The organism is Phenylobacterium sp. (assembly GCF_013911965.1).
Lineage (GTDB): Bacteria > Pseudomonadota > Alphaproteobacteria > Caulobacterales > Caulobacteraceae > Phenylobacterium.
Genome location: NZ_JACESE010000001.1, coordinates 224,226 through 278,274, shown reverse-complemented (window position 1 = coordinate 278,274; position 54,049 = coordinate 224,226). Strand labels below are relative to the sequence as shown.

At 70.2% G+C, this 54,049-nt stretch carries 58 protein-coding genes and 1 tRNA gene (2 of these 59 only partly in view); 41 read left to right on the top strand and 18 right to left on the bottom strand.

Going from position 1 to position 54,049, the window contains the following annotated elements:
• The 20 genes from H2041_RS01340 to H2041_RS01245 form a co-directional block, all read left to right on the top strand.
• Positions 1–126: the 3' portion of a hypothetical protein gene (locus H2041_RS01340; RefSeq protein ID WP_293408618.1), read on the top strand. The gene continues 312 nt to the left of window position 1, outside the view; the window shows 126 of its 438 coding nt (coding positions 313–438); its start codon lies beyond the left edge, outside the window; the stop codon is at positions 124–126.
• Positions 123–356 carry a hypothetical protein gene (locus tag H2041_RS01335; RefSeq protein ID WP_293408616.1) on the top strand — a complete coding sequence of 78 codons (234 nt, stop codon included), beginning with the start codon at positions 123–125 and terminating at the stop codon, positions 354–356. Before H2041_RS01340 ends, H2041_RS01335 begins: the two co-directional genes overlap by 4 nt.
• Before the next feature lies 1 nt (position 357).
• Positions 358–1,290 carry a hypothetical protein gene (locus H2041_RS01330; RefSeq protein ID WP_293408614.1) on the top strand — a complete coding sequence of 311 codons (933 nt, stop codon included), beginning with the start codon at positions 358–360 and terminating at the stop codon, positions 1,288–1,290.
• A 94-nt stretch (positions 1,291–1,384) separates the two neighbouring features.
• Entirely contained in the window at positions 1,385–1,726 is a 342-nt protein-coding gene (locus H2041_RS01325) for a hypothetical protein (RefSeq protein ID WP_293408612.1), read from the top strand.
• A gap of 98 nt (positions 1,727–1,824) precedes the next feature.
• The gene (locus H2041_RS01320; RefSeq protein ID WP_293408609.1) at positions 1,825–2,142 is read left to right on the top strand and encodes a DUF1799 domain-containing protein; all 318 of its coding nucleotides are present in this window, start codon (positions 1,825–1,827) and stop codon (positions 2,140–2,142) included.
• Positions 2,139–6,917: a tape measure protein gene (locus H2041_RS01315; protein ID WP_293408607.1), complete on the top strand. Its 4,779-nt coding sequence runs from the start codon at positions 2,139–2,141 to the stop codon at positions 6,915–6,917. The genes H2041_RS01320 and H2041_RS01315 overlap by 4 nt, the downstream gene beginning before the upstream one ends.
• Positions 6,914–8,470, top strand: a complete 1,557-nt coding sequence (locus H2041_RS01310; RefSeq protein WP_293408605.1) for a hypothetical protein — start codon at positions 6,914–6,916, stop codon at positions 8,468–8,470. The genes H2041_RS01315 and H2041_RS01310 overlap by 4 nt, the downstream gene beginning before the upstream one ends.
• Positions 8,471–8,472: 2 nt before the next feature.
• The gene (locus tag H2041_RS01305; RefSeq protein ID WP_293408603.1) at positions 8,473–9,342 is read left to right on the top strand and encodes a hypothetical protein; all 870 of its coding nucleotides are present in this window, start codon (positions 8,473–8,475) and stop codon (positions 9,340–9,342) included.
• A complete protein-coding gene (locus H2041_RS01300; RefSeq protein ID WP_293408600.1) occupies positions 9,339–9,665 on the top strand; it encodes a hypothetical protein in 327 nt (108 codons plus the stop codon). The genes H2041_RS01305 and H2041_RS01300 overlap by 4 nt, the downstream gene beginning before the upstream one ends.
• 3 nt (positions 9,666–9,668) lie before the next feature.
• Positions 9,669–10,097 (top strand): hypothetical protein, encoded by a 429-nt coding sequence (locus H2041_RS01295; RefSeq protein ID WP_293408598.1) that lies wholly within the window; start codon positions 9,669–9,671, stop codon positions 10,095–10,097.
• A gap of 35 nt (positions 10,098–10,132) precedes the next feature.
• Positions 10,133–10,723 carry a hypothetical protein gene (locus tag H2041_RS01290; RefSeq protein WP_293408596.1) on the top strand — a complete coding sequence of 197 codons (591 nt, stop codon included), beginning with the start codon at positions 10,133–10,135 and terminating at the stop codon, positions 10,721–10,723.
• A gap of 1 nt (position 10,724) precedes the next feature.
• A complete protein-coding gene (locus H2041_RS01285; RefSeq protein WP_293408594.1) occupies positions 10,725–11,057 on the top strand; it encodes a hypothetical protein in 333 nt (110 codons plus the stop codon).
• Between the two features lie 2 nt (positions 11,058–11,059).
• Positions 11,060–12,115 (top strand): hypothetical protein, encoded by a 1,056-nt coding sequence (locus H2041_RS01280; RefSeq protein WP_293408592.1) that lies wholly within the window; start codon positions 11,060–11,062, stop codon positions 12,113–12,115.
• Positions 12,116–12,125: 10 nt separating this feature from the next.
• Positions 12,126–12,704 (top strand): hypothetical protein, encoded by a 579-nt coding sequence (locus H2041_RS01275; protein WP_293408590.1) that lies wholly within the window; start codon positions 12,126–12,128, stop codon positions 12,702–12,704.
• Positions 12,704–14,005, top strand: coding sequence for a hypothetical protein (locus H2041_RS01270; RefSeq protein WP_293408588.1), 1,302 nt, complete (start codon positions 12,704–12,706; stop codon positions 14,003–14,005). The genes H2041_RS01275 and H2041_RS01270 overlap by 1 nt, the downstream gene beginning before the upstream one ends.
• Complete coding sequence (locus tag H2041_RS01265) at positions 13,998–14,330, top strand: hypothetical protein (RefSeq protein WP_293408586.1); 333 nt, start codon at positions 13,998–14,000, stop codon at positions 14,328–14,330. Before H2041_RS01270 ends, H2041_RS01265 begins: the two co-directional genes overlap by 8 nt.
• A complete protein-coding gene (locus H2041_RS01260) occupies positions 14,314–14,472 on the top strand; it encodes a hypothetical protein (protein ID WP_293408584.1) in 159 nt (52 codons plus the stop codon). Before H2041_RS01265 ends, H2041_RS01260 begins: the two co-directional genes overlap by 17 nt.
• Entirely contained in the window at positions 14,466–14,873 is a 408-nt protein-coding gene (locus H2041_RS01255; RefSeq protein ID WP_293408583.1) for a transglutaminase-like cysteine peptidase, read from the top strand. The genes H2041_RS01260 and H2041_RS01255 overlap by 7 nt, the downstream gene beginning before the upstream one ends.
• A gap of 718 nt (positions 14,874–15,591) precedes the next feature.
• On the top strand, positions 15,592–16,410 hold the full coding sequence (locus H2041_RS01250; protein ID WP_293408581.1) for a DNA adenine methylase: 819 nt from the start codon (positions 15,592–15,594) through the stop codon (positions 16,408–16,410).
• A gap of 185 nt (positions 16,411–16,595) precedes the next feature.
• Positions 16,596–16,880, top strand: coding sequence for a hypothetical protein (locus H2041_RS01245; protein WP_293408579.1), 285 nt, complete (start codon positions 16,596–16,598; stop codon positions 16,878–16,880).
• Here H2041_RS01245 and H2041_RS01240 read toward each other — a convergent pair.
• From H2041_RS01240 to H2041_RS01225, 4 genes are all read right to left on the bottom strand, one after another.
• A complete protein-coding gene (locus H2041_RS01240) occupies positions 16,877–17,230 on the bottom strand; it encodes a hypothetical protein (protein WP_293408577.1) in 354 nt (117 codons plus the stop codon). The genes H2041_RS01245 and H2041_RS01240 overlap by 4 nt on opposite strands.
• A gap of 336 nt (positions 17,231–17,566) precedes the next feature.
• Positions 17,567–18,814 (bottom strand): PQQ-dependent sugar dehydrogenase, encoded by a 1,248-nt coding sequence (locus H2041_RS01235; RefSeq protein WP_293408575.1) that lies wholly within the window; start codon positions 18,812–18,814, stop codon positions 17,567–17,569.
• Positions 18,815–18,855: 41 nt separating this feature from the next.
• Positions 18,856–20,556: an asparagine synthase (glutamine-hydrolyzing) gene (gene asnB / locus H2041_RS01230; RefSeq protein WP_293408573.1), complete on the bottom strand. Its 1,701-nt coding sequence runs from the start codon at positions 20,554–20,556 to the stop codon at positions 18,856–18,858.
• Entirely contained in the window at positions 20,556–21,584 is a 1,029-nt protein-coding gene (locus H2041_RS01225) for a glycosyltransferase (protein WP_293408571.1), read from the bottom strand. Before H2041_RS01225 ends, asnB begins: the two co-directional genes overlap by 1 nt.
• Positions 21,585–21,689: 105 nt before the next feature.
• Between H2041_RS01225 and H2041_RS01220 the strand changes: the two genes are divergently transcribed.
• A tRNA-Met gene (locus H2041_RS01220) sits at positions 21,690–21,766 on the top strand.
• Between the two features lie 155 nt (positions 21,767–21,921).
• Here the strand turns inward: H2041_RS01220 and H2041_RS01215 are convergent.
• Positions 21,922–22,965 carry a RelA/SpoT domain-containing protein gene (locus H2041_RS01215; RefSeq protein WP_293408569.1) on the bottom strand — a complete coding sequence of 348 codons (1,044 nt, stop codon included), beginning with the start codon at positions 22,963–22,965 and terminating at the stop codon, positions 21,922–21,924.
• A gap of 155 nt (positions 22,966–23,120) precedes the next feature.
• On the opposite strand from H2041_RS01215, the gene H2041_RS01210 reads away from it, so the two are divergent.
• Positions 23,121–23,258: a hypothetical protein gene (locus H2041_RS01210; RefSeq protein WP_293408567.1), complete on the top strand. Its 138-nt coding sequence runs from the start codon at positions 23,121–23,123 to the stop codon at positions 23,256–23,258.
• 62 nt (positions 23,259–23,320) lie between these two features.
• Here H2041_RS01210 and H2041_RS01205 read toward each other — a convergent pair whose 3' ends face one another.
• Positions 23,321–23,815 (bottom strand): histidine phosphatase family protein, encoded by a 495-nt coding sequence (locus tag H2041_RS01205; protein WP_293408565.1) that lies wholly within the window; start codon positions 23,813–23,815, stop codon positions 23,321–23,323.
• A 68-nt stretch (positions 23,816–23,883) separates the two neighbouring features.
• On the opposite strand from H2041_RS01205, the gene H2041_RS01200 reads away from it, so the two are divergent.
• From H2041_RS01200 to H2041_RS01180, 5 genes are all read left to right on the top strand, one after another.
• Positions 23,884–24,507, top strand: coding sequence for a class I SAM-dependent methyltransferase (locus H2041_RS01200; protein WP_293408563.1), 624 nt, complete (start codon positions 23,884–23,886; stop codon positions 24,505–24,507).
• Positions 24,508–24,592: 85 nt separating this feature from the next.
• A complete protein-coding gene (locus H2041_RS01195) occupies positions 24,593–25,672 on the top strand; it encodes a hypothetical protein (protein WP_293408561.1) in 1,080 nt (359 codons plus the stop codon).
• Between the two features lie 70 nt (positions 25,673–25,742).
• Positions 25,743–26,207 carry a hypothetical protein gene (locus tag H2041_RS01190; RefSeq protein WP_293408559.1) on the top strand — a complete coding sequence of 155 codons (465 nt, stop codon included), beginning with the start codon at positions 25,743–25,745 and terminating at the stop codon, positions 26,205–26,207.
• 139 nt (positions 26,208–26,346) lie between these two features.
• Positions 26,347–28,167 carry an NAD(P)/FAD-dependent oxidoreductase gene (locus H2041_RS01185; protein ID WP_293408557.1) on the top strand — a complete coding sequence of 607 codons (1,821 nt, stop codon included), beginning with the start codon at positions 26,347–26,349 and terminating at the stop codon, positions 28,165–28,167.
• Positions 28,168–28,270: 103 nt separating this feature from the next.
• Positions 28,271–29,809 (top strand): hypothetical protein, encoded by a 1,539-nt coding sequence (locus H2041_RS01180; protein ID WP_293408555.1) that lies wholly within the window; start codon positions 28,271–28,273, stop codon positions 29,807–29,809.
• Here the strand turns inward: H2041_RS01180 and H2041_RS01175 are convergent.
• On the bottom strand, positions 29,806–30,726 hold the full coding sequence (locus H2041_RS01175; protein WP_293408553.1) for a LysR family transcriptional regulator: 921 nt from the start codon (positions 30,724–30,726) through the stop codon (positions 29,806–29,808). The two genes, H2041_RS01180 and H2041_RS01175, sit on opposite strands and share 4 nt — an antisense overlap.
• 108 nt (positions 30,727–30,834) lie before the next feature.
• Here H2041_RS01175 and H2041_RS01170 point away from each other — a divergent pair, with 108 nt between their 5' ends.
• Positions 30,835–31,458 (top strand): FMN-dependent NADH-azoreductase, encoded by a 624-nt coding sequence (locus tag H2041_RS01170; protein ID WP_293408551.1) that lies wholly within the window; start codon positions 30,835–30,837, stop codon positions 31,456–31,458.
• Between the two features lie 46 nt (positions 31,459–31,504).
• Here the strand turns inward: H2041_RS01170 and H2041_RS01165 are convergent, their stop codons facing one another.
• Positions 31,505–32,548 (bottom strand): amidohydrolase, encoded by a 1,044-nt coding sequence (locus H2041_RS01165; protein WP_293408549.1) that lies wholly within the window; start codon positions 32,546–32,548, stop codon positions 31,505–31,507.
• A 135-nt stretch (positions 32,549–32,683) separates the two neighbouring features.
• Between H2041_RS01165 and H2041_RS01160 the strand changes: the two genes are divergently transcribed.
• Positions 32,684–34,489 (top strand): ATP-binding protein, encoded by a 1,806-nt coding sequence (locus H2041_RS01160; protein WP_293408547.1) that lies wholly within the window; start codon positions 32,684–32,686, stop codon positions 34,487–34,489.
• A gap of 109 nt (positions 34,490–34,598) precedes the next feature.
• Here H2041_RS01160 and H2041_RS01155 read toward each other — a convergent pair whose 3' ends face one another.
• Positions 34,599–34,871 carry a hypothetical protein gene (locus H2041_RS01155; RefSeq protein WP_293408545.1) on the bottom strand — a complete coding sequence of 91 codons (273 nt, stop codon included), beginning with the start codon at positions 34,869–34,871 and terminating at the stop codon, positions 34,599–34,601.
• A 159-nt stretch (positions 34,872–35,030) separates the two neighbouring features.
• Here H2041_RS01155 and H2041_RS01150 point away from each other — a divergent pair, with 159 nt between their 5' ends.
• Positions 35,031–35,561: a DUF4168 domain-containing protein gene (locus tag H2041_RS01150; protein ID WP_293408543.1), complete on the top strand. Its 531-nt coding sequence runs from the start codon at positions 35,031–35,033 to the stop codon at positions 35,559–35,561.
• Between the two features lie 79 nt (positions 35,562–35,640).
• On the opposite strand, the gene H2041_RS01145 is transcribed toward H2041_RS01150, so the two are convergent.
• Positions 35,641–36,744, bottom strand: a complete 1,104-nt coding sequence (locus H2041_RS01145) for a response regulator (protein ID WP_293408541.1) — start codon at positions 36,742–36,744, stop codon at positions 35,641–35,643.
• Positions 36,745–36,951: 207 nt separating this feature from the next.
• On the opposite strand from H2041_RS01145, the gene queC reads away from it, so the two are divergent.
• The 3 genes from queC to H2041_RS01130 are packed head-to-tail and all read left to right on the top strand — an operon-like array spanning position 36,952 to position 38,727.
• Positions 36,952–37,683, top strand: a complete 732-nt coding sequence (gene queC, locus H2041_RS01140; protein WP_293408539.1) for a 7-cyano-7-deazaguanine synthase QueC — start codon at positions 36,952–36,954, stop codon at positions 37,681–37,683.
• Positions 37,680–38,312: a 7-carboxy-7-deazaguanine synthase gene (queE, locus tag H2041_RS01135; RefSeq protein WP_293408537.1), complete on the top strand. Its 633-nt coding sequence runs from the start codon at positions 37,680–37,682 to the stop codon at positions 38,310–38,312. Before queC ends, queE begins: the two co-directional genes overlap by 4 nt.
• 43 nt (positions 38,313–38,355) lie before the next feature.
• On the top strand, positions 38,356–38,727 hold the full coding sequence (locus tag H2041_RS01130; RefSeq protein ID WP_293408535.1) for a 6-carboxytetrahydropterin synthase: 372 nt from the start codon (positions 38,356–38,358) through the stop codon (positions 38,725–38,727).
• Here the strand turns inward: H2041_RS01130 and H2041_RS01125 are convergent.
• The 4 genes from H2041_RS01125 to H2041_RS01110 all read right to left on the bottom strand — a co-directional run bounded on the left by H2041_RS01125 (position 38,724) and on the right by H2041_RS01110 (position 41,556).
• Entirely contained in the window at positions 38,724–38,921 is a 198-nt protein-coding gene (locus tag H2041_RS01125) for a hypothetical protein (RefSeq protein ID WP_293408533.1), read from the bottom strand. The genes H2041_RS01130 and H2041_RS01125 overlap by 4 nt on opposite strands.
• A 60-nt stretch (positions 38,922–38,981) precedes the next feature.
• The gene (locus tag H2041_RS01120; RefSeq protein ID WP_293408531.1) at positions 38,982–39,497 is read right to left on the bottom strand and encodes a response regulator; all 516 of its coding nucleotides are present in this window, start codon (positions 39,495–39,497) and stop codon (positions 38,982–38,984) included.
• A gap of 164 nt (positions 39,498–39,661) precedes the next feature.
• On the bottom strand, positions 39,662–40,780 hold the full coding sequence (aroC, locus tag H2041_RS01115; RefSeq protein WP_293408528.1) for a chorismate synthase: 1,119 nt from the start codon (positions 40,778–40,780) through the stop codon (positions 39,662–39,664).
• Between the two features lie 62 nt (positions 40,781–40,842).
• On the bottom strand, positions 40,843–41,556 hold the full coding sequence (locus H2041_RS01110; protein ID WP_293408526.1) for a DnaJ C-terminal domain-containing protein: 714 nt from the start codon (positions 41,554–41,556) through the stop codon (positions 40,843–40,845).
• Positions 41,557–41,635: 79 nt separating this feature from the next.
• On the opposite strand from H2041_RS01110, the gene pdxH reads away from it, so the two are divergent.
• On the top strand, positions 41,636–42,310 hold the full coding sequence (pdxH, locus tag H2041_RS01105; RefSeq protein WP_293408524.1) for a pyridoxamine 5'-phosphate oxidase: 675 nt from the start codon (positions 41,636–41,638) through the stop codon (positions 42,308–42,310).
• Positions 42,311–42,324: 14 nt separating this feature from the next.
• Complete coding sequence (locus H2041_RS01100; RefSeq protein WP_293408522.1) at positions 42,325–43,812, top strand: bifunctional aminoglycoside phosphotransferase/ATP-binding protein; 1,488 nt, start codon at positions 42,325–42,327, stop codon at positions 43,810–43,812.
• Here H2041_RS01100 and H2041_RS01095 read toward each other — a convergent pair.
• On the bottom strand, positions 43,809–44,894 hold the full coding sequence (locus H2041_RS01095; protein ID WP_293408520.1) for a 3-deoxy-7-phosphoheptulonate synthase: 1,086 nt from the start codon (positions 44,892–44,894) through the stop codon (positions 43,809–43,811). The genes H2041_RS01100 and H2041_RS01095 overlap by 4 nt on opposite strands.
• Positions 44,895–45,262: 368 nt before the next feature.
• On the opposite strand from H2041_RS01095, the gene H2041_RS01090 reads away from it, so the two are divergent.
• The gene (locus tag H2041_RS01090) at positions 45,263–47,560 is read left to right on the top strand and encodes a long-chain-fatty-acid--CoA ligase (RefSeq protein WP_293408518.1); all 2,298 of its coding nucleotides are present in this window, start codon (positions 45,263–45,265) and stop codon (positions 47,558–47,560) included.
• Here the strand turns inward: H2041_RS01090 and H2041_RS01085 are convergent.
• Positions 47,557–48,456 carry an MBL fold metallo-hydrolase gene (locus tag H2041_RS01085; RefSeq protein WP_293408516.1) on the bottom strand — a complete coding sequence of 300 codons (900 nt, stop codon included), beginning with the start codon at positions 48,454–48,456 and terminating at the stop codon, positions 47,557–47,559. The genes H2041_RS01090 and H2041_RS01085 overlap by 4 nt on opposite strands.
• A gap of 81 nt (positions 48,457–48,537) precedes the next feature.
• Here H2041_RS01085 and H2041_RS01080 point away from each other — a divergent pair, with 81 nt between their 5' ends.
• A complete protein-coding gene (locus H2041_RS01080) occupies positions 48,538–48,696 on the top strand; it encodes a hypothetical protein (RefSeq protein ID WP_293408514.1) in 159 nt (52 codons plus the stop codon).
• Here H2041_RS01080 and H2041_RS01075 read toward each other — a convergent pair.
• The gene (locus H2041_RS01075) at positions 48,693–49,100 is read right to left on the bottom strand and encodes a TIGR01244 family sulfur transferase (protein ID WP_293408512.1); all 408 of its coding nucleotides are present in this window, start codon (positions 49,098–49,100) and stop codon (positions 48,693–48,695) included. The two genes, H2041_RS01080 and H2041_RS01075, sit on opposite strands and share 4 nt — an antisense overlap.
• A 117-nt stretch (positions 49,101–49,217) precedes the next feature.
• Between H2041_RS01075 and oppB the strand changes: the two genes are divergently transcribed.
• Together oppB and H2041_RS01065 are read left to right on the top strand one after the other, a co-directional pair.
• Complete coding sequence (oppB, locus tag H2041_RS01070) at positions 49,218–50,141, top strand: oligopeptide ABC transporter permease OppB (RefSeq protein ID WP_293408510.1); 924 nt, start codon at positions 49,218–49,220, stop codon at positions 50,139–50,141.
• Positions 50,138–51,046 carry an ABC transporter permease gene (locus H2041_RS01065; RefSeq protein WP_293408508.1) on the top strand — a complete coding sequence of 303 codons (909 nt, stop codon included), beginning with the start codon at positions 50,138–50,140 and terminating at the stop codon, positions 51,044–51,046. The genes oppB and H2041_RS01065 overlap by 4 nt, the downstream gene beginning before the upstream one ends.
• Positions 51,047–51,062: 16 nt before the next feature.
• Here the strand turns inward: H2041_RS01065 and H2041_RS01060 are convergent, their stop codons facing one another.
• The gene (locus H2041_RS01060; protein WP_293408506.1) at positions 51,063–51,602 is read right to left on the bottom strand and encodes a hypothetical protein; all 540 of its coding nucleotides are present in this window, start codon (positions 51,600–51,602) and stop codon (positions 51,063–51,065) included.
• A 10-nt stretch (positions 51,603–51,612) separates the two neighbouring features.
• On the opposite strand from H2041_RS01060, the gene H2041_RS01055 reads away from it, so the two are divergent.
• Together H2041_RS01055 and H2041_RS01050 are read left to right on the top strand one after the other, a co-directional pair.
• Positions 51,613–53,304, top strand: a complete 1,692-nt coding sequence (locus H2041_RS01055; protein ID WP_293408504.1) for a peptide ABC transporter substrate-binding protein — start codon at positions 51,613–51,615, stop codon at positions 53,302–53,304.
• A 220-nt stretch (positions 53,305–53,524) separates the two neighbouring features.
• Positions 53,525–54,049: the start of a TonB-dependent receptor gene (locus tag H2041_RS01050; protein ID WP_293408502.1), read on the top strand. Its footprint extends 2,448 nt past the window's final position; only the first 525 of its 2,973 coding nucleotides appear in the window; its start codon is at positions 53,525–53,527; its stop codon lies off the right edge, out of view.

The window sequence follows — 54,049 nt, the reverse complement described above, 5'->3', positions numbered from 1 at the left end:
GCCACGCCCATCCAGTACGCCGGCTCGAGCCTGCTGCAGTACTCGGCCGGCCAGGACGGCGGCCGCTGGCTCCACCTCTTCGAGTTCAGCCTGACCTTCCAAGCCACCTACGGACACCAGTCATGAGCCGCCGCAAGTCCGCCGCGCCCGCGCGCACCTTCGTCAATCCCGCCGCGCCGCCGCGTCTGCCGGCCGACAGCGCCCGGGCGATCGCTCAGGCCTGCGAGGCCGCCGGCGCCGACGTGCCGGCGCACATCCAAGCCCAGCTCGAGCCCGCGCCGCCGCCGGCGGCCAAGGCCGAGGCTCCCGCCAACCCGCCGCCGGCCGCGCCGGCCCCGACCGCGAAGGACGCCTGACATGGCCGACCGCCAACTTCTCCTCATCAAGGCCGAGGCCAACTACGGCGAGGGCGCCGCGGCGGCCGCCGCCGACGTGATCTGGGGCGAGAACGTCGCCTTCCGCCCGATCGGCCAGGTGGTCACGGGCGCGCCGGCCAAGCCCGGCCTGGGCGGCGTGCGCGGCTTCAGCTACGGCGAACATGCCGAGCTGACCTTCTCCGTGCCCCTGGGCGGCTCGGCCGCCGCCGGCACCGCGCCCAAGTGGGGCGCCCTGTTCAAGGCGTGCGGCTGGGCCGAGACCATCGCCGCCGGCGTCTCGGTGACCTACAGCCTCGCCGCCGACCCGGCCGCCAGCCCCTCGGTCGCGCCGATCTGGCGCGACGGCATCCACCTCCACCAGCTGGTGGGCGCCCGCGGCCGCGTCGGCTTCACCTTCGAGGAGGGCCAGCGCCCGCTGGCCAACTTCGCCCTGCGCGGCCTGCTGATGCCGGTCGACGCCGGCGAGCCGCTCGTCCATGGCGACGCCGACTTCACCGGCTGGAAGGACCTGAAGCCGGTTTCGCAGGGCTCGACCCTGTTCTCGATCGGCGCGATCGAGCCGCCGCTGCGCAGCCTGACGCTCGAGCAGAGCGACAACGTCCTTTTCAGCGACCGCCCGAACCAGAAGTCGGTGGACCTGGTAGGCGCGCGGACCTGGAGCGGCCGCCTGCGGGTCTCCTCGCTCTCGCCCGACGACCTGAACTTCGAGGCCCTGCGCCTGGCCAACACGCTCTCCACGCTGGCCCTGACGCACGGGACGGTCGCCGGCCAGATCCTGACGCTGAACGTCAAGGCCGAGACCGGCATGCCGACCTACTCCGACGATCGCGGCGTGCATGTGAGCGAGGTCGACCTGATGCCCAAGCCCTCGGGCCTGTCGGTCGACGACGAGATCTCGCTCGTCCTGACCTGAGGCCCGCCGCGCCTCGCCCAGTTGGGCGCGCGGGGCCGACTGCTCCGCGCGCTCTTTGCGACCAAACCCAAGCCCCGCAGGGAGATCATGATCCATGGGCGCGAAATTCGACTTCCAGGCCCTCGGGCAGCCGCTCGAGGCGGACTGGCCCGTGCTCGTCCGCGTGCCGACGGACGGTGGCGAGACGGTGGAGCAGAGCTTCATGGCCCGCTTCAAGCTGCTGGACGAGGCGGAGACCGCCGCGCTCACGGCCGAGGCGGCGGAAGGTTCGCGGCCCTATGCCTGGATCGAGGGCTTCTGGCTGGGCCTGGCGGCCAGCGAGGAGACCACGCTGACGCCGGAGCTGCGCGCCCAGATGCTCGGCCGGCCCTATGTGCGCGCCGGCCTGGTCGGGGCCTATACGCGCTTCGCCCAAGGGGTGGCGGCAAAAAACTGACCGAGGCGGCGCGGCTGCTCGCCGTCGGCCGCCGAACCGCCACCGAGCTGACGCCTGCGGAGGTCGACGGCTTCGACGCCGATCTCGCCGCCTTCGGCATGACGCCCGCAGACCGCGCCAAGGCCACGGCGACCTTCGCCGCCATGGCCGCGCCCGATGCGCCCTTCGTGGTGTTCGGTGAGAACGCGCTCGCCGTGCGGCTCTTCATGGCGCTGGCCACCCAGTGGCGGATCTCCAGCCTCTCGACCATGAGCGCCGCGCGCCTGGTGCAGACCGGCCTCGACTACGGCGTCATCCGTGAGACGGCCGCCCTGACCGGCCTGGGCGAGATCGGCGCGGGCGACTTCCGCCGCCTGCAGGTGATGGAGGCCGAAGCCCTGGCCGCCTGGCGCGAAGAACGGGCGGCGCAGCGATGAGCGACCTTCGCGCCCGCCTGCGGATCGACGGCGACGCCAAGGGGGCCGTCGCGGCCGCCCAGTCGACCGAGCGCGCCCTTGAGGGCGTGGGGGCCAAGGGCCGCACGGCCCAGGGCGGGCTTACCAACGCCGCGGCCGGGGCCGACCGGTTCGAACGCTCGGCGACCGGCGCCCGCACGGCGGCCATGGGTCTGGCCTCGGCCTTCGCGGCGCTGGGCCTGCGGGAGCTGGCCGGCCATCTGTCGGAGTCGGCGCAGCAGGCGCAGGGCTTCTCCACCGGCCTGTCGGCCGTCGCCGGCGGCGCTCAAGGGGCGGCGGCCGAGACCGCCTTCCTGCGCAAGGAGTCGGAGCGGCTCGGCCTGGTGGTCCAGAACCAGGTGGAAGGCTTTATGAGCCTGGCCGGGGCCACCAACGGCACCGTGCTGGCCGGCGAGGCGACGCGCGAGATCTGGCTCGGCCTGGTGGAGGCCGGCACGGCGTTGAACCGCTCCACCGAGCAGCAGAAGCGCGCGCTCGAGGCCGTCAGCCAGATCGCGTCCAAGGGCGTGGTCTCCATGGAGGAGGTGCGCGGCCAACTGGCCGAGGCCATTCCCGGCGCGACCCAGATCGCCGCCCGGGCCATGGGCCTGACGTCGGAGGCCTTTATCGAGCTGGTCTCCAGCGGCGATCTGCTGGCCCGCGACTTCCTGCCGAGGTTCGCCCAGCAGCTGCGCAGCGAGTTCGGCGAGGCCGTCCAAGCGCAGATGATCACCCCGCTCGGGCTGGCGCGCCGGGAGATGGCCGCCACCAAGACCGCGCTATTCGATCTCAGCGCCGCCGGCGGCGAGGGCTTCCTGACCGGCATGACCGAAGGCCTGGCCGCCTTTAACGCCGAGATCCAGGACCCGGAGACCCTGGCCGCCGCCCGCGAGCTGGGCCAGACCCTGGGCGAGGCCTTCGGCACGGCCGCCGAGGCCGCCGCCTTCCTGGTGGAGCATATCGAGGCGGTGACCTTCGCCGCCGGCGCGCTGACGACGCTGACGCTGGCCCGATACCTCGCCGGCGTCACGACGGAGATCCTGCGCAAGACGGCCGCCGCGCGGGCCGAGGCGATGGCCACCCGGGAGGCCGCCGCGGCGACGGTCGCGCAGATTCAAGCCGAGATCCGCGCCGTTCCGGCCCTGGTGGCCAGCACCACCCAGACCCAGCGCCTCGCGGCTGCCAAAGCGCAGCTCGCGCTCGCCTCCCGCAACGCCACGCCGGGCATGCAGGGCTTCAATGCCGCGGCGAGCGGCATTGTGGGGCTGCTGGGCGGGCCGTGGGGCATCGCCTTCACCGCCGCCGGCGGCGTGGTCTGGTGGCTGATGGACCGGATGGCCGCCGCACAAAAGGAGGGCGCGGCCTTCGAAGATCGGTCTCTGCAGATCGGCCTCGCGTTGGCCGAGGCCGAGGCGGCCGGCCTCGACGCGGCCGAGGCGCTGGCCAAGTTCGGGTCCGAATCCGGCAAGTCGGTCAAACCAACCGAAGACCTGGCGTTCTCCCTCGCGGGCCTGGGCGACAAGTACGCCTATGTCGCCGCACAGGCGAAGAACGCCCTCGTCAACCAGCTTTTGCTCCGGCACGCCGACGCCCAAGCCGACGTCGCCGACCTTCGGAAGGAGGCCGAGCGCACCCGCAGTCGCTCAATGGGCCTGCTGGCGGCCAGCGCGGGAGAGGCGGGGCTGCCGGCCGACATCGTCGCCGAGGCCAAGGCCTCCATGGTGGAAGATCCAGCGGTCGCGGCGCTGCAAGCCAAGATCGCCCAGCGGCAGTCGGAGGCCGACAAGCTCGCCGCCTTGGCGCAGGAAGCCATCGCGCGGGACACGGCCTCGTTCGCGCCCCCGAGACCGCCGGCCGACGGCGGCGGCGGGTCAGCTGAGGACAGCAAGGCCGATCGCGCCGCCGAACGCCGCCTCGAACGCGCCCGCGAGATCGCCGCCCAGCTGAAGGTGGAGACGAAGCTCCTCGAGGAGCGGTCCGTGGCCGCGGCCCAGGGCGAGGCCGCGCTTGAGGCGCTGGCCGTCAAGGAGGCGGGCCTGCGCGTCCTGATGGACCTGGGCGTCACGAGCCTGGGCGAACTCTCCGGCGCCCAGCGGGAGGCCGCCGCCGCGGCGGTCGCTGCGGCCGAGGCGCGCGAGCGCCAGGCCATCGCCACCGACAAGGCCCAGCGGGTGGCGGGCGCCGTTCAGGACCTGGACCGCCGCATCGCGGCCGAGCGGGCGCGGACCGAGGCGATCGAGGGCGGCATCAAGGCCACCCTGGCCTGGCAGAAGGAAGAGTTCGTCCGCCAGGAGCTGGAGCGCCACGGCACCACCCTCACGGCCGAGCAGATCGCCCTGCTGCGGGAGAAGGCTGAGGCCCTCTACGAGGAGCGCGTCGTCGGCGACCTCGCCGCCGCCAACGAGGAGCGCCAGCGCGAGCTGAACCTCGCCCGCATGACGGTGCGCGAGCGCGAGATCGAGCGCCGCGCGCGCGACATCCTGCTGCGCCAGCAGATCGAGATGAACGGTCTCACCGAGGAGGAGGCGAAGATCCGCGCCCGCATCCTCGCCGGCCGCGAGCTGGAGGAAGAGGAGTCGGCCCAGGCCATCGGCCGCCTGAAGGAAGATCTCCGCGCGGCCTTCATCGAGTCGGGCGAGATCGGCTTCGACCAGATCGCCGACTATGCCGAGCGCAAGCTGCGCGAGGCGGTCTATGACTCGCTGCTGGCTGAGCCGATCGAGCTGATTATCAATGCCGTCGTGGGCGAGGTCAGCGGCCTGTCTCAGGCCATCGGCGGGCTCAAAGGCGCCGACATTGGCAGGCTACTCGGCAACACGATTGCTGGTCAGTCCGTGGGGTCTGCCATCGGCCAATCGATGGGTCTCGGGAGTGGGAATCAGAACCTAGACCTCGGCCTATCAACCGCTGGCTCGCTCGCTGGCGGAGCACTCGCCGGAACCATGGCGGGCGGCTGGATTGGCGCTGGCGTCGCCAATGCCGCTACAGCCCTTGGTGCGAGTGCAGCGCTGGCTGGCGGCCTCGGCACCATGATGATGAGCGCCGCTGTCCTCGGGCCCATTGGCGCGATCGCTGGCCTGGCGCTCGGGTCTCTCTTCAAGGACGATAAGCGACCCTATGCCCGGGCGGACATCGGCGTCCGGGATGGGCAGTTCGCCGTCACGGGCGGGCAGGAACTGGACGACGGTCCGTTGTCGGAGATGAACACGGCCGCCCAGGCGATCGTGCAGAGCCTCAACGCCGCCGCGGACCTCTTCAAGCTGGATCTGACCCAGTTCAGCGGCCCGACCTCCATCGGCTACGTTCAAGGGAAGAACACCGGCAGGCTGGGCCAGGGCTATTTCGGCGGCGACGGCGGTGGGTTCAACACCGGCGCTCAGTTCTCCAACTACGACGATCCGGAAGCGCTGGCGGCCGAGATCGTGCGGGCCACCATCATCCGCGCCATCGAGGCTGGCGCGTCGGACCTCTCTGAGGCCGAGAAGCGCGTGGTGCTGCAGGCTGAGAGCTTGGAAGAGGCCGCCACCAAGATCGCCGCGGGCCGGAGCATCGCGGAGTCGGTCGAAGACGCCATTCTGCAGCTGACCAACCCGGCCGAGTTCGAGCGCAAGCAGGCGCTGGCGGCGATCGAGGCCAGCTACCAGGCGCTGAAGGCCCAGGCGGACGAGCTGATCACCGCCGGCCTGGTCAGCGGCGACGTCCTGACCAAGATCGACCAGCTGCGCGACCTGCAGGTGGAAGACGCGCTCGAGCGCCTGGGCGAGGCGGCCGACAGCGCCAGCGAGGCCCTGGAGCGGGCCGCAGGCCTGCGCACCTCCATCGAGGACCGCATCCTGGAGCTGACCAACCCCCAGGGCTTCAAGGTCAAGCGAGTCGAGGACGAGATCGCCCAGATGCGGGCCGAGGCCGAGGCGCTGATCGCCCAGGGCGCCCTGTCGCCCGACGTCCTGCAGCAGCTGGAGCTGCTCCGCCAACTGGAGCTGGCCAACGTCTTCGGCGAGCTGAAGAGCGCGGCGGACGAGACGGCCGAGGCCTTCGCCCGCATGGCGCCGCGCCTGCAGCAGTGGATCGACCAACTCGCCGTCTCCGACTTCGCCGAGCTGTCGCCCCAGGCCGAGCGGGCCGAGGCGCTGCGGCAGTACGAGGAGGTCTATCGCGCCGCCCGCATGGGGGACACCGACGCGCTGGGGAACCTGACCGCCTATGCCGACCGCCTGCTCTCGGCCGACCGGGAGGCGACGCTCTCGGCCCAGGATCGGCTGGCCCTGGTCAACCGCGTGCGCGGCGAGGTCGGCGGCCTGATCGACTACACCGCGCCGTCCTCGGCCGCTGCCCCAGCGACGATCGCCGGCATGGGCGAGCTGCAGGCCCTGCTCAGCCAGATCTCGGCCAACACCGCCCTGGCGGTGATGAACCCGGCCAACGACGACGCCTCGGCCGCGGCGCCCGTGCTGGTGGTCAACCTGCCGACGCTCGGCCAGCTCTATGCAGATACGGCGGGCCAGCAGACCGACCGGCACCTGGCCGCCCTGGTGGAGCTGCGCAGCGCCATCGTCGCGGTCCTCGACCGCCATCATGGGGCGCTCACGGAGGACTTGAAGGCCCTTCGAGCGGCCGCCGAAGCCCTGCCGGCGGTCATGGACGAGCGGCTGACCGCCACTGAGGGCGCAATGGCCAGCCTGGCCTTCAGCGTCGCCGACCTGACGACCGAGACGCGGCTCGGCAACGCCTACCTGAAAACGGCGGTGGCAAGATGAGCGCGGTGATCCTGGTCGAGGTGGACCTGACGAGCCCGGAGGGCCAGGCCCACACCCTGCGGTTCGCCGACCGCGCCGTGCGGCCGTTCGGGCCGAACGACAGCCTTCGGCCGAACACCGCCTGGGACGACCGGCTGATCGAGCCGCCCAGCCTGCGCCGGGACCTCTTCGAGGATCTCGCCTCGCTCTCGCCCGGCATCGGCCTGGGCGTCATGACGCTGGCCAACGCCGACGGCGGCCTGGACGCCTATCGTGGCCACAGCTGGGGCGGCGTGCGGGTCTGGCGCTGGGAGGCGGGCTCAGACTTCGCCACGGCCGTCCCCGTGTTCGCCGGCGAAGCCACGGCCCCCACCATGGGCGTGAGCTCGAGCGCGCCGTCGCGCGCCCGCATCGCCCTCTACGACGCGCGGATCGAGCTCGATCGCGCCGCCAATCCGGAGACCTATGCCGGCACGAACGGCGAGGCCGGCGTTCTCTACGAGGGCGCGGCCGACGGGCTGAAGGGCCGGGCCAAGCCGCTGGCGCTCGGAGATCTTCGCGACGCCCACCTGCCGGCCCCTCAGGTCAATGCCGGCGCGCGCGTCTACCAGCTGCACGACGGGCTGGCGGCCGGATCCGAGCAGATCTTCGACCGCGGCGGCGCGGCTGGCTATGCCGACCAGGGCGATCTGGCGGGCGGGGCCTTCGATGCGGCCCTGCCGGCGGCGGCGTCCTATGTCACCGACCTGTCGCGCGGCCTCCTGAAGCTCAACGGCGACCCCGTCGGCACAGTCACCTTCGGCCTGAAGGGCGACGCCGAAGGCGGCTATGTCGAAACCGCCGGCCTCGTGCTCGCCCGCCTACTGGCCCGCGCGGGCGTGGCGGCCGAGCGGATCGGCGAGTCGATCGCCGGCCTCGCGCACGACGCCGTGGTGGGCATCTGGGCCAATGATGGCGTGCGGACGTCCGATGCGGCTGCCGCGATCGCCCGCTCCGTCCCGGCCGCCCTGCTGCCCGACCGCCTGGGCGTCTGGCAGGCCATCCTCTTCGGCCCGCCGGCGGCGGCCGAGACCTTCGCCATCGAGGCCGACCAGGTCGTGGCGCTGGCCGGCGATGAGGCCGCGCCGCTGCCGGTGGCCGAGGCCCGCGTGGGGTGGGGCCGGATCTACACCACTTTCTCCCGCGGCGACCTGGCGCCGGTGTTGCGGGACACCGCCACCGAAGCCGCCCTGGCCGAAGAGCACCGCTGGGCGACCGCCTCCGACGCCGAGCTGAAGGCGCGGCGGCCTTCGACCTGGCGCAAGCTCGAGGTCACGACGGCCCTGCGCCAGGAGGCGGCCGCCCAAGCCCTGGCCGACCAGCTGCTCGTCCTCTTCGGCCTGCGCCCCGACGGCCAGCCGCGGCAGCAGTACCGAGTGACCCTGCAGCTCGACGCCGATGTCCTGGCCGTGCCGCTGGGCGCCACGGTGCGCCTGGTCTATCCGCCGCGCGGCATCGATGAGCGCTTCGTGCTGATCGGCGAGGAGCTGTTCCGGCCTGGCCGCGACCGCGTCGTCTGGACGCTGTGGGGCTGACCATGGCGCTGGGCAAGATCACCGACATCAACCTGGCCAGGACGGCGACGCTGACCGGCGGCTCGACCTGGTCGACGGATCTTCCGCTGACCAACCTGACCACTGACGACCGCTATGTGGCCGCCCCGTCCCGCCAGCTCGACGCCACCGACCTGGAGAGCTGCTGGTTCGAGGCGGAGCTGGCCGCGCCGCGGGCGATCAACTTCCTGGCGCTGCTCTTCCACACGCTGAGCCTCGCGGCCCGTTTCCGCCTGACGGTGCGCGGCGTCGGCGGGACCTGGGATGAGCCCGCCCTGCAGACGGACTGGACCGACGTCTACGGCCGGCTCTTCGACTCCGCGGCGCTCGAATGGGAAGCGTCCAACTGGTGGACGGGCCAGATCACGGAGGAGGAGATCGACCTCTTCCCGCGGCATCTCTGGATCACGCCCGAGCCGGTGCTGGCCGCGGCGGTCCGGATCGAGATCGACGACGTCACCCATCCCGACGGCTGGTTCGACCTCGGCGGCCTCTGGATCGCGTCCAGCTGGTCGCCGGCCTTCAACTACGAGCGCGGCCGCAGCCTGACGCTCAAGGCCCGCGACCAGGTCGAGGAAGGGCCGTCTGGCCGTCGCTTCAACGAGGAGCGCGATCCGCGCCGGCAGCTCGCCGTCACCTATGCCGGCCTGACGACGACCGAGGCCTATCGCTGGTTCGACGCCGCGGCGCGGGTGCGGGTGACGCGCCCGGTCATCTTCATGCCTGACGCCGACCATGAGCCGACGCGGGTGCGCGAGACCTTCCCCGCCAACTTCGAGCAGCCGCCCGGGCCGCGCTTCACCTACGAGCACGCCCACCAGCTGGCCGCCACCTTCAGCGAGATCCTGGCATGAGCACCGCCCTCGAGCGCCTGGCCGACGGCTACTACAACTCCGGTCTGATCTCGCCGGCCAATCCCGGCGGCCTGGCCGGCAACGGCCACGTGACCAACTTCCCGGCCGCCCTGGCCGACGTGGGCGCGGTGGCCAGCGACATCGCCAGCGCGGTGAACCTGGTCCTCTCCGTCGAAGGCAACGCCCAGGCCGCGGCCCTTGCCGCCGGCGCTGCCCAAGCCTCGGCCGACGAGGCCGCCGGCTTCGCCGCCGCCATCGACCCCGCCCGGATCGACGCGCTCGAGCGCCGGGCCAAGTTCCTCTTCTGCCTCTCGGTGAGCTGACCCATGGCCCTCAAAGTCAACGACATCCCCTATCCCCAGGCGATCAAGACCGCCCAGGCGATCTGCACGGCCGCCAAAGCTGACGACGCCAATGTGGACGACGCGGTCCTGCTCTACGAAGCCGGCGATGGCGGCGCCCTGATCACCAAGATCACCGCCAATCCGCGGGGGACCGTCACGGCCACGCGGCTGGCCGTCTACCGCGTGAAGCCCGCCGCGCCGACCGTGGCCCAGCTGATCAGGGCGCGCACCATGAACGCGGCCAACCTCACCGCGACGGCCCACATCATCGAGACCGATCTCGGCTGGTCGGACTCGGTGCCGCTGAAGTGCCAGGCCGGCGACCAGATCTGGGTGGCCATCGGCGTCCAGCTGGCGGCCGGCATCGTCTTCGACGCCGAGATCGAAGAGTTCCAGGTCGAGGCCGCCTGATGCGGAGTTTGCGCTCCCGGCGCGTTTCCCAGCGCATGAACGCCAGCCGTTCTGGCCAGGCGCTCAGCGTCGCCGTCTTCCGGTTCGGGCCGGGGGCGGCGACCTGGGTCTGCCCGGCGACGGGCCGCTGGAAGTTCTATGTGCGCGGCCCGGGCGGTTGGGCGCTGAACACCGTGCCGAGCGGCGGCGGGTCGGGCGGGCTCGCCGTAGTCACCCGCCACGTCCTGGCCGGCGAAGCCGTCGTCCTGGCGATCGGCCGCGGCGCGCTGAACACGGCGACCGACACCACGGCGACCTTCGCCGACGGCCGGGTGGTGCGTGGCGGCAAGGGCGGGCAGCCGGCCGGCGGCCTGGTCGGCCAAGGCGGCGTGGCCGAAGGCGGCGACCTGAACCTCGCCGGCTCGGCCGGCGGCCAGCCTGGCCTGGGCGCAGACGGCGGCGCGGCCAGCCCTTCCGTCAACGGCGGGGCCGGCGCGCCCGGGCTTGACGGCCTGAAGGGCGGCGACGGCCCACCCACCAATCCGGCCGACACGGTCGCCGGCGTCGGGGCCGGCGGCTCCCTCAACAACAACAATCCCTGCCAGGCCGGCGGCAATGGCGAGATCATCATCGTGAGGCTCGACTGACATGGGCGTCGCCAACCGCGCCAAAGCCTACCACGTGCTCACCTCGGCCGGCTGGGCCGAAAGCGTCGAGTTCTACCTGGGCTCCGAGGAGAGCCCCGATGACGTCAGCGAGATGGATATCCGTCTCATACTGAAGCCGCCTCACATCCAGGCCGTCGATCTCAGCCAGTACGTCTCGGTCGACGCCCACGTCGTCACCTGGACCATCCCTGAGGCGGTGACCGAGACCTGGCCCGCCGGCGATGCCCGCCTGGAGCTGAACGTGCGGCCCGCCGCCTCGACAGTCGACCGCCATACCTTCCTGGCCACGGCCAAGATCCAGAAGGGGCTCTGAGGATGACCACGAAAGTCGTCACGCTCATCGAGCCCGACCAGCTGGTCGCCGAGGGCCGCACCATCGTGATCGCCGGCGTCGAGGGGCCGCAGGGTCTCTCCTCGGGCAGCGTGGACGGCCCGGTCGGCGCGACCAACGGCAACGTCGCCCTGTTCGACGGCGCCACGGGCACGCGGATCAAGGATGGCGGCTTCGTGCCGGAGAACGCCGCCAAGCGCGGCGTCGCCAATGGCTATCCGAGCCTGGGGGCGGACGGGAAGGTGCCGACCTCCCAACTGCCGGCCGCCGTGCTGGGGGCCATGAGCTATCAGGGGGTCTGGAACGCGGCGACGAACACGCCGGCGATTCCCGCCGCCTCGGCCGCCAACAAGGGGCACTACTACAAGGTCACCGTCGCCGGCGGGACGCCGATCGACGGCGAGGCCGACTGGCAGGTGGGCGATCTGATCGCCTCTAATGGCCTGACCTGGGACAAGATCGACAACACCGACCAGGTGGTCTCCGTCGTCGGCCTGCAGGGCGCCATCAGCCGAGCGGCCCTGAAGGTGGCTCTGGCCTATGACAAGGGCGATCTCGGGCTCAGCAACGTCGACAACACGGCCGACGCCGACAAGCCGGTCTCCGACGCCGTGCGGGCCGAACTGGACGTTTTGGGGCCGCTCTATCAGGCGAGCGTGGCGCTTACCCTGGACCTGGCCGAGCAGGAGATCGCCGCCCAGAGCCACGTCCTCTCGGCCGCCGACGACCGCAAGATGCTGGTCTTCACCAGCGATGAGCGGGCCATCTGCTACATCGACACCCTGCCGCCGGGCTTCGTCTGCGGCGTGCTGATGGCCGGCGCGGCGCCGGTCGAAATCCGGCCGGGCCTGGAAGACGTCGGCGCACCCGAAGGCGTCCTGGCCGTGACCACCCGATACCGGTTCGGCGTCATCCGCCGGCTGACCGCCACGCTCGCCGTCTTCCACGGCGGCGACGCCGAGCTGCCCGAGGGCGTGCTCGACCGCACCCTCTTTAACGACCCTGACGCCAGCGGGATCGCCGCTCTCGTCCTGCTCTGAAGGTGATCCCATGACCCATATCTCGATGCAGACTCCCGAAGGCCTGAAGAAGGTCGCCGCCAACGAGGGGCCGGACGGGATCGACCGGCCGATGCACCACTCCGAGATCATCGTCCTGCAGGCGACGCTGATCCGGCCGGCCGACACCACGGCGTACGTCGCCGGCGACGCGATCGGCGCGGCCGACACGGCCATCTTCGAGTTCAACTTCGGCGCGGCGGGGCTGAAGGCCGGCTTCATCACCCACGCGCGCCTGATCCGCGAGGACGTCGGGGTCACCGCCCCACGGTTCGTGGCCCACATCCACGACGCAGCCCCGGCGGCAGCGCCGGCGGCCGACAACGCGCCGCACCCGCTGCTGTGGTCCAACCGGGTCTCGCGCCGGGGCCTGATCGACTTCACCTCGCCGCGCGCCAGCGACGCGCCTGGCGGCACCTGCCTGGAATACGCCGGTGTCCTGTCGACCACGACGGGCGGCATACCGTTCAAGGCGGCCGACGGCATCGTGCGGGCGATCGTCTCGACTCGGGACGCGTTCGGACCGGGATCCGCCAAGGCGACGCTGCTCGAGCTGGGCGCGGTGGCCTGATGTCGATCCAGGGCGCCCTGGCCGCCTCGCTGCGGCGGTTCGATCCCTCGCCCGGCGCGATCCTGGATCTGCGCTTCAAGGGCGACTCGGAAACGGGCTATCGGCCGTTCTTCAAGCGCGAGGGGATCATCTATCCGACCGCCCGTCAGGTCCGACAGTTTTCGTCAGCCGGAGGCGCGGGGTTCGCCAGGGCGAGAATCAATGGTGACTGGCGCGCCTGGGCCGCCAACGATCCAGCGATCGGTGATGACGGCCTGGAGAGCTGGGAGGCGCGCCAGGAGATCCTCCCCCTGTCCTGCCGCCCGGCTGAGGCAGCGTGGGGAGTTACGCCCGTTGAGGTTCAAAAAACCAGCGGACCAACCTACTCCGGCATCTTCCAGTCCGCCGATGTTGCGTCGAACGGGGCCAACTGGAACCGCCTCACCATACCGAACGGCCAATCTGTAGTTGCTGGGCAGCTCTACAGCGTCGTCGTTCGCGTGGTCGCCGGCACCAGCGGGCGCATATATGTCGGGGTACGAGACCAGGCGACGACGAATATCTCGTACTACGTGGGGCTTCTGGACGCGCCGGTGGCCAGCGGCACCCAAACCGCAGGAACATTCACCCTTATCGAGAACGTCATGGAAACGGCGTCCATCCGACGCCTCGTCTTCCATTGGACCCCGAACTTCACGGGCGGGATCAACAACACTGGCGTTGGTCCTGGGAGCCCCGTGGTGGGCGAGACTATCCGCCTCCTGGGCATCTCGATCCAGCCCGGCCCTTACATCGCTAGTCCGCCCATCGACAACGACAACCTTGCCGCCACGCGCACCGCGACCGACTACCGCATCGGCGGACTGTATGCAGACCCGACGCACTACGGCGTCGCCCGGGTCTTCTGGGCGGCCGCTGACGGGGCTAGCGAGAGCCCCTTCCCCGTGGCGTTCGAGTTTGCCTCGGCAGCCGGACCCATGAACCGCGTCCTGTGGCGGCGCGCCACCACTACCTCTTCGCTGATTGTCCGTGTCGGTGACGTCAACATCTTCACCACGAACACGCCCGCGGTAGCTGGGACCTGGGAGACGGTGGCGTGGCGGTGCAAGGCTGGGGACTACGCCATGTCCCTCAATGGCGGCCCGCTTTCGGGCGGGAACAACGCAACCGCGCTGCCGCCGCTCACCACGCTTGGTCTCCTTGGCGCCTCGCAGGGCGTCGCCAACATCGGCAACAACAAAATGTCCCGCTTCGCCATCTGGAACGGCGACATCTCGGACGCTGCCCTGCGGGATCTGAGCGCGAGGGTTTCTAATGCCTGATCTTGTCTTCAGCCCCACCATGGTCGCCCAGGTGATAGGCTACGAGTACGGCCCCGAGCAGACGGACGCGGAGGGCAACGCCTTCCGTCCGATCTTGGGCGTCCTGCCGGGCGTCCGGATCGACGTGCAGCAGCGGTGCCTGGACCTTCACCCCGCGCTCGCTGCGTTCGCCGTGGAACCCGCCGAACCTCTGCACGACTGCGGTCCTTCGGGCGTCCGGCTTTATGCGGACAGCGTGGATCTGCTGGAGGCCGCGGCCCCGCCGAGCGATCCGCCGCACCCCTCGGACATCTTTGTGGCGGTGGCGGATGAAATGGGGCTTTAGCCTGCTCGCCCTGGCCCTGCTGCTGGCCGCCTGCGCCGGTCGGCCGCCGGCGGCCTCGCCCATGCCCGACGGCGACTGGACCTTGGCGCCCGCCGGCTGGACCGACCTGTGCGCCCGCGCGCCGGAGACGCCGCGGTGCTGAGCCTGGGCGAGGCGGGCTGGGCCGAGCTGACGGCCGTCAACGCGGAGATCAATGCGCGGCCTTATCGCGTCGACCTGGAGCGCTATGGCCGGCTCGACCACTGGACGCCGATCGACACCGCCGGCGGCGACTGCGAGGACTATGCGCTCGCCAAGCAGCTGGCGCTGCTCGGCCGCGGCTGGCCGCTGGCGGCCCTGCGCCTGGCCACCTGCTGGGTCGAGACCGGAGGCTTCCACGCCGTCCTGACGGTGGACTCGGCCGAGGGGACCTACGTCCTGGACAACCGCTTCACCGAGCCGATGCCTTGGGAGGTGCTGCGCCGGCGGGGCTACCGCTTTGATCGCCGGCAGGCGGCGCAGGGGCGGGGCTGGGTGCAGGTGCGGGAGCCTCGGCTTGGGTGACCGCCGGTTGCCCGAGCTGACGCAGCTCCCACACCACGCTCGTCATCCCGCAGGCGAAAAGGCCCGCAGCGAGAACCGTCAGGAACAGGCCTCCCGCGTTCGCCGCGTATCGGCCCCGTGGGTTATCTCGCGCCCACGCATGAGCCGCCATGATCAAAGGGAGCAGACCTGCGGCGGCGGTGCCGACGGCGAAATACGCCGCGGGTGCCCACGCAAGAACGGCAGCCAAATGGATCGCCGATGCATCCGCCTGCCCAACGATGGCTGCAGCGGCGAGGAAGCCCGCGCCATTGCCGATCTGGAGGGAGAGCATGAAGCGCCGGAACCAGAAGGTTGCGTTCTCCTGCGCCGCCCTTGCAGCTTCGCGCGCCACGGCATCGAGGGCGTCAGTAAAGCCCGTTTGCGCGATCGCGAGTTCGACAGAGTCCAAATCCTGTTCGGTCTCTCGAATCTTCCTCGCGATGAGGTCGCGGTCGCTCCAAGCCCCCCACCGCAAGTCCGTCTCATAGAGAGCAAGCTGCTTACGAAGCTCCTCGCGACGTTTCAGGAGCCGCGTACGAGGTTCGTCCATCATCAATATTCCCGTCGAAATCGACGGGGGTCTGGGCGCGCCAACGCCCAGAGCCGCGGGCTTGCACCCCGCACGTCCGGGGGGTGCACGCCCCCTTTCGCCCCGCCACCGGTCCGACCGGCGGGGCCAGTCGAGCAATGTTCATAAATGGAGTCGAGTCCCCCCTTCGCGCCCGTCCGGCCGGTCAAACCGGCGGCGCCCTATATCGGCGGCAAGCGCAACCTGGCCCGCCGCCTGGTCGAGATCATCGAGACCATTCCCCACCGGACCTATGCCGAGCCCTTCGTCGGCATGGGCGGCGTCTTTCTGCGGCGTCGATCGCGGCCCCCGGCCGAGGTCATCAATGACCTGTCGGACGACGTCTGGACCTTCTATCGGGTGCTGCAGGAGCACTACGGCTACTTCCGGGCCGAGCTGCAGTTCAAGCTGACCAGCCGGGCTGAGTTCGAGCGCCTGCTGGCCGTCGATCCCCGCACCCTGACCGATCTGCAGCGCGCGGCGCGCTTCCTCTATCTCCAGCGCACGGCCTTCGGCGGAAAGGTGACCGGACGCAGCTTCGGCGTCAGCCACCACCGGCCCGGCCGGTTCGACGTCGCTCGCCTGGGCGTCGTACTCGAGGACCTGCACGAGCGACTGGGCGGGGTTGTGGTCGAGCGTCTGCCCTGGCGGGAGTTCATCGCCCGCTACGACACGCCCGAGACCCTGTTCTACCTCGACCCGCCCTACTGGGGCTGCGAGGGCGACTATGGCGCGGCCCTCTTCGGCCGTGAGGAGTTCGAGGCCATGGCCGAGGTGCTGGCCGGCCTGCAGGGCCATTTCGTGCTGTCGCTGAATGACCGGCCGGAGGTGCGGAAGATCTTCGCCGCATTCGAGATCGCCTCGGTGGCCACCCAGTACGGCCTGACCGGCAAGGGCGCGACGGCCGCGGCCGAGGTGATCATCCAGCCGCGGCGACCTGGCCGTTGATCCTGGGCCGCCCGACGCCGTAGAAGGCGGCGTCGGCGTGCCTATGGAGATCCTGCAAATGGCGAAGAAGCCGCCGCCGGGCTACGTGCCGATCGTTGGGACCATCGTGGAGGACGGGAAGGTGATCCTGACCCAGCCTCTGCCCAAGCCGAAGCCCCAGAAGCCCTCCAAGCGCTGACCCGCCCATGCGGACCATCGGCTATTGCCGCCAGCGCGGCCTGCGCCTGCAGGCCGGCTGCAACGGGTGTCGAGCGCGCATCGAAGTGCCTTTGAGCGCCGTGTGCAGGGCCTTCAACGGCTGGACCGTCGAGGAGCTACAGCGCGCCGGCCACTTCGACTGCCCCACCTGCGGCCGCCCGCGCGGCGTCTCCGTCATGGGCCAGCTCTGGGGCCACGAAACCGACCTGGAGTGCTGGACCGACGGAGCCTGCCACTACCGGCCGCCGCGGACGGACGGGCTGTCGGCCTAAACCCAGTCGACGCCGATATGCCGCGCCACCTCGTTGGGGCGGGCGTGCGTCAACGCCTCTTCTAGCTGGTCCACCGTTCTTAGGGCTGACGCCTTGCTTTCTTCGACCGCCGCGCTGGTCGCCAGCGCCCCGGGACGATTGACAGAGTTGTAAAGCGCGGCGGCGGCCTCAAGCACAGCCACCATCGCCTGGTCTGTCTCGGAAGTCGGTTCGATGAGGCCGTGGATGTTTTCCATGGCGCTGCGGATATTCTTGAGGGGTGGCGGCGCGAACAGTGCTGTGGTCCGCTCGATCTGCCAGCGGGCGGCCTGAAGGTCGGCGGCCAGAGGGTGGTTCTCGGGTAGGCGCATGCTTGGGGTCCTCGTCTTGAGCGGCCCCATCCTCGCCGCGGTGCGGCTGGAGGTCAGGGCACTTTTGATGGCCCCGAGCTTCACATCACGACCTCAGAAGGTCACACCCCTCACATTGCGCGGCATTTTCAAACGACTCCGGAACCATCTGTCCGCTGCTCCGAAACCAAGTGTCGCGCTACAGACCCCCTCCGGCCCTTCGGGCCACCTCCCCCTCAAGGAGGGGGAGGATCTGCGCTGCGGTAATGGCGAGCTCAGTCCGGAAAGATGCTCCCCCTCAGCGAGGGGGAGCTGTCACCGAAGGTGACTGAGGGGGCCTAGGCTGCGCCGCCCAACTCACCCCGCCGGGACCAGCTTCAGGATGCGGCCCTGGGCGCTGTCGGTGGCGACGTAGATCGCCCCGTCGGGCCCGACCGCGACGTCGCGGATGCGCTCGCCGACATCGGTGAGCAGGCGGTCCTCGCCGGTCACGCGCTCGCCGTCGAGGGTCAGTCGGACGAGATGCTTGTCCTTCAGCGCGCCGACGAACAGGCTGCCCCGCCAGGCGGGGAACATGTCGCCCTGGTAGAAGACCATGCCGGAGGGCGCGATCACCGGATCCCAGTAATAGGCCGGCTGCTCCATCCCTTCCTTCTGGGTGAGGCCTTCGCCGATCGGACCGCCGGAATATTCCAGCCCGTAGGTGATGGTCGGCCAGCCGTAGTTCTTGCCGGCTTCGATGATGTTGAGCTCGTCGCCCCCGCGGGCGCCGTGCTCGATCTCCCACAGCTTGCCGGTCTCCGGGTGCAGGGCGGCGGCCTGCACGTTGCGGACTCCGAGCGCGAAGATCTCCGGCCGCGCGCCTTCCTGGCCGACGAAGGGGTTGTCTTCGGGGATCGAGCCGTCGGGATTGATCCGCACGATCTTGCCCAGTGCGGAGTCCATCTGCTGGGCCTGCACGCGGCCAGCCATGATCGAACGCTCGCCGAGCGCCACATAGAGATGGCCCTCGCGGTCGAAGACGAGCCGGCTGCCGAAGTGCTTGGTGGAATCCATCGCTGGCTGCTGCTGGTAGATGACCTGCACGTCCTCGACCCGCGGCGCGCCCCCGCCCTCGACGAGGCGTCCGCGGGCCACGGCGGTGGCGTTCTGACCGCCGCCGCGGGGCTCGGCATAGCTCCAGTAGATCAGCCGATTCTCGTCGAAGTCGGGATCGAGCACCACGTCCAGCAGGCCGCCCTGGTCGCGGGCGTCCACCTCGGGCAGGCCGGCGACCGGCTGCGAGAGCTCGCCGGCCCCGGTGACGATGCGCAGGCGGCCGGGCTTCTCGGTCACCAGCATGCGGCCGTCCGGCAGGAAGGTGACGGCCCAGGGCTTCTCCAGCCCGTCGGCGACGGTCACCACCTGATAGTCGACATCGGCCGAGACCTCCGGCGCGCGGGTCTGGCCGGGGAAGGCGGGCTGCTGCGACGGCGCGTTGGCCGGCCGGGTCTCCCACGGCTCGCCCGACGGCGCCGGGGCGGCGGACTGCTGGGCGTTTCCGTCCGAGCCGCCACAGGCGGCGAGAATGGCGGCGCAGGCGGTGGTGAGAAGCAGGTGTCGCACGAGCGGTCTCCCTTCGGTCCGGCTTTGCAAAGCGCGGCGGCTCAGATCGTTCCGGCGAGCGCCTCGAGCGCCTGCGCCGGGGCGGCGTCCTCCAGATGTATGAGCGACCACAGCGCGAAAAAGAGCAGCGGCCAGGCCTTCGAGGCCTCTCCGCTGCGGATGGCGGCTGCGGCCGCCTCCGCGCTCATCAGCCGCCGGACGGCGGCCACGTCGCCGATGCGCGCGGCGATCGCCTCGGCGCGCGGCGCGACCCAGGCGCCGACGGGGACGGTGAAGCCCTGCTTGCGCGCCCAGGGCTCGGCGGCCGGGCAGGCGCCCTCCAGCCACTTGCGCACCAGCCATTTGCCGTAGCGGCCCCGCACCTTGAACCGGTCGGGCAGGGGGAAGGCGAAGGCGGCGACCTCCGGGTCCAGGAAGGGCGTGCGTCCCTCCAGCCCATGCGCCATCAGGCAACGGTCGAGCTTGGTCAGCAGGTCGTTCGGCAGCCAGGTGGCGATGTCGGCGTACTGCGCCTGCTGCAGGCGGGTCAGGCCCGGCGGCGCCTTGGCCTGGGCGCGCCAGCGCTCAAGAGGGGCGGGGTCGTCGGGCCTGGGCTCGGCCGCCCGGCCGCCGAGCCAGGCCGGCCGCAGGGCGCGGCGGTAACGGCCATAGCCGCCGAAGAGCTCGTCGCCGCCCTCGCCGGTCAGCACGACGGTGAGCGTTCCCCTGGCCGCGGCGGCGAGCTTGTAGGTCGGCAGGGTCGCATAGTCGGCGGTGGGATCGTCCAGGGCGGCGGCCACGCCCGGCAGCAGGCTCCAGAAGTCCTCTTCGCCGAAGCGGATCTCGCGCCAGTCGAGGTCGAGGGCGCGGGCCACCCGCTCGGCCTGGCCGCGCTCGTCCCTGGCGCCGGGCGCTTCGAAGCCGCAGGTGAAGGCGGTGACCGGCCGTTCTTTCAGCCGGGCCATCAGGGTGGCCACGGCGGCGGAGTCGATCCCGCCGGAGAGGAAGAGGCCGTAGGGCACGTCCGAGCGCTGGTGGACGCGGACGCTGTCCTCCAGCACCGCGTCGAGCCGCCCGATCAGCGCCTGTTCGTCGGTGGGCGCGCGGCGGACGCCAGGCGCGGGCAGGGCGGACCGCACCTGGCGCGAGACGATGCGGCCGTCCGCCACTTCGCAGATCTCGCCCGGCGCCAGGCGGCGCACGCCGGGGAAGATGGTCTCCTCGCCCAGCGTGTAGCTGAAGGCCAGCAGTTCGCGCGCCGGCGCCTCCCGCATCTCCCGCGGCGCCAGGCCGGCGTCCAGGAAGGCCCGCGGCTGGGAGGCGAAGGCCAGGCCCGTCTCCAGCTCCATCACATAGAGCGGCTTGATGCCGAAGGGGTCGCGCGCCAGCCAGGTGCGGCCGTCGGCCCCGATCAGGCAGAACGCGTACATGCCGCGCAGCCGGCGGAAGGCGGCGGGGCCCTCCTTTTCGTAGAGATGCAGCAGGGGCTCGAAATCCGAGCCGGTGGCCAGGTCGCCCGCCAGGCCGAACTGCTCGGTCAGCTCCACATAGTTGTAGATCTCGCCATTGCCGATGACCGTGCCGCCCGCGGCGTGCAGGGGCTGCCAGCCGCCCTCGAGGTCGATGATGGAGAGCCGCGCATGGGCGAGCGAGGCGCCCGGCCGGTCCTCCACGCGCACGCCGTCCGGGCCGCGGTGGGTCAGGGCCTCGATCATCGGGCGGGCGGAGACCTCCCCGTCCAGAACGCCGGCGATGCCGCACATCAGCTCTCTCCGAAATCGGCGAAGAGCTCGCGCCACTGCGCGACCACGGCGGCCTGGCTGAATTCCGCCTCCACCCGGGCCAGGCCGTTCTGGGCCATGCGGATGCGCAGCATGGGCTCGTCCAGGGCGCGGCGGACGGCGGCGGCCAGGGCCTCGGCGTCGTCGACGGGGACGAGCAGGCCGTCCTCGCCGTCGGTGATCAGGGCGCCCGGCCCCTGGCTGGCGGCGGCCACCACGGGCAGGCCGTGTGCCCAGGCCTGGATCACCACATTTCCCAGCGGCTCGTAGCGCGAGGGGAAGACGCAGAGGTCGGCCGCCCGGTAGAGGGCCGAGGGATCGTTGCGCCAGCCCAGGAACCGCACGCGGTCGTTGACGCCCAGGCCGAGCGCCAGGGCTTTCAGCTTGGCCTCCTCCGGCCCGGCCCCGGCGATCCACAGATAGGCCTCGGGCAGGCGGGTCAGGGCGTTCAGCGTCACGTCATGGGCCTTGGCCTCGTGCAGCCGGCCCATGGAGAGCAGCAGGCAGGCGTCCCTGGGCGTGTTCAGGCTGGCGCGGTCGACCGGTCCGACCTCGGCGGGGGCGTCGGCGAAGTTGGGGATGTGGCGCACCTTACCGGCGGGCCAGCCCTGGGCCACGATCCAGTCGGCGATGTCCTCGGTGTTGGCCACCAGAAAGTCGAAGTCGCGGTAGTATTTCAGCTTGTAGTAGCCGCCCAGCCGGCCGATCCGCGCCCAGGGTCCCTTGGGCGTATGGCGCGCGGCCCGGTTCATCCAGGCGAGCGCCACCTTCACGTCGTGGGTTTGGGCGAAACGGGCGACCTTGCCGCGCGTGAAGAGGTCGAGCGGGCCGCCAAAGGCGAAGCAGTCGGTCGCCACGCCGGCGGCCTTCAGCGCCGCCTGCCGCCCCGCATGGGCGCGCAGGGCCGCGGCCTGGGCCACGCCGCCGGCCGAAAGGGCGCAGACCAGATCGACGAAGTAGGTCTCCGCCCCGCCGTCCCCGGCCGTTCCCAGAAGATGAAGCACGCTCATGCCGGGCGCGAACCTAGCCGGGCTTTTCGCCGCGCCCAAGCCGCTTGATGCAGCCTTCGGGAATCCCTATAAACCGCGCCTCGCGCGTCAGCGGCGCGAACCCGTGGCTGGGTAGCTCAGCTGGTTAGAGCGGTGGATTCATAACCCACAGGTCGGCGGTTCGAGCCCGCCCCCAGCTACCACACCTCCCCACCTATTGTTCTCGCAGCGTTCCGCGAGCAGCCCGTCCAGCGTGCCCTCAATCTGGATGTTGACGGAGCCGCCTCTCTCTTGGGTGAGCGGCGCGATGGAAACGCGCCGGACCAGACCGCGAACAGCCTCGCGAAGGCGGCGCGCCTCAGCCCTGCAGCTTAGCCACCGCCTCATCAAGCGCGACAATGAATCCGGATGCGTCGGAGAAGTAGTTGGTATAGGCCAGTTTGATCGCATCTTGCTGGCTTGCGCCGACAAGTACTACGTCCGCAACGTCCTGCAGTTCAGCTTCGACCTCTGAGTACCTGGAGACGGCGCTGGCGTTGTCAGCAAAACCTTCCGCGACAAGTTTTCCCTCCATATCGCCCGATGTGTAATTGATCAAAATGAAAAGGCGAGATGATCGCGCAAATCTCTGAAACTCAGAAGATGTCAAATTGCGGAGTCGCAATATCGCGTGAAGATCGCCTTCTAAATCATAATATTCACGAAGCAAATCTACGGTTGATAGATCGCCGCAAAATCCATCGCAATCCTCGTGAGCGCGAGCCAATATTTCGCTGCAAAGTAGGAACAATCTACTAATATCTTTGTTAGCTTGGCTAAATTTTAACCTAGTGGCATTAACAATATCGCTGATCTCTACCGCCGTCGCCCACGCATGCTGCACGACGGTTCTGTACTGAATCTCAACCCGTAGACCGTTCCATTTTACTCCACCCGTCGAGCCAACATTGTACTTGTAGGCGTCGTGGATCCCGCGATATCCGGAAGCCTTGGGCGTATCGATGTAGTTGTAACGGTCTTTTCCACCGACAAGCTCATGGGCAGCGCGTGAGGACAATACGCCCTCCCGAAAGGAGAACATTGTCGCGAGATCCGGGAAGATCAGTCGACAGCCTGCGATGTCGTGCATGCGAGAGAGCGACATGCCCTGCTCTCGCCCGAGCTTGTCGATAATCGTGGGCCTACGCTTCAGCCTCTGGGCGATCGTGATCTTCTCACCCTGCTCGAACCGGCTTCGACGGAAGCGCAAGGACGATTGAAAGGTGTTCAGCACATACAGGTGTGAAGCTCGCCAGTTGTCTAGAAGGGCCATGTCATTGGGGGTGCCACTGCCCGAACGAATACGCTCGCCCGCGCGATCCAACTGGCCTTTTGAGTATGCGCCAGGCTCAACGAATGGCATGCGCCCCTCCCAGTGAATGAGCTACTGATACAGTTCGGAACCGGTTCATCCATCGATTCTAGTAGAACTCGACCGTCTGTCTTCCAAGGGGACTGACGTTCTTTCAACGATCAAGCTCCTAGGGCATCAAGCGAGTTGCGCTCTAGCGGCTCTATGTGCGGCGGGGCTATCTGCCGGACGGCGCGGGCCTGACCTGGAACAACGAACCCGCCGAACCCGCCGAACCCGCCGAGCCCGGCGCCATGGTGCGGGTGGACGACGACCTCGTCCTTTGGCTGCGGAAGCCGCTGTAGGCACGGCCCCTCACCGCGTCGCGATCGACGCCCAACCCTCCGGCGCCGCGCCGCTCTTCGGGTCATGGCGCCACCAGCAGCCCTGGTGGGGCTGGTCGTGGGCGCGGGCGATGGGGAGGCCCTTGAGGTGGCAGAGCAGGAGGGTTCCGACGCCGCCGTGGGCGACGATGGCGACATCGCCGGGGCCGGGGTGAGCCTGCAGGGCCCTGGGCGGCGGCGGCCGTTTCCCAGCCGCGGACGCTCTCCTCCGGATGGGCGAAGAAGGCGTCAGCCAGGCGCTCGAACGGGTCGGGCGGGACGAAGCCGGTCGCGCTGCGGTCGTTCTCGCCGAGGTCCTCCCGGACCTGGACGGGCAGGCCGTGGCGGGCGGCAAGCAGGCCGGCGGCCTCGATGGCCTTCGTCTCCGTGCTGGCCCACACCGCCGAGACCCCCGCGACGACGTCGGAGGCGACGAAGGCCCGCATCCGCGCCACCCCGCGGTCGGACAGCCGCCAGCGCGGGACGGGAACGGCGGGATCGATCTCCACTTCGGGATGGGTGACGAAGATCAGGGCCATGGCGCGACGCTAGCCGCCGCCGGCCTGCGTGGACAGGTCGCTCGCGAGCCCCTACCACTTGGCGTTCGATGACATCGTTCTACGACCGCCACGTCCTGCCCCGCGTCATCTGCCTGGCCTGCGCCAGCCCGGCGGTCATGAAGCAGCGCGCCAAGGTCGTGCCCCTGGCCCGCGGCCGGGTGCTGGAGCTCGGCGTCGGCGGCGGGCTGAACCTCGCCTTCTACGATCCCGCCGGGGTCGATGAGGTGGTCGGCGTCGATCCTTCCGCCGAGTTGCGCGCGCGGGCCGCCGCCGCGCCCCGGGCGGAAGGATTGAAGGTCAGCCTCCTGGAGGGAACGGCCGAGGCCCTGCCGCTGGAGGATGGGAGCTTCGACACCGTCGTCTGCACCTTCACCCTCTGCTCGGTCGCCTCGCCGGCCGCCGCCCTGGCCGAGGCGCGGCGGGTGCTGAAGCCGTCCGGCCGCCTGCTCTTCTGCGAACATGGGCTGGCGCCCGATCCCGGCGTCGCCAGGTGGCAGCGCCGCGTCGAACCGGTGTGGAAGCGGCTGGCCGGCGGATGCCATCTGACTCGCCCGGTGGCCGGGACGATTCGCGGCGCCGGCCTGGCCATCGCGCGGCTGGAATCCATGTACCTGCCCAAGGCGCCGCGGATGCTCGGCTGGAACGAGTGGGGCGAGGCGCGGCCCGGATGAGACCGATGGCGCTGGCGGCGGGACGGTTTCGCGCCCTTGCACGGCCTCGGCGCCGCCCTGGCGCGCCCCAACCCCAGGACCCGAGATGCAGAGCGACCTGATCGACCGGATCTACGAATGCGCCGTCGTGCCTGAGCTGTGGCCCTCGGTGCTCGACGACCTGGCCCGGATGACCGACTGCCGGGGCGGGTTGCTGTTTTCCGCGCGCAAGGCGCTCTGCTGGACCGCCTCCGATTCCGTCCGCGACGTTTTCGAGGACTACGTCAACGACGGCTGGTTCATGCGCTGCCCGCGGCGTCCCTGCCTCATGAGCCAGGCTGCGCCGGCCTTCTTCGTCGAACAGGACTTCTGGAGCGAGGAGGAGATCGGCGCCGATCCCATCTATCGCGACTTCTTCCGTCCCCGCGGCCTGGGCTGGTCGGCCGGGACCGGCCTCCAGCTCCCCACCGGCGATTCCATCGTCTTCAGCGTCGAGCGCACGCTGGAGCGGGGACCGGTGGAGCCGGACCACGTCTCGGCGCTGAATGCTCTGCGGCCCCATCTGGCGCGGAGCGCCCTGGTCAGCGCACGGCTCAGCCTTCAGCGGGCGCAGGGCGCGCGCGAGGCGCTGGACGCCCTGCGCCTGCCGGCCCTGCTGCTGGACGAGACGGGGCGGGTGATCGAGGCCAACGCCTGGGCCGCCGACCAGACCGAGCAGGTCAAGTTCGGCGCGGGCCAGCGGCTGGCGCTCGCCGACAAGGCGGCGCAGGATCTGCTGAGCGCCGGCCTGAAGGCCATCCACGCCGAGCCGGGCGACAGCCGGTCCAGTTACCCCCTGCGGGACAGCCTGGGCCGGCCCGCCCTCGTGCTGCACCTCATTCCGGTCCGGCGCTCGGCGCACGACATCTTCGGCCAGAGTTTCGCCCTGCTTCTCATGACGCCGGTCTCGCGGGACCGGGCGCCGGCGGCCGACCTGCTGCGCTCGCTCTTCGATCTCACGCCGGCCGAGGCCCGCATCGCCCAGGGCGTCGCCCGCGGCCAGGGTCTGGAAGACCTGGCCGAGGCCGGCGGGGTCTCGCTCAATACGGTGCGCAACCAGCTGCGCCGGGTGCTGGAGAAAACAGGCTGCGCCCGCCAGGCGGAACTGGCCGCCCTGCTGGCTGGGGTGGCCCTGGGGACCGCATGAGCAGGGTTGCATTTTTTCCAGCGCCCGCGACGGTGGCGGCGTCGCTTCGTCCGGAGAAGATGCTCGCCCCATGCCCAGCCCGTTCGATCCCGCGCAGAAGAAGCTCGGCGCCGTCAGCTATGTGATCATGGCCGTCCTGGCCGTCGTCGTGCTGGGCGGCGTCTACGCCATGATGTCGCGCAGCCACGCCCAGGAGCTGGCGCGCTGGACGAGTTCGGGTCCGCCCTGCCCGGAAGGCGCCTCGCCCTATGCCGACGGAGCGCGCCCGAAGATGATGACCTTCGACTATGGCGGCGCCCAGATCAGCCGCCGCATCGGCCACGCCGACTGCGCCGAGCTGAAGGACGGGGTGTTGCCGGGCGGGGGCCTCTTCCACGCCTGCCACTTCACGGGGCCGGACGTGCTGCACGTGGTGAACGCAGGCGGCGAGAAGACCTATCGCGTGGGCGTCGGAAAGCCGGTCACCCTGACCCTGCGCGACGGCGGCGTCGGCTGCGCCATCGACCCGCCGGGCAGCCACCGCGCCGACTTCTGACCGCCGCCCGGAGGTTCTGGCTCAGGGCGTGTCCATACTGTAGGTTCGAACCCGGCGGCGGCCCTGGAGCCCTCGGCATATTGGTCGGACGGTCGCCGCAGCATCGAATTCGCCGCACGATTTCCCGGACGCCCATTACATGACCCCCGCTGACGATCTCCCGGCCACGGCCCGCCCCGCCATCGACAAGAAGGCCCTGCTCGAAAAGTACGTGGCCGAGCGCGACAAGCGGCTGCGGGCGGACGGCAATGCGCAGTATCTGCGGCTTGAGGGCCAGCTCTCCCACTATCTGGACGATCCCTACACTCCCTTCGTCGAGCGCGAGCCCAAGACCGATCACGTGACCTTCGCCTTCGTGGGCGGCGGGTTTGCGGGCCTGGTGACCGGGGCGCGGCTGGCGGAGGCCGGCGTCACCGACGTCCGGATCGTGGAGAAGGGCGGCGACTTCGGCGGCACCTGGTACTGGAACCGCTATCCGGGCGCCCAGTGCGACACGGCTTCGATGATCTACATGCCCCTGCTGGAGGAGACCGGGCATGTGCCGAGCGAGAAGTACGCCCACGCCCCGGAGATCCTGGCCCAGTGCCAGCGGATCGGCCGCCAGTACGGGCTCTACGACAACGCCCTCTTCCACACCGAGGTAGAAAGCCTGACCTGGGACGCGGGGCGGAGCCGCTGGATCGTCCGCACCAATCGCGGCGACGCCTTCACCGCCAGCTTCATCGGCCTGGGCACAGGGCCCCTGCACGTGCCCAAGCTTCCCGGCATTCCGGGGATCGGCGACTTCAAGGGCCACGCCTTCCACACCAGCCGCTGGGACTATGGCTACACCGGCGGCGATCCGTCCGGCGCCCTGATGGAGAAGCTGGCCGACAAGCGGGTGGCGATCATCGGCACCGGGGCGACCTCGGTGCAGGCCGTGCCCCACCTGTCGCGCGCCTGCGGGACCCTCTATGTCGTCCAGCGTACGCCGTCGTCGGTGGACGTGCGCGACAACCGGCCGATCGACGTCGACTGGTTCCGGTCGGTCGCCACGCCCGGCTGGCAGCAGCGCTGGCTGGAGAACTTCACCGCCAACCAGGCCGGCGGGACCGCGGACGAGGACCTCGTCATGGACGGCTGGACGGACCTGTCCCGTCGCATCCGCGCCAAGATCGGCGAACTGCCCGCCGACCAGCGGACGCCGCGCAACATGCTCGCCGCCTTCGAGGACTCCGACTTCGAGAAGATGGAGGAGATCCGCGCCCGCGTGGATTCCATCGTCTCCGATCACGAGACGGCGCAGAAGCTGAAAGCCTGGTACCGCCAGCTCTGCAAGCGGCCCTGCTTCCACGACGCCTATCTGCAGAGCTTCAACAATCCCAACACCCACCTCGTCGACACCGACGGCAAGGGCGTGGAGCGCATCACGGAGAAGGGCTTCGTTGTCGCCGGCGTCGAGTATGAGGTCGACTGCATCATCTACGCCTCAGGTTTTGAGGTGGGCACCGAATACACCCGCCGCGCCGGCTTCGACCTGACCGGCCGCGACGGCGTGAAGCTGTCGGAAGCCTGGGGCGAGGGGATGAAGAGCCTGCACGGGATCCACGTCCACGGCTTCCCGAACGCCTTCTTCGTCCAGCCGACGCAGGGCGCGAACCTGATCTCCAACATCCCGCACAACCTGACCGAGTCCGGGCGGACCATCGCCATGACGGTGAAGCACGCCCTCGAGCGCGGCGCGAAGGAGGTCGAGGTCACGGAGGCTGCGCAAGCAGCCTGGGTCGACCTCCTGCTCACGGGCATGGGCCGCATGATGGGCGCGCCGGACTGCACGCCGGGCTATTACAACAACGAGGGCCAGGATCCGGGGCCGGCGGCGCGCCTCAACGTCGGCTATCCGCACGGGGCCAGCGCCTTCTTCAAATATATCGAGGGCTGGCGCAGTTCCGGGCAGTTCGAGGGGCTCGCCTTCCGCTAGGGCGGCCTCGCCGGCGTTAACCTCTGGGCAAGATTTGCGCCCCTAAGTCCCGGCCCTTCGGGATTCCACCGTTCGGAATCCCAGGGCGTCCCGGGGGGGATCAATGAAAGTTTGGCTGCGCGCGGCTTCGGTCGCGGCGATTGCGTACGGGCTGACTCCGGCTGTCGGTCAGGCCCAGAGTCTCGACGATGTTCTGCGCCGGCTGGAGCGGCTGGAGCAGGAAAACCAGGCGCTCCGCCAGGAGGTGGAGAGCCTCAAGGCCGGCGGCGCGCCGGTCCTGCCCGGGCCCGTCGCCACCGCACCGGCCGCCGCGGCCGATGCGCCGCCGGCCGTGCCGGTTCCCGAGGTCGAGGCGCCGACGCCCGTCAACGACACGGTCGAGGCCCGTGTCGAGCTGAATTCCGGCTACTTCATCAGCCGGGCCAGCGACGTCACCTACCGCATGCTCGACCCGACCACCCATACGAGCCGCAAGCCGCTGATGCTGCTGGACGCGCGCCGCCAGGGCGACCTGCGCGACGGCGGCGTCTATCTGGGCGGGGCGATCACCGCCCTGGTCGACTATCAGGAGACGAACCGGAACTCGAAGTTCGGCTACCTGATGCGCCATCCCACCTCGGCCAACCAGATCGGCGAGACGGCGTCCGAAGCGGTGCTGCACTCGGCCCAGCTCAGCGTCACGGCCAATGTGACGCCCTGGATCACGGCCTATGCCGAGCTGCTCTACGATCCGGAGCAGAGCTTCGGCTCGGGCACCATCACCGCGCTCACCCGCAACCAGATGCAGCTGCGCAAGGGCTATGTCCTGTTCGGCGATCTGGCGGAAAGCCCCTGGTACGCGGCCGTCGGCAAGATGGAGGCGCCCTTCGGCCTGATGGACACGGTCAGCCCCTTCACGGCCTCGACCGTCTGGCACGCCTTCGGCGGCCTCGCCTGGGGCGCGCTCGCCGGCTATTCGGGCGATGGCCTGAACGTGGCGGTCGAAGCGGTGCAGGGCGGCTCGCAGTTCCGCTCGGTGGCCACCTCGGTGGAGGGCACGAACGTGCCGAGCCGCCTGAACAACTTCGTGGTCGACGCCAACTACACCTTCGACCTGGGCGGGGAGGGGCGCGACCTGATGGCCGGCGCCTCCTATCTGCACGGCAGCGCCTACTGCCACGCCTTCCCGGTGGTGCATTTCAACCCGTGCGTGGACGACAATCCGGCCTACGCCGTCTATGGCCAGCTCCACTACGACCGCTGGACCGCCAACGCCGAGTTCGCCAAGACGCTCGAGGAGTGGCCGGGCACCTTCAATCCGACCCCGCCGCTGAACCAGTTCGAGGCCAGCAAGGTGACGAGCTGGGGCGTCGGCGCCCGCTACGCCGCCGACCTGGGCGGCCACGAGCTGCACCTATCCGGCGAGTTCTCCACCTACATCGCCGGGCCCGAGGGCGCGCCCTGGCATCGGCAGGACCAGCTGGTCTTCGGCCTCGCCGCCTTCCCGGCTTCGCACGTGAAGCTGTTCTCCGAGGTGGTGCTGGTGAAGGGATACGTGCCGCTCAACTTCCTCAGCGGCGGCAACCTCGGGCCGGGCGTGACCTGGAGCGACGCCGACGGCCGCACCACGGTCCTCCTGGCCGGCGCCAACGTCGCCTTCTAGGGCGCGGCCTGGCGCAGCGCCTCGTAGCAGGCGTCCCAGACCGGCTCGCCGCCGAAGTGCTCCAGCAGGACTTCGGTCAGCCGGCGGACCTTGCGCGGCGCATGGTCGGCCGGCGGCGGACGCACGACATAGAGGCCGGCCTCCGGGATGGGGTGGTCGCGCACCAGGGCGACGAGTTCGCCCGAGGCGATGGCCGGACCGCACAGGAAGGTCGGCAGCATGGCCACGCCCACCCCGGCCACGGCGGCGGCCAGAAGCGCCTGGCCGCTATCGGCCTGGAAGCGGATCCTTGGGCGCAGGGCGAGCGCCCGCGCGCCTTCGCCGAAGCGCCACACCTCGTCGGGCTGGCCCACGGCGTCGTGGCGCTGAAGGTCCTGCGGCGTCTCCGGGGTTCCATGCCGGGCCAGGTAGTCCGGGCTGGCCACCACGGCGATGGCGATCGGCGCGATCCGCCGCGCGATCAGGCTCGAGTCCGGCAGGCGGCCGATCCGGATGGCCGCGTCGAAGCGTTCGCCGATCAGGTCCACATAGCGGTCGCTGTAGGAGGCCTGGATCTCGAGCTTCGGATGCCGCAGCGCGAAGTCGGCCAGGACCGGGCCCAGGTGCGTCGCCCCGAAGCTGAGCGGCGCCGACAGGCGCAGGCGTCCGCGGACCTCGTCGCCCTGGCTGACGGCCTCGCGCGCGGCCTCGACTTCACCCTGGATGGTTTCGGCGTGCCGCAGGAAGGCTTCGCCGGCCTCGGTCAGCGACACCCCGCGCGTGGTCCGCGCCAGAAGCTGCGCGCCCAGGGCGTCCTCCAGCCGCGACAGCCTGCGGCTGATGATGGACTTGGAGAGGCCCAGGCGCTCGCCGGCCCGGGTCAGGCCGCCGCTCTCGGCCACCTCGGCGAAGGTGAGGATATCCTCGAGATCCAGCATCGTCGTTCCTGATTGTGGAACGGACAGTCTCCCATTTCGGCCCTACTGTCGCTAGTGGGGCAACGCCACTTCCGTCCTGTCAGACAACACCGACGACAGGAGAGCGTCATGTCCAACCTTCTCGTGATCAACAGTTCCTCCAGCGGGGCGGAGTCCGTGTCGCGCCTGCTGGTGGAGGACGCCGTCGCCGCCCTCCTGAAGCAGACGCCCGACGCGCGCGTCGTCCGGCGAGATCTGGGCGAGACGCCGGTTCCGCACCTCACCACGGCGAGCCTCGCCGGGGTGCGCGGGACGCCGGAGACCGACGCCCATCACGCCGCCCGGGCGCTGTCCGACGAACTGATCGCCGAGCTGAGGGCCGCCGACACCATCGTCATCGGCGCGCCGATGTACAATTTCGGCCTGCCGACCCCGCTGCGCGCCTGGTTCGACCACGTGCTGCGCGCCGGCGAGACCTTCTCCTACTCCGAGGCGGGGCCCAAGGGGCTGCTGGAGGGCAAGAGGGTGATCGTCGTGGAAAGCCGCGGCGGCCTCTACAGCGAGGGCCCGGCCCAGGCCATCGACTTCCAGGAACCCTATCTGCGCCAGCTTCTGGGCTTCATCGGCCTCACCGACGTGACCGTCGTGCGGGCCGAGAAGATCGGCTTCGGCCCTGAGGCGCGCGCCGCGGCCATCGAGGGCGCCCGCGCCCAGATCGCGGGCCTGACCCGGACCGCCGCTCAGGCGGCCTGATGATGGTCCGCCGGGCGGCCGACAGCGCCGGCGGCCGCCCCCGACCTCAGATGTCGAGCCGATAGACGCGACGGGCCGTCCCTGCGAAGAGGGCGGCCTTTTCGTCGTCCGAGGCGCCGGCGGCCAGGCGCTTGAACACGTTCCAGAGGGTGACGTAGTCGCAGGTTCCCGCGTCGACGGGGAAGTTGCTCTCGAACATGCAGCGGTGCGCGCCGAAAGCCTCGATGCACGTCTCCACATAGGGCCGCCACGCCTCGGCGAGCTCCGCCGATGTGGACGGCCGGGGGGCCATGAAGGACGGGAATCCGGCGAACGGCATGGCCAGCCCGCCCAGCTTGCAGAAGACGGCCGGCGACTTGGCCAGTTCGAAGATGTTGTCGCGCCAGATCCCGAACCGCTCCTCCCGCCGGCCGGCATAGGCGCCTGTGCCGAGCGGCGTGCCCACATGGTCCAGCACGATGGTCGTCTCGGGAAAGGCGCGGGCGAGGTCGATCAGGTCCGGCAGTTGCGGCTCCAGCAGCCAGGCGTCGAAGGACAGGCGCCGGGGCGCAAGTTCCGCAAAGCCCGCACGAAAGGCCTCGGCCCGGTAGAGTCCGGCCGGACTGCGCGCCAGATAGCCGAGGATGCTGGGATCGGCGTCGTAGGAGGCGCTGTTGCGCACGCCCCGGAACCGGCCGCCGCCGGCGGCGAGGTGCGCGTCCAGGACGGGGCCGACGGCCGCGCCCAGAGTCAGGTCGGCGCGCCCGACGATGCCGGCGCAGGCGCGGGCCGCCCCATAGAGGCCGCTGGCGAACATGGCCGCCACGCCGTTGACGAACTCCGTCTCGCCGACGGGCCGCATCTGGACGGGCCCCTCCGCGCGGTGCATGGCGCTGCACTCCACGAAGACGGTGCCGATCACCCTGTGTCCGGCGTTCAGGTCCGCCGCCAGTTCGTCGGCCATGTAGTGCGGCGAGCGCCAGAGGGTGACCTCGAACGGATGCTCCGGCGGCGGGCTGGCGGCCGGGTAGCGCCCCCTCAGATCCCAGAGATGGTGGTGGGGATCGATGATGGGCAGATCAGGATCGAGGATTTCCTCGGCCGGGGTCATGGGGCTCTCCGAGTGAACGGGCGCCGGATCGGGCGCCCTGCGGCAATTGGACGCTCATCGGGACGAACTTGGAAAGGCTTCGTCAGGACTCGGCGTATCAATGTTCATCCGACGACGTTAGAGAGGCGGCACGGCTTGCGGATCCTCAATCTGGCCCGGACAAGAACGGCCGAGGTCGCTCCGGAGGCGCTTGCGCAGGCCCAGACGCCGGTGCTGCGAGGATACCTGCTGGCGGCCGGCCTCTACTACGTCATCGTCAGCCTCTCGCATCCGTTCTTCGAGGAAGGGGTCGCCCTGGCCGTCCTGGCGGGACTGTCGCTCCTGGCGGCCGGGTGCGCTCTTGGGCTGTGGTGGCGCTTCGGCGCGCCGGTGCGGCTCGTGTATCTGGAGCTCGGCGCCCTGGCGATGAACGGCCTCTTCATGGCCAATGTGGTCGCCTATCAGCTGCTGCACTTCGAGGCGCTGAAGCTCATCTATTTCGTGCTGATGGCGCTGGTCTTCGCCACCTCGGCGCCCACGCGCCGGGTGGCCTATGTGAGCACGGCCGCGGCGATCATCGGACTGGTCCTCATGGCGGGGGAAGCGCCGGAGCCGGTGATCAGCCACTATGGCTATGTGGGCCTGGCCAGCATGTTCGCGGCCATCGGCATGTCGACCCTGATGCGCGGGGCTGTCCAGCGGGAGATCCGGGCCCGCCTGGCCTCGGAGGAACTCAACGAGGCGCTGCGGCGGGAGCTGGACCGCAACAGGGCTCTGACCCGCGAGGCTCAGGAACTGGCGATCGCCGCCCACGCCGCGGACCGGGCGAAGGGCGAATTCCTGGCCACGATGAGCCACGAGATCCGCACGCCCCTGAACGGCGTGCTGGGCATGATCCAGATCATGCAGCGCGACCGCCTCTCGGAGCCCCAGCGGGAGCGGCTGGGCGTCGCGCGTCAGGCGGCCACCGACCTTCTCGACATCCTCAACGCCGTGCTCGACATCTCGAAGATCGAGTCCGGTCAGATGACCGTCAGTCCCGCGCCTTTCGAGACGCGACGCTTCGCCGAAACGCTCCGCCGCCTCTATGGCCAGATCGCCGCGGAGAAGGGGCTGCGCTTCGAACTCGCCGTCGACGCCGCCGAGGGCGAGCGGCGGTTCGGCGACGAGGTGCGCCTGCGGCAGGTGATCAGCAACCTGATCGCCAACGCCCTGAAGTTCACGACCAGCGGCGGCGTCAGCGTGCATATCGACGGCGATCACGAGACGCTCACCTTCTTCGTGGCCGATACGGGCCCGGGCATCCCGACTGACAGACAGACCCACGTCTTCGAGCGGTTCGTCCAGGCGGACGGATCGAACACGCGCCGCGCCGGCGGCACGGGCCTGGGGCTCGCCATCTGCCGCGAGCTTGTCCTGCTGATGGGCGGCGCCATCCGCTTCGAAAGCGAGCCCGGACGCGGCACCCGCTTCGACGTCACCTTGCCGATGCCGCGCCTCTCGCAGGCGGCCGCCGGCGGCGGGGCGGGGCGTACGGCCGCGGCCGCCGCCCTGGCGCCCGGCAGCCGCGTCCTGATCGTCGACGACGGTCCGGCCAACCGCGTCGTGCTCCAGGCGCTGCTGGAGGACGCCGGGTTTGACTGCACCTGCGCCGCCGACGGCCAGGAGGCGGTGGAGATGTCCGCCATAGCGCCGTTCGACGTCATCCTCATGGACGTTCACATGCCGGGCCTGGACGGGCTGGAGGCGACCCGCCGCATTCGCGCCCGGGAGGCGGGACAGGCCGCGCGGGGCGCGCCGGTGGTGGCGGTGACGGCGAGCGTGCTGGCGCATGAGAAGGAGCGCTATCTGGCCTGCGGCTTCGACGCGGTCGTCCCGAAGCCGGTCGAGCTGGAGGTCCTTCTGGAGGTCATGGCCGAAGCCTGCGCACGGCGCCGGTCGAGGCTGCGGGCCAGCGCCTGAACCTCACCGCGGCATAGCCCGAGGACGAAGGCGCCGCATCGCCAATCGGCGGGCGGGAAGGCTTCCGCGGACTCTGTCCAATCCCCTACGGGCCGCGCGCGGATCGCCTCTATGGAGAACTGGCCGCCTCGCTCGCCTCACCGGCCGGCTGCGAGGCGGTGGTGGGGTTTTCAAGCGTCGCCGATCCGCCGCCGCCGCCCAGCCGCCCCGCCAGCATCAGGGCGATCAGCGCCGCCACCACCAGGGCCACGATGATGAAGACCGGCTTGCGCGCCCCCGGCTTGCTGTTCACGGGCGGGGCCGGCGTCTCGCGCACGGGGCCGTCCCCGACGCCAGGCGCGGAATCGGCGGCCAGGGTGCGGCTCTCGCGGGGCTTGGTCATGGAATGGCCTCCAGGGCGGTTGCGAACCGAGGAACGGGCGGCGGGGCCCCTCGGTTCGACTTGGCCGCAGATCACGCCGTCGTGAAAATTTTCGCCGAAGGCGGAAACCGACCGGCGCGCTCAACGGTTTGTGATGCCGGGGGCGCAGAGGAGACCGACATGAAAATCAAGGATCAACTGTTCGCCGCCGCCGCCGCGACCGCCCTGTGCGTCGCCCCGGCGGCCTTCGCCCAGAACGCCACGGCCGGCGCGGGCGTCACCGCCGAGACGCCGGCCGGCGCCGCCGGCGCCAGCGCCTTCAGCGACACTCAGATCAACGGCTTCGCCTCGGCGATGAACGACGTCCAGTCGCTGAACGACGAGTATGCGCCGCGGCTGGCGTCCGAGAGCGACGCGGCGGCCAAGGCCGAACTGCAGACCGAGATGAACAGCAAGATGACCGCCGCCGTCGAGGGCGCGGGCATCACGGCCCAGGAGTACAACCAGATCGCCGCGGCCGCCCAGACCGACGCGGCCCTCCGCAGCCGGATCGGCCAGGCCATGCAGGCCGACGCCGCGGCCGGCGCGGACGCCTCGGCGACGGCGGAGGCCGACGGCGGCTCCATGGGGGCGGGCGCCGAAACGGACATGGGCGCCGGCGCGGACGCCAATATGGAGTCCGAGGCTTCGGCGACCGAACCTCAGATCTAGCGCGCAGGCGCAGGAACGTGGCGAGGGCGCGGCCTCTTAGGGTCGCGCCCGTCGTCCTGGCCGCCGCTCAGTCCGCCGATCAGGCGGCTTCGGCGGAGGCCGCGCCCAGGGCCTGCTGCAGGGCGCGCAGCAGGTTTTCAGGCTTCATCGGCTTCTCGACGACGCCGATCATGCCCGCGGCCATATAGGCGGCGGCGTCCTCGGGATCGGCATTGGCCGTCAGGGCGATGATCGGGGTCGCTGCGGCGGGGCCGGGCAGCGCGCGGATGGCCCGCGTGGCCGCCACCCCGTCCATGCGCGGCATCTTGATGTCCATCAGGATCAGGTCGAAACGGCCCGACCTGGCGAGCTCCACCGCCTCGACCCCGTCGACGGCGGTCTCGGTGGTGCAGTCGAACATCTCGCACAGGGTCTCGGCGACCATGCGGTTGGTGGCGTTGTCGTCGACGATCAGGACGTGGGCGGCCTCCTCGGAGGCCGGCCCCGGCGCGGCCTCTTCTTCGGCCTGCGCGCAAGGAACGTTGACGGTGAAGACGGCCGTCTCGCCCGTCCCGGCATTGGCTTCGGTCCGCAGCGCCCCGTCCAGGGCCGACAGGATGCGCTTGCCGAGCGCCGCGCCGATCGCGGTTTCCAGGCCGAAACGGGAGTCGATGTCTTCGATGCTGCCCGAGAGGCTGCGATCCATCATCTCGCCGGCGCCGCGTACGCGGCCCTCCAGGCGGAGCGTCGTCTCGTCGGAATTGGAGACGGTCAGGGAGGCTTCCACCGCGCCGTGGCGGACGCCGGACATGGCCTGGCCGATGAAGCCGTCGAACACCTGGATCACGCGCGCGGCGTCCACCAGGCCCGCCGCATCGGGATCGCCCTCGTAGGACACCAGCAGGGTGACGCCGCTCTCGCGGGCGCGGCTGATCCAGCGCTCCTGGACCTCGTCCATGATTTCGCGGAGGTGGCGCGGCTGCGGCGACAGGTCGAGGCCTTCGGCGGAGATGCGCTTCAGATCCCGGCTGGCGTCCAGCAGTCGGGCCACGCAGGCGGCCGCCTCCTCCACGCCCGCGACGCAGGCTTGCGCATCGGCCGGAAGATGCTGCCGCGCCAGGCGTTCAGTCAGGGCGAGAACGCCCTCGATCTGGACGTGGATCTCTTCCGTGACACGCTCGAAGAAGAACTCGGACAGGGCCATACCAGTCGGACACCGTGCAGAAACTGAACCGAGCATGGCCGAAACCTTTTGCGGAGACGTTAAGCGGCCGAACGTCCGGGCCGATCGTCGCCGTCGGGCCCAAAGCTTCACCTTCACCTGGAGATTCCGCCGCCGCTTTTCTTGCGGCGCAGCAAAAGGCTGAAGCGGGCTCTTTTCCTTCCCCGGGCGGGCGCGCATATGGGGGCGATGACGGACACTTCACGTGACCAGCGCGCGCTCGTGCTCTTCTCGGGCGGACAGGACTCATCGGTCTGCCTGGCCTGGGCGCTCGCGCGCTACGACCATGTAGAGACGGTCGGGTTCGACTACGGCCAGCGCCACGCCGTGGAGATGGAGGCGCGTCAGGTGGTCCGCCGCGGGATCGTCGGCGTCGATCCGGCCTGGGGGTCCCGGCTGGGCGAAGACCATGTCCTCGACATGCGCGGCTTCGGCGCCATCGGCGAAACGGCGATGACCCAGGCGCGGGCCTTCGAGGTCACGGAGAAGGGCCTGCCGAACACCTTCGTGCCCGGCCGCAACCTCGTCTTCCTGACCTATGCGGCGGCGCTCGCCGACCGGCGCGGGCTGCGCGACCTCGTCGGGGGCATGTGCGAGACGGACTTCTCCGGTTATCCCGACTGCCGACGCGACACGCTCGACGCCCTGGAGACGAGCCTGAATCTCGGCATGGCCCAGGACTTCCGCATCCAGACGCCGCTGATGCGCCTGACCAAGGCGCAGACCTGGGCGCTCTCCAGGACGCTCGGAGGCGAGCGCCTGGTCGAGCTCATCCGGACGGAGAGCCACACCTGCTATCGCGGCGAACGCGGCGAGGCGCACGCCTGGGGCCACGGCTGCGGGGACTGTCCGGCTTGCGACCTGCGCGCCCGCGGGTGGAACGAATGGGACGCCGCCGGACGGCCGGCGCTGTCGCTTTGAGCTATTCGGTCAAGGAGATCTTCCTGACCCTCCAGGGCGAGGGCGGCCAGGCGGGGCAGGCGGCGGTCTTCTGCCGTTTCGCCGGCTGCAATCTCTGGAGCGGTCGCGAGCAGGACCGCGCCAAGGCGGTCTGCACCTTCTGCGACACCGACTTCGTGGGCATGGATGGTCCTGGCGGCGGCCGCTTCGCCACGCCTGACGAACTGGCCGACGCCGTCGCCGCGGCCTGGGGCCCCGGCCGGGAGAACCGCCTGGTGGTCTGCACCGGCGGCGAGCCGCTGCTCCAGCTCGACCCGCCTCTGATCGTCGCCCTGCATGAGCGTGGCTTCCGGATCGCCGTGGAGACCAACGGCACGCTGCCGGCGCCGGAGGGCGTCGACTGGATCTGCGTCAGTCCCAAGGCCGACGCCCCTCTGGCCCAGACCGCGGGCCAGGAGCTGAAGCTGGTCTTCCCTCAGGCGGGGGTCGATCCGCAGCGCTTCGCCGAGCTCGATTTCGAGCGCTTCTTCCTTCAGCCCATGGACGGACCCGACCGGGCGGCCAATACGGCGGCGGCGATCGCCTATTGCCTTGAACACCCCCGCTGGCGTTTAAGCGTCCAAACCCACAAGTATCTGGGCATTCCCTGACGGCGCAGGCCGCCGCGGCGGCCCGTCCTACGTCCCCATCGACATGACTTCGCAGATTTTCGAGATCACCAAGGTCGCGACCTTCGACGCGGCCCACTACCTGCCCGACGGGCCCAGCGACAGCCCCTACACACGGCTGCACGGACATTCGTTCCAGGTGGAGGCGACGGTCGCCGGCACGCCGCAGCCGCCGGTGGGCTGGGTCGCCGACCTGGCCGAACTGGACCGCGCCCTGCGCGAGGTGGCGCTGGAGCTGGACCATGGCCTGCTCAATGAGAAGCCCGGGCTGGACAGTCCGACGCTCGAGAACCTCTGCCTCTATTTCGCCGAGCGCCTGAAGGCCCGCTTTCCAGGGCTTTCGCGGATCAAGGTCTCGCGTCCGACCATCGGCGAGAGCTGCGCCTACAACCTCTAGCGATCCTCGTCGTCATCGCCGCCGGGGATGACGGCGCCGGCGGCCATGCCGACGCCTTTGGCGGTGACGCCCACCGCCGCGCCGGTCAGGCCGATGGCCGTGCCGGCGGTCGCCCCCACGACGGCGGCGACGCAGCCCCCCTGGCTGAGGGCGAGTCCGGCCACGAGAGCCAGCTTCAGAAGATTGCGCGTCATGTCGTGGTCCCCCGGAACATGGTTTCCAGGAGACGCCGAAATGGTCACCAAAAGATGGCGCTACTCGTCGATCGGGTGCGACAGAGCGATCGCGGCGTCTGTGCTGCGCCGCCAGGGCCCGGCGTAGGCGGGATCGGCGCGCCGGCGGCGATCAGGGCCGAAATAGTCGGCCGTCCGGATGAACGGCCGGGGGTGTTCGACGATGCGGGCGATGCGCTCCAACACGCCGCGCGCCGTCAGCGGCTTGGCCAGGAACTCGTTGACGCCCGCATCGCGCGCCTCGGCCACCCGGCGCATGGTCGAATGGCCGGTGATCATGATCACGGGGATCATCTGGTTGGGGCTGTCGGGCGAATTGCGCAGCAGGCGCACGAAGTCGATGCCGTCCAGCGGCTGCATCGACAGGTCGGTCATGACGATGTCGACCTGATGATTGCGCAGCATCTGCAGGCCCTGCGCGCCGTCCGCCGCCTCGTGGATGTGGACCACGCCGATCGCCCGCAGAATCTCCGTCAGGAGAACCCGCATGTGGTGATTGTCGTCCGCGATGAGGATCCGGATGAGGTCGTATCGCAAAGGGGAAGCCCGTCTTCCTCGGCGGTTCTGATGTCTTGCCCTACACCTGAAGCGGCGCGTCGGGGCGCTCATTTCAGGCATGTGCCCACGCCGGTCAATCGCAAAACCGCGTTTCCCCATCGTGACTTAAAGCGGCGGGACGGGGCCTCGTGTTGCCGTCGCCTTCAGTCCGTCCGCCCCGGCAGGCGGCGCGCCTCGCCCATCTGGGCCCGATGGCGCAGCCAGGAGTCGGCCAGGACGCAGGCGGTCATGGCCTCGACCACCGGCACGGCGCGGATGCCGACGCAGGGATCGTGGCGGCCCTTGGTCCTCAGCTCGATCTCCTCGCCGGCCTCGTTCAGGCTTCTGCGCGGCGTGAGGATGGAGGAGGTCGGCTTGAAGGCCACGCGCGCGTTCACCGGCTGGCCGGTGGAAATGCCGCCCAGCACGCCGCCGGCCTTGTTGGACAGGAAGACGGGCTGGCCGTCCTCGCCCATCCGCATCTCGTCGGCGTTCTCCTCGCCCGAAAGGGCGGCGGAGGCGAAGCCGGCGCCGATCTCCACGCCCTTGGCGGCGTTGATCGACATCAGGGCTGCGGCCAGCTCGGCGTCCAGCTTGCCATAGATGGGGGCGCCCCAGCCGGCGGGGACGCCGAGCGCCTCCACCTCGACGATGGCCCCGGTCGAGGAGCCGGCCTTGCGGACCTTCTCCAGGTGCTCTTCCCAGACGGCTACGGTTCCGGCGTCCGGGCACCAGAAGGGATTGTTGCGGGTCTCCTCCCAGTCGAACCGGTCGCGGTCGATCCCATGGGGGCCGATCTGGACGACGGCGGCGCGGATGGTCACCCCGGCCAGGACTTTGCGCGCGACGGCGCCGGCGGCCACGCGGGCGGCGGTTTCCCGGGCCGAAGCCCGGCCGCCGCCGCGATAGTCGCGCACGCCGTACTTGGCGAAATAGGCGTAGTCGGCATGGCCCGGGCGGAAGGCCTGGGCGATCTCGGAATAGTCGCGGCTGCGCTGGTCGACATTCTCGATCATCATCGAGATGGGCGTGCCGGTGGTCACCTGGCCGTTCGTCCGCTCGTCCTCGAACACGCCGGACAGGATGCGCACCGCATCCGGCTCCTGACGCTGAGTGACGAACTTGCCCTGTCCGGGGCGGCGCTGATCGAGGAAGGCCTGGACGTCCTCGGCGGTCAGCGGAATGCCCGCGGGGCAGCCGTCGACGACGCAGCCGAGGGCCGGGCCGTGGCTTTCGCCCCAGGTGGTGACGCGGAAGAGGTGGCCGAAGGTGTTGTGCGACATGACAGTCGCGCTCTTAGCGCATTTCGCCGCAGGCGCCACGCATCGCGCGCAGGCGCGGCCGCTCAGGCGGCCCAGGCGGCGGCGAAGCGTCGGAGCAGGGTCCGGGCGGCGCTGGAGGCGGTCTCCTCCACCGCCTGCAGCCGGACGAACAGATGACCCTGACGGTGGCGGCCGCGGGCGGGCAGCCCCTCCTCCGGCAGGCGGACGAGTCCTCGGGCGGCGGCCTTCTTGGTGATCCAGATCTCGCGCCAGCCGAGCGGCGTTTCCAGTCGTGTCCGGCCGCCCTGCTCCAGCAGACGGCGGTCGACTTCGAGCGTCAGCCAAAGGTCGTCGCCGCGGACCATCAGCTGGCCGTCCCCGCGGACGGTGATGCGCAGCACGATGTCTCCCACCCGCAGCCTGTCGCCCGTCCGCAGACCTGGCGGCGCCTTGATCCGCAGGCGCCGGCCCTCGGGGGTGCGGTGATCCACCTCTCCGCCGCGGAAGGCGATCAGGGGCGTGATGCAAAGCAGGTTCGGGTCGGCGGCCTCTCGCCGGGGCGGCTGGGCGACGGGCGGCTGGATGAACCGATCGCGCGCCGGGCGTTCGCGGCGGAGCAACTCGTAGGCGGCCACCATGCGATGGAAGGCCTCGGCGCTGCCGCCGGCGCGGTCGGGGTGAACGGTCTTGGCGGCCACGCGAAAGGCGCGGCGCAGCTCGGCCGGCGTGGCCTTGGCGCCGACGCCGAGCAGCTCGCGCGCCCGCCGCGCCGTCATGGCCTCATCCGCCCCGCTCATCGGCCGTTCCATAGGACGAGCGCGGTCAACGTCGCGTTAAGCGCCTGACGGCGGCGGGCGGGCGCGCTATGACGCAGCCATGTCCGAGACGCCCGACAAGAGCCTGATCCCCGCCTCGCCCAGCGAGGACGAATATGTGCGCCAGGTCACCCAGGCCGAGCCGCCGCCGCTGCTGTCCGAGGACGATCCCTTCGCCCTCTTCGCCGACTGGCTGAGGGAGGCCGGCGAGAAGGAGCCGAACGATCCCAACGCCATGGCGGTCGCCACCGCCGACGAGCACGGCCTGCCCGACGTGCGCATGGTCCTGCTGAAGGACGTCGATCCGGAGGGGTTCGTCTTCTACACCAACCTCGGCAGCGCCAAGGGCCGGCAGCTGGCGGCCAATCCGCAGGCGGCCCTGCTGTTCCACTGGAAGTCCCTGCGCCGCCAGGTGCGCGTGCGCGGGACGGTCTCGCCGGTGAGCGACGCCGAGGCCGACTCCTATTTCGCCACTCGCGCCCGCCCGGCCCAGCTGGGCGCCTGGGCCTCGGAGCAGTCGCGGCCGCTCCCGGACCGGCTGGCGCTGGAGAAGCGGATCGCCGAGGCGGGCCTGAAGTTCGGACTGGGCAAGGTGGCCCGGCCGCCCCACTGGTCGGGCTTCCGCATCAGGCCCCAGACCATCGAATTCTGGCGCGACCGGCCCTTCCGCCTGCACGAGCGGCTGGTCTTCCAGCGCGCCGAAGGCGGCTGGACCACCGAGCGGCTCTATCCGTGAAGGACGCCTGAGCCTTGACCGATCCCGAAGAGGCCGAGGTCGCAAGCTGGCTGGAGGCCCAGGCCGAGCGGCGCATCGACACCGCCTGCGCCCGCGTCTTCCTGGCGCCGGAGCGCGCCTACAAGATCAAGCGCCGGGTCGAGCTGGGCTATCTCGACTATTCCACGCTTGAGCTGCGGCGCTGGGCGCTCGACCGCGAGCTGCGGTTCAACCGCGCCGCGGCGCCCGACATCTATCGGGCCGTGCGGGCGATCACGCGCGCGGCCGACGGCGGGTTGGAGTTCGACGGCGCCGGCGAGGTGGTCGAGCACGTGCTGGAAATGCGCCGCTTCGACGAGACTGCCGTGCTCGCCGCCCGGCCCTGGGCGGTGGACGGCGAGCTCGCGGACCGGCTGGGGCGCGTCGTGGCCGGCTTCCACGCCGCCGCGCCTCTGCGGCCCGAGGGCGGCGGAGGCCGGGCCCTGAAATTCACCATCGACTCCAACGCCCACCTGCTGCGCGAACTGGCGCCGCGGCTGGGCCAGGAGCGCGTGGAGACGCTCGTCGCGGCCACGGACGCGGAGTTCTTCCGGCAGGCGGCCCTGCTGGACGCCCGCGCCGCCGGCGGCTTCGCCCGCCACTGCCACGGCGACCTGCACCTGGGGAACATCCTTCTGGAGGACGGGCGGCCGATCCTCTTCGACTGCATCGAGTTCAACGACACCCTGTCGGAGGTCGATGTCCAGTACGACATCGCCTTTCTGCTGATGGACCTGGACTTCCGCCGCCGGCGCGATGCGGCCGTGCGCGTGCTCTCGGCCTATCTCGACGAGACGGCGCGCAGCTTCGGGCCCGAGCTGTGGGATGGGCTGGCCGCCCTGCCGCTGATGCTGTCGGTGCGCGCCGCCGTGCGCACCCACGTCTGGGCCCATGTGGGCGATGACGAATCCGCCAGCGCCTATCTCGACGCCGCCCTGGCGCATCTCTCGCCGCCGCCGCCAAGGCTCGCCGCCGTCGGCGGGTTTTCGGGCACGGGGAAGTCGACCTTCGCCCGCCTCATCGCCCCGGGCCTGGGCGCCTCGCCCGGCGCGGTGATCCTGAGGACCGACGAGGTGCGCAAGCGCCTGGCCGGCGTGGCGCCGGACGAATCCCTGCCGCCGTCGGCCTACGGCGCCGACTTCTACGCCCAGGTCTACGACACCCTCTTCGCCGAGGCCGGCCAGGCCCTGGCCGCGGGCCGGGCCGTGGTGCTGGACGCCACCTTCATCTCGCCCGACACGCGCCGGCGGGCCGAGGACCTGGCGCGGAAGGCGGGCGCGCCGTTCGACGGCGTCTGGCTGACCGCGCCGGTCGAGGTGCTGGCGCAGCGGATCGGCGACCGCCGGGGCGACGCCTCCGACGCCACGGTCGACACCCTGCGCATGCAGGTCGAGCGCGGCGCCGGCGAGATCGACTGGACCGTCATCGACGCCTCCGGCCCGGCGGCCGAGGCCGCCGAGCGCTGGAGCCAGGACCGCCGCTAGGCCTCGGCGGTCGCCGGCGTCCGGGTCTTGCGGCGGGCGCGCACGGCGCCGGCCAGGGCGTCGAGGGCCTGCACGGTGTCGTCCCAGCCGATGCAGCCGTCGGTGATCGACTGGCCGTAGGTCAGCGGCTTGCCCGGCGCGAGGTCCTGGCGGCCGGCGACCAGATGGCTCTCGATCATCACCCCCATCACGCGGTCCTCGCCCGCGGCCATCCGCGCGCCGAGGTCGGCCAGCACCGCGGGCTGGTTCTCGGGTTTCTTGCGGCTGTTGGCGTGGCTCGCGTCGATCATCAGCCGGGGCGGCAGGCCCGCCTTCTCGATCAGGGCGCAGGCGGCGGCCACGCTGGCCGCGTCGTAGTTGGGCTCGGCCCCGCCCCGCAGCACCACATGGCAGTCGGCGTTGCCCGTCGTCGCGGCGATGGCCGAGCGGCCCTCCTTGGTCACGGCCAGGAAGTGGTGCGGCTGGCTGGCGGCGCGGACGGCGTCCACGGCGATCTGCACATTGCCGTCCGTGCCGTTCTTGAAGCCGACCGGGCAGGAGAGGCCCGAGGCCATTTCGCGGTGGATCTGGCTCTCCGTCGTCCGCGCGCCGATGGCGCCCCACGCGACCAGGTCGGCGATGTACTGCGGCGTCGTCACGTCCAGGAACTCGCAGGCCGCCGGCAGCTCCAGGTCGTTGATGTCGGCCAGGAGGCCGCGGGCGATGCGCAGGCCCTGGTCGATCTGGAACCCGCCGTCGAGGCCGGGGTCGTTGATCAGCCCCTTCCAGCCCACCGTGGTGCGCGGCTTCTCGAAGTAGACGCGCATCAGGATTTCGAGCTCGCCGGCATGGCGGCGGCGTTCCGCCACCAGCCGGTGGGCGTATTCCATGGCCGCGTCGGGATCGTGGATGGAACAGGGCCCCACCACCACCAGCAGGCGCTCGTCGCGGCCGTGGATGATGTCCTGGGCGGCCTTGCGTGCGGCGGTGACGGCGGCGGTGGCGCGCTCGGTGCGGGGGAGGGCGGCGATGATCTCGTCCGGCGGCGTCAGTGGCCTGATGGTGCTGATGCGCAGATCGTCGGTGGCGGCGGGGGTCGGCATGGCGGAGCTCCGGGAGGGCGTCCGGCGGCCAACAAAAAAGCCGCCGGTGGGCGGCGGCTGATGGTGGTCTGGTCTACGTCGGCATCACGTCAACAGAACCCCGTCCTCCGCCAGTGGCATCGGATAGCCGTAATACCAAAAGAGATAGGTGGCGGCGTTCGGGGTCATAACGGGGGTGAAATAACCCAGCGGAGCGGCCTTGTCACGCGCCTTGAGGCAAATCCTTGCTCGACCCGTCCCGCCGGCGCCGCGCGGCGGAGGGAGCGAGCCCTGCCGCCACCCGCCAGGGGCGACCGGCGTTGCCTAACCGCGGTCGCAAAACTAGCCTAGCGCCAAACCAAACACCGATAACCTTGGGAGACGCTCGGATGCTCGGCTTGATGCAGGACTGGCCGCTGACGGTCGACAAGATCCTCGACCACGCCAAGCAATGGCACGGCGATCGCGAGATCGTCACGCGCTCGGTCGAAGGGCCCATCGTCCGCACCACCTATGCCGAGGTGCATGAGCGGGCCAAGCGCCTGTCCAACGCCCTCCTGAAGCTGGGCATCAAGCCCGGCGACCGGGTGGCGACGCTCGCCTGGAACACCGCCCGCCACCTGGAGGCCTGGTACGGCATCATGGGCATCGGCGCGGTCTGCCACACGCTGAACCCCCGCCTGTTCCCCGAGCAGCTGGCCTACATCATCAACCACGCCGAAGACCGGATCATCTTCACCGACCTGACCTTCCTGCCGATTCTTGCGGCCCTGAAGGACAAGCTGCCGAACGTCGAGCGCTATGTGGTGATGACCGACGAGGCGCACATGGCCGACTGTCCGCTGGACGGCGCCCTGTGCTTCGAGACCCTGGTGGCCGAGGCCTCGCCCGACTGCGAATGGGGCGGCTTCGACGAGAACACCGCCGCGGGCCTCTGCTACACCTCGGGCACGACGGGCAATCCCAAGGGCGTGCTCTACTCGCACCGCTCCAACTTCCTGCACACGCTCACGACCATGGGGTCGGACGTGCTCGGCGTCGGCGCGGCCGACACCATCCTGCCGGTCGTGCCCATGTTCCACGCCAACGCCTGGGGCATCGCCTTCTCCGCGCCGGCGGTGGGGGCCAAGCTCGTCATGCCGGGCCCGAAGCTGGACGGCGCCTCGGTGCACGAGCTCCTGGAGACCGAGCAGGTCAACTTCTCGGCCGCCGTGCCGACGGTGTGGCAGATGCTGCTGCAGCACCTGCGGGAAACGGACGGGAAGCTGACGGCGCTGAAGAAGGTGGTGATCGGCGGCTCGGCCGTGCCGGAATCCATCGTCCGCGGCTTCCGCGACGAATTCGGCGTCGACGTCACCCACGCCTGGGGCATGACCGAGACCTCGCCGCTCGGCACCCAGGCGACGCCGAACCACAAGATCGCCCAGATGGATGAGGAGGCGCAGCTCCGCTACAAGCTCAAGCAGGGCCGCCCGCCGCTCGGCATCGAGATGAAGCTGGTCAACGACGCCGAGGAGCGCCTGCCCCACGACGGCGAGACCTTCGGCCGGCTGAAGGTCAAGGGCCCGTTCGTGGTCGGCGAGTACTTCAAGAGCGAGGGCGGCGAGATCCTCGATCCGGAAGGCTTCTTCGACACCGGCGACGTGGCCACCATCGACGAGCACGGCTTCATGCAGATCACCGACCGCGCCAAGGACGTGATCAAGTCCGGCGGCGAGTGGATCAGCTCCATCGAGATCGAAAACCTGGCCGCCGGCCATCCCAAGGCCGCGCTCGCCGCCGTGATCGGCGTGGAGCACCCCAAGTGGGACGAGCGGCCGCTGCTGCTGGTCAAGCTGCGCGAGGGCCAGACGGCGACCAAGGAGGAGTTCCTCCAGTTCCTCGAAGGCAAGATCGCCAAGTGGTGGATGCCCGACGACGTGGTCTTCGTGGACGACATCCCCCTGGGCGCCACGGGCAAGATCGACAAGAAGCTGATCCGCGAGCGGATGGCCGACTACCGCCTGCCGACCGCCGAGCCGGCGCCGGCCGCGCCCCTGGTCGCGGCGTCGCCCAAGCTCTATGCGCCGGAGCCTGAGCCTCAGGTTGAAGCCGAAGCCGCGCCGAGCGCCTCGGTCTGGACGCCGGCGCCGGGAAGCGGCGAACTCGCCAACGAGCGGAAGGAGTCCACTGGCTATGCCGGCGGCGAGGCGGCGGCTCCGGAACAGGAGGCCTCGGCGGACGCCCTCGGCCCTTTTCCCGATGAGCTGAAGGCGGAGCCGGCCGAATGGCCCGCCTATGAGCCTGTCCCGGAGACCCCGCCGCGCAACGACCCGCGCACCGAGGCCCTGGCCGACTCGCCGCTGTTCATCCCGGGCGGACCGTCTCGCGAACGGCCGGCGAAGAAGGGCTCGGCCCTGGCCGGCCTGTACATGGCGCTGGCCATCGCCCTGGCGCTCGCGCCTGCGGCCCTCTACGCGCTCGGCACGTTCGGATGGAGCTATGGGCTGGTGGAGGGCCAGGCGGCGCAGGCCGCGCTCGCCTGGGTTCCGCAGGTCGCCATGGCCAGCGCGCTCACCGGCGTGCTCGCCATCCTGGTCGCCGCGGTCGGGGGCTTCCGCCGCTACTGGGCGCCGGCGCTGACGGCGATCCTGATCAGCGTCGTCACCCTGGCCGTGCTGGCCGCCACCGGCGGTCTCGGCGTCTAGGCCGCCGGGCGGTAGGCGCTGTCGATCCCGGGCTCGCCGTCGGTCACCACCAGGCCGCGGCGGGTCAGGTCGATCATGTGGCCCAGGACCGAACGGGCCGCGGCCGGGTGCAGCCTCGGATCGACGTCGGCATAGAGCACCGGCACCATCTCCACGATCCTGGCGTAGCCGTCGGCGACGGCCTTCAGCACCTGCGCCTCGCGGGCGCGGCGGTGGGCGATATGGGCGTCGATGAAGGCGGTCACGTCGCGCACCGGCGGCCCGTGGGTGGGCCAGAGCACGTCGTAGCCGCCGGCCTTCACCTTCTCCAGGCTCTCCATGTAGTCGGTCATGTCGCCGTCGGGCGGGGTGATGACCGTCGTGGACCAGCCCATGATGTGATCGCCCGAGAAGAAGGCGTTCTCCTCCTTCAGGGCGAAGCAGATGTGGTTGGAGGTGTGGCCGGGCGTGGCCACCGCCTCCAGCGTCCAGTCGGGCCCTTTCAGCACCTGTCCGCCGCCGCACAGGCTCTCGTCGGGCGCGAAGCCGAAGTCGGCCCCGGCCTCGGTGCGGATCGTCGACTCCTCGGCCCGCATGCCGATGGCGCAGCCGTAGATCGCCGCCCCGGTGCGCGCCTTCAGCGGGCCGGCCAGCGGCGAGTGGTCGCTGTGATGGTGCGTGACCAGGATGTGGCTCACACGCTCGCCCGGCTGCAGGGCGGCCAGGATCGCCTCCAGGTGCTCGGGCTGATCGGGGCCCGGATCGATGACCGCCACCTCGCCATGACCGACGATGTAGGTGCCGGTGCCAGTGTAGGTGAACGGCCCCGGATTCTTGGCGATCACCCGCCGGATGAGGGGGGAGACCTGGTCGCAGCGGCCGTATTCGACGTCGATCTCGCGGACATAGGGGATCATCGGGGGATAACTCCGGCGGGACCGCCATTCCGGCGCCCTTGTTGCGCAGGCAGGGGCAAGACGGCGGAAAGGGTGTCGGTCATGATCGCGGATGCGGCCATCTTTGTCTCAAAACGGCTCCAGCGTGCGGCTTTCGCAGTCCTCTGTCTCATCGCCGCACAACTCGTCCTGGCGCTCGCCAGCTGCGAGGCCGAGCCTGCCGCCATGGCCGCCCGGGTTTCGCTGATGGAAGCGCTCTAGGCGAGGACGCCGGAGAGATCATAGCCCGCCTGGGCGCCCAGATCGATCAGCTCCTGCCGGCTGCGGGCGCCGGCCTGCGCCTGGCCCAGCGACCAGGTGACGATGCAGCGCGTGCCCGAACGGCAGAAGGCCAGGACCGGGCCGTCGGCGGCCTCGACCGTCTCACGAAGAGCCGCGACCTGTTCGGCGGTCGGACCGCCCCGGACGGGGATGGCGACATAGCCGAGACCCGCCGCCTTCGCCGCCGCCTCGATCTCGGCGCCGGACGGCTGGGCCGGGTCCTCGCCATCGGGGCGGTTGTTGACGATGAGCACGAAGCCCTGCGCCGCGGCGGCGGCGACATCGGCCGGCGCGATCTGCGGGCTGACGGAAAACTGGTCGGTCACACGGCGGAAATCGGTCATGGGCTCCCTTGAGGTCACGCAGGCCATTCGGCTTCGTTTGACATCATCGGGGCGCGATGGAAGTTTCGCAACGCCCGGCCACAGGCCCGCGGCGGAAGCGGAAGACCACCCACCCACATGTTGCGTTTCATAGGCCGACGCCTGCTCATCGCGATCCCGACCCTGTTCCTGGTCGTCACGGTCGCCTTTTTCATGATGCGGGCGGCGCCCGGCAGCCCCTTCGACAGCGACCGTAAGCTCTCGCCCGAGATCGAGGCCAACGTCATGGCCAAGTACGGCATGGACCGGCCGCTGCACGAGCAGTACGTCAACTATATCGGCGGGGTCCTGCAGGGCGATCTGGGCCCCTCGCTGAAATACAAGGACAAGTCGGTTCTCCAGATCCTGCAGGAGAACTACCGCGTCAGCCTGACGCTCGGCCTCTCGGCGATCGTGCTGGCCTCCATCATCGGGGTCAGCCTGGGCGTGCTCGCCGCCCTGCGACAGAACCAGACCACCGACTATGTGGTCATGACCGTCGCCATACTGGGGGTGTGCATACCCACCTTCGTGACCGCGCCCGTGCTGGTGCTGGTCATCGCCTCCAAGCTCGGCTGGCTGCCCAGCGCCGGCTGGAACGGCGGGGCCCTGCCCAATCTCGTCCTGCCGATCGTGGTGCTGACCCTGCCGCAGGTGGCCATCATCTCGCGCCTGACGCGGGCCGGCATGATCGAGGTGCTGCGTTCGAACTACATCCGCACCGCCAGAGCCAAGGGCCTGCCGGAAAACCGCATCGTCCGCCGCCACGCCCTGCAGGCGGCGATCCTGCCGCTGGTCAGCTATCTCGGCCCCGCCGCCGCCGGCCTGATCACCGGCTCCCTGGTGGTGGAGAAGATCTTCAACCTGCCGGGCTTGGGCAAGTTCTTCGTCATCAGCGCCCTGCAGCGGGACTACACCGTCGTCATGGGCATGGTGATCTTCTATGCCGGCCTCATCCTTCTCCTGAACCTGATCGCCGACCTGCTGCACGCGGTCCTCGATCCCCGCGTGAGGCTCGCATGACCGGCGCCATCCTGACGCCCGGCTCGCGCGCCGGGGCCGAGACCATGGAGAAGGCCGCCCGCGGCCGCAGCCTGTGGGACGATGCGCGCCGGCGCCTGTTCCGCAACCGCGCCGCCGTCGGGGGCATGATCGTCCTGGCCGTGCTGGTGCTCGCCGCCATTGTCGGGCCGTATCTGACGCCGTTCCGCTATGATGAGATCAACAAGGCCGACGTCTGGGCGCCGCCGCTGACCGCCGGCCATCTGCTCGGCGCCGACTCCCTGGGTCGGGACCTGCTGGCGCGCCTCCTCATGGGCCTGCGCGTCTCGCTCGCCATCGGCCTGGTCGCCACCAGCGTGTCGCTGATCATCGGCGTCGCCTGGGGCGCCGTCGCCGGCTATGTGGGCGGGCGCGTGGACGAGATCATGATGCGCGTCGTCGACGTCCTCTACTCGCTGCCCTTCATCTTCTTCGTCATCCTGCTGATGGTGACCTTCGGGTCGAACATCATCCTGATCTTCGTCGCCATCGGCGCAGTCGAATGGCTGACCATGTCGCGGATCGTGCGCGGCCAGACCCTGTCGCTGAAGCACAAGGAGTTCGTCGAGGCCGCCCGCGCCGCGGGCCTCGGCGGCGGCGGCATCATCGCCCGCCACATCATCCCCAACCTGCTGGGGCCGGTGGTGGTCTATGTGACGCTCACCATTCCGGCGGTCATCCTGGCCGAGAGCTTCCTCTCGTTCCTCGGCCTGGGCGTCCAGCCGCCCATGGCCTCGCTCGGCACGCTGATCGCCAACGGGGCGCAGGATATGGAGCTGGCCTGGTGGCTGCTGGTCTTCCCGTCGCTGACCATGGTGGTCACGCTGATGAGCTTCAACTTCATCGGCGACGGCCTGCGCGACGCCATCGACCCCAAGGACCGATAGCGCCGCCGGCCCCGGCCTACTGGACCCGGCGGGCGCGGACCGCCCGCTGGTCGTCCACGTTCATGAAGTAGCTGCCCAGAGAGGCCTTGCGGATCTCGATCTTGGAGCCGGCGCGCGGGCGGCGGCCGATACGTTCGGAATCGATCTGCTGCCAGACCGCTCCGTCCTCCAGCTCCACGACCCACTTGCCCTGCGAGGTCTGGTAGGCGCGCTTGGCCACGCCGGTGACATTGTCGATCTCCTCCGGCGTCGCGCCGCGCTCGAAGATGGCGATGGAGGGCAGGGAGAAGCCGAACGCCTGCTGGCGAACGGCGCGCGCCTGCTCGCGGTCCACCACCACCACGTCGCCCTTGGCCTCGGCCTGGTCGAGCACGCCGGCGGCGCGGTCGTAGCAGGCGAGCCGCGCGGCGTCCTCGGCCACGTTCCGGCAGTCGAGCAGGTTCTGCAGGACGGTCGCCCGCGCCGGCGTCTCCTGGGCGGCAGCCGCGCCCGCCAGGGCCAGACCCGCCGCCGCAGCCGCCAGTCCGAGCCTTGCTCCTGGCCAAAAACCTGTCATCGGTTCCCCCATGATGTTCACCTCGCGCATTGAAGAGGTCCGCCGCGCGCGGCGCAATCTCTTCTCGCCCGCCGCCGTCGTCGTCACCGCCGCGCTCGCCGCCGGCGCCCTCGCCCTGACCGCTTGCGCGCCGCGGGCGCCGGCGCGCCCGGACTGTCCCGAGGGCGAGGTCTGCCTGCTTCTCGGCAACGGCTCGGAAGCGGCCACCCTGGACCCGCACAAGGCCACCGGCACCTGGGAGAGCCGTATCCTGTCGGACGCCTTCATGGGGCTGACCCAGGACGATCCCTCCGGCAAGGCGATCCCGGGCATGGCCGAGAGCTGGGAGGTCAGCGACGACGGCCTCGTCTGGACCTTCCATCTGCGAGACGCGGTCTGGTCGGACGGGGTTCCCGTCACCGCCGACGACTTCGTCTTCTCCCTGCGCCGGATCCTGCTGCCGGAGACGGCCTCGGAATACGCCTCTCTGCTCTACTTCATCGAAGGGGCCCAGGCGCTGAACGAGGGCGACGCCGCCCCCGAGGCGCTCGGCGTGCGCGCCGTCGACGACAGGACGCTGGAAATCCAGCTGGTCCACCCCGCGCCGTACCTGCCGGAGGTGGCCAAGCACCAGACCATGTTCCCGGTGCCCAAGCACGTGGTCGAGAAGCTGGGCGAAGCCTGGGTGCGGCCGGAGAACATCGTCTCCAACGGCCCCTATGTGATCACCGAGTGGCGCCTGGGCGACTACATCAAGCTGGTGAAGAATCCCCGGTTCTTCGAGGCCGAGACCGTCTGCGTGGACCAGGTCTACTATTATCCGACCACCGATGCGGCGAGCGCCGAGCGGCGGATCCGGCGGGGCGAACTCGATATCAACTTCGACATCCAGTCGAACCGGATCGGCTTCCTGCGGGAGGAGATCCCGGAGTACATCCACACCCACACCTATCTCGGCGTCACCTATCTGGCGTTCAACTCCAACGTCCCGGCCCTGCAGGACGCCCGCGTCCGTCAGGCGCTGACCATGACGATCGACCGCAAGTTCATCACCGAGAAGCTTCTGCGCGGCGGGCAGCAGCCGGCCTACACCTTCGTGCCGCCCGGCGTGGCCAACTACGAGTCGCCCGAGCCGCCGGAATGGGCCGACTGGCCGCTCGAGCGGCGCAAGGAAGAGGCGCGCCGCCTGCTGGCGCAGGCCGGTTACGGGCCGGACAACCCGCTGCGGCTGGAGATCAAGCACCGCAATTCGCCCGATCCCGTGCTGTTCATGCCGGTGGTGCAGGCCGACTGGAAGGATATCGGCGTCGACCTGGCGCTGGCGCAGAACGAGACCCAGATCGCCTACGCCGCCTATCGGGCGCGGGACTTCGAGGTCGCCGACGCGGCCTGGGTCGCCGACTACAACGACGCCATGAGCTTCCTCTATCTGAACCACTCGAGCACGGGCTCGCAGAACTACGGCGACTACAAGAACCCGGCCTATGACGAGCTCCTGCGCAAGGCCGACAACGAGCCCGATCCGGAGATTCGCGCCGGCTATCTGGCCCAGGCCGAGCGGATCGTGCTGCACGACGCGCCGATCGCGCCTGTCTATTTTTACGTCAACAAGGCGCTTGTGAGCCCCAAGATCACCGGATGGGTTGACAACATAATCGACCACCACCGGACGCGATATTTGTGCGTGAAGGGGGAGTCTGGCGCCTCAGAGGGCATAAATTGATCGCGCCTTGCCGGAGTCGCGGCGTGTCTGTGTCCAGAATGTGACACGTAGCCGTCGAAAACATTGCTGCTTGTTAATGCCCGTTGACCCCCCTTCCGTAACCTCCGTAACTCCCAGGTAACCGGGGTCGCTCGCGACCTGCGGGGATGAACTTTTTGTGGGGAGCGGCCTTCGCTGGCGTCCGTCCGGGCGCCCGGTGAGCCGCTGGAGGATCTTGACCTTGAAAATCCAATCCAAGCGAGAGCGCCTGCTGGCGTCCTCGATGATCTGCGGTGTGGCGTTCGCCGCCCTGACCGCGACGTCGGCGTCCGCTCAGCAGGTCGCCGAGATCGAAGAGCTCGTCGTCACCGGCACCCGCGTGCAGGTGCCCGGCCTGGAATCGGCCAGCCCGATCGTCACGGTCGGCACCGAGGAAATCGCGCTGCAGCAGCAGCCCGAAGTGGAAAAGATCATCCGCTTCCTGCCGATCTCCGTCCCCTCGGACGGTGACGCCGTGAACAACGGCACCGCCGGCGTGTCGACCATCAACCTGCGGGGCCTCGGCGCTCAGCGGAACCTGGTCCTGATCGATGGTCAGCGGGTCATCCCGTACAACACCGACGGCCGCGTCGACGTGTCGGTCATCCCGACCGCCTTCCTCGAGCGCATCGACGTCATCACCGGCGGCGCCTCGGCCGTGTACGGTTCGGACGCCATCTCCGGCGCCGTGAACTTCATCCTGAAGAAGGACTTCGAAGGCGTCGAA

Coding starts and splice junctions, on each gene's coding strand:
- H2041_RS01335 (WP_293408616.1), top strand. CDS start 123: ATGAGCCGCCGCAAGTCCGCCGCGCCCGCGCGCACCTTCGTCAATCCC.
- H2041_RS01330 (WP_293408614.1), top strand. CDS start 358: ATGGCCGACCGCCAACTTCTCCTCATCAAGGCCGAGGCCAACTACGGC.
- H2041_RS01325 (WP_293408612.1), top strand. CDS start 1,385: ATGGGCGCGAAATTCGACTTCCAGGCCCTCGGGCAGCCGCTCGAGGCG.
- H2041_RS01320 (WP_293408609.1), top strand. CDS start 1,825: ATGACGCCCGCAGACCGCGCCAAGGCCACGGCGACCTTCGCCGCCATG.
- H2041_RS01315 (WP_293408607.1), top strand. CDS start 2,139: ATGAGCGACCTTCGCGCCCGCCTGCGGATCGACGGCGACGCCAAGGGG.
- H2041_RS01310 (WP_293408605.1), top strand. CDS start 6,914: ATGAGCGCGGTGATCCTGGTCGAGGTGGACCTGACGAGCCCGGAGGGC.
- H2041_RS01305 (WP_293408603.1), top strand. CDS start 8,473: ATGGCGCTGGGCAAGATCACCGACATCAACCTGGCCAGGACGGCGACG.
- H2041_RS01300 (WP_293408600.1), top strand. CDS start 9,339: ATGAGCACCGCCCTCGAGCGCCTGGCCGACGGCTACTACAACTCCGGT.
- H2041_RS01295 (WP_293408598.1), top strand. CDS start 9,669: ATGGCCCTCAAAGTCAACGACATCCCCTATCCCCAGGCGATCAAGACC.
- H2041_RS01290 (WP_293408596.1), top strand. CDS start 10,133: ATGAACGCCAGCCGTTCTGGCCAGGCGCTCAGCGTCGCCGTCTTCCGG.
- H2041_RS01285 (WP_293408594.1), top strand. CDS start 10,725: ATGGGCGTCGCCAACCGCGCCAAAGCCTACCACGTGCTCACCTCGGCC.
- H2041_RS01280 (WP_293408592.1), top strand. CDS start 11,060: ATGACCACGAAAGTCGTCACGCTCATCGAGCCCGACCAGCTGGTCGCC.
- H2041_RS01275 (WP_293408590.1), top strand. CDS start 12,126: ATGACCCATATCTCGATGCAGACTCCCGAAGGCCTGAAGAAGGTCGCC.
- H2041_RS01270 (WP_293408588.1), top strand. CDS start 12,704: ATGTCGATCCAGGGCGCCCTGGCCGCCTCGCTGCGGCGGTTCGATCCC.
- H2041_RS01265 (WP_293408586.1), top strand. CDS start 13,998: ATGCCTGATCTTGTCTTCAGCCCCACCATGGTCGCCCAGGTGATAGGC.
- H2041_RS01260 (WP_293408584.1), top strand. CDS start 14,314: ATGAAATGGGGCTTTAGCCTGCTCGCCCTGGCCCTGCTGCTGGCCGCC.
- H2041_RS01250 (WP_293408581.1), top strand. CDS start 15,592: ATGGAGTCGAGTCCCCCCTTCGCGCCCGTCCGGCCGGTCAAACCGGCG.
- H2041_RS01245 (WP_293408579.1), top strand. CDS start 16,596: ATGCGGACCATCGGCTATTGCCGCCAGCGCGGCCTGCGCCTGCAGGCC.
- H2041_RS01240 (WP_293408577.1), bottom strand. CDS start 17,230: ATGCGCCTACCCGAGAACCACCCTCTGGCCGCCGACCTTCAGGCCGCC.
- asnB (WP_293408573.1), bottom strand. CDS start 20,556: ATGTGCGGCATCGCCGGCGTTCTGGACGGGGAGGTCTCCGCCCGCCCG.
- H2041_RS01225 (WP_293408571.1), bottom strand. CDS start 21,584: ATGAGCGTGCTTCATCTTCTGGGAACGGCCGGGGACGGCGGGGCGGAG.
- H2041_RS01215 (WP_293408569.1), bottom strand. CDS start 22,965: ATGCCATTCGTTGAGCCTGGCGCATACTCAAAAGGCCAGTTGGATCGC.
- H2041_RS01205 (WP_293408565.1), bottom strand. CDS start 23,815: ATGGCCCTGATCTTCGTCACCCATCCCGAAGTGGAGATCGATCCCGCC.
- H2041_RS01200 (WP_293408563.1), top strand. CDS start 23,884: ATGACATCGTTCTACGACCGCCACGTCCTGCCCCGCGTCATCTGCCTG.
- H2041_RS01195 (WP_293408561.1), top strand. CDS start 24,593: ATGCAGAGCGACCTGATCGACCGGATCTACGAATGCGCCGTCGTGCCT.
- H2041_RS01190 (WP_293408559.1), top strand. CDS start 25,743: ATGCCCAGCCCGTTCGATCCCGCGCAGAAGAAGCTCGGCGCCGTCAGC.
- H2041_RS01185 (WP_293408557.1), top strand. CDS start 26,347: ATGACCCCCGCTGACGATCTCCCGGCCACGGCCCGCCCCGCCATCGAC.
- H2041_RS01180 (WP_293408555.1), top strand. CDS start 28,271: ATGAAAGTTTGGCTGCGCGCGGCTTCGGTCGCGGCGATTGCGTACGGG.
- H2041_RS01175 (WP_293408553.1), bottom strand. CDS start 30,726: ATGCTGGATCTCGAGGATATCCTCACCTTCGCCGAGGTGGCCGAGAGC.
- H2041_RS01170 (WP_293408551.1), top strand. CDS start 30,835: ATGTCCAACCTTCTCGTGATCAACAGTTCCTCCAGCGGGGCGGAGTCC.
- H2041_RS01165 (WP_293408549.1), bottom strand. CDS start 32,548: ATGACCCCGGCCGAGGAAATCCTCGATCCTGATCTGCCCATCATCGAT.
- H2041_RS01155 (WP_293408545.1), bottom strand. CDS start 34,871: ATGACCAAGCCCCGCGAGAGCCGCACCCTGGCCGCCGATTCCGCGCCT.
- H2041_RS01150 (WP_293408543.1), top strand. CDS start 35,031: ATGAAAATCAAGGATCAACTGTTCGCCGCCGCCGCCGCGACCGCCCTG.
- H2041_RS01145 (WP_293408541.1), bottom strand. CDS start 36,744: ATGGCCCTGTCCGAGTTCTTCTTCGAGCGTGTCACGGAAGAGATCCAC.
- queC (WP_293408539.1), top strand. CDS start 36,952: ATGACGGACACTTCACGTGACCAGCGCGCGCTCGTGCTCTTCTCGGGC.
- H2041_RS01130 (WP_293408535.1), top strand. CDS start 38,356: ATGACTTCGCAGATTTTCGAGATCACCAAGGTCGCGACCTTCGACGCG.
- H2041_RS01125 (WP_293408533.1), bottom strand. CDS start 38,921: ATGACGCGCAATCTTCTGAAGCTGGCTCTCGTGGCCGGACTCGCCCTC.
- aroC (WP_293408528.1), bottom strand. CDS start 40,780: ATGTCGCACAACACCTTCGGCCACCTCTTCCGCGTCACCACCTGGGGC.
- H2041_RS01110 (WP_293408526.1), bottom strand. CDS start 41,556: ATGAGCGGGGCGGATGAGGCCATGACGGCGCGGCGGGCGCGCGAGCTG.
- pdxH (WP_293408524.1), top strand. CDS start 41,636: ATGTCCGAGACGCCCGACAAGAGCCTGATCCCCGCCTCGCCCAGCGAG.
- H2041_RS01095 (WP_293408520.1), bottom strand. CDS start 44,894: ATGCCGACCCCCGCCGCCACCGACGATCTGCGCATCAGCACCATCAGG.
- H2041_RS01090 (WP_293408518.1), top strand. CDS start 45,263: ATGCTCGGCTTGATGCAGGACTGGCCGCTGACGGTCGACAAGATCCTC.
- H2041_RS01085 (WP_293408516.1), bottom strand. CDS start 48,456: ATGATCCCCTATGTCCGCGAGATCGACGTCGAATACGGCCGCTGCGAC.
- H2041_RS01080 (WP_293408514.1), top strand. CDS start 48,538: ATGATCGCGGATGCGGCCATCTTTGTCTCAAAACGGCTCCAGCGTGCG.
- H2041_RS01075 (WP_293408512.1), bottom strand. CDS start 49,100: ATGACCGATTTCCGCCGTGTGACCGACCAGTTTTCCGTCAGCCCGCAG.
- oppB (WP_293408510.1), top strand. CDS start 49,218: ATGTTGCGTTTCATAGGCCGACGCCTGCTCATCGCGATCCCGACCCTG.
- H2041_RS01065 (WP_293408508.1), top strand. CDS start 50,138: ATGACCGGCGCCATCCTGACGCCCGGCTCGCGCGCCGGGGCCGAGACC.
- H2041_RS01060 (WP_293408506.1), bottom strand. CDS start 51,602: ATGACAGGTTTTTGGCCAGGAGCAAGGCTCGGACTGGCGGCTGCGGCG.
- H2041_RS01055 (WP_293408504.1), top strand. CDS start 51,613: ATGATGTTCACCTCGCGCATTGAAGAGGTCCGCCGCGCGCGGCGCAAT.